Below are 57,671 nucleotides of genomic sequence, written 5' to 3' on the forward strand. Positions count from 1 at the left end.
GATGGGTTTGCCCTGGAACTCGTGGTCCGGGATGCCCTGGTTCTTCATCCAGCTGCGATACATGAAGCCGTTCTTGTCGGCATTGCCAAACCACTGGGCCGAGCGCAACTGGGTTTTTTTCTCAGACATGTTGTTAACTCTTATTTGTCATACTAAACGGAAGTATTGATCCGAATTTAGACTTAATAAGCTTTCATGTGAAGTGTTGTTGAGTAAAAAGTATTACTTTATAGTCCATATCACCAGTGCGGCTGCTATGCTCAAGCCGTACATAACAAAAACAATCGGAGACTTGGCTATGAGCCCAGAAATGCGGCTGATCCGCCTCATCACACTCAAACTTATTCCCTTCCTTATCCTGCTGTACCTTGTAGCCTACGTGGACCGTTCCGCTGTCGGGTTTGCCAAGTTGCATATGGGGGCAGATATCGGCATCAGCGATGCGGCTTATGGGATGGGGGCAGGACTGTTCTTTATCGGATATTTCCTGTTCGAAGTGCCAAGCAATCTGTTCCTGACTCGCTTTGGAGCGCGCCGCTGGTTTGCACGGATCCTCATTACCTGGGGTGCTATTACGATTGGCATGGCCTTCATCCAGGGGCCAACCAGCTTCTATGTAATGCGGTTTCTACTTGGTATTGCGGAGGCGGGATTCTTTCCTGGGGTGCTGTACTACATCACGCAGTGGTATCCCATACGTCACCGCGGCAAGATCCTAGGATTTTTCATCCTGTCGCAACCCATTGCCATGATGGTGACTGGTCCGCTCTCGGGCGCCTTGCTAGGCATGGAAGGCATAATGGGTCTGCATGGCTGGCAGTGGCTGTTCATTCTTATCGGTACGCCTGCAGTATTGCTCGCATGGCCAACCTTGCGTTTTCTGCCAGATGGTCCGGCAAAGGTGAAATGGCTATCGGCTGATGAGAAACGCTGGTTGGCAAACGAACTTGAAAAGGATTTGCAGGAATATGGCCAGACACGTCATGGCAATCCACTGCATGCACTCAAGGACAAGCGCGTCCTGCTACTGGCACTCTTCTATCTGCCGGTGACCTTGAGTATTTACGGCCTGGGCTTGTGGCTGCCGACGCTGATTCATCAGTTTGGCGGAAGTGACATCATGACCGGCTTTGTCTCGTCCGTTCCTTATCTCTTTGGCATTATTGGTCTTTTGGTTATTCCTCGCAGTTCAGATCGCCTGAATGATCGTTATGGTCATCTGGCGGTCCTGTATGCGCTAGGTGCCATAGGCTTCTTCTTCAGTGCTTACCTAAGTGCACCAGCACTGCAATTGGGGGCTTTGTGTCTGGCGGCCTTCAGCCTGTTTTCCTGCACTGCAATCTTCTGGGCGCTACCAGGCCGCTTTTTCTCGGGTGCCAGTGCCGCCGCTGCCATTGCGCTGATCAATTCGGTGGGGAACCTGGGAGGTTATATCGGACCGTTTGGTATTGGCGCACTTAAAACCTATACCGGGACATTATCGTCCGGTTTGTACTTCCTGGCAGGAGTACTTTGCATAGGTCTTTTGATGACATGGGTCGTGTATAACCAGCTGGAGCGGCGCCTTGCGCTCAAGACTGCCCCATCTTCCTGAGCGGCAGGCTGCATAAAAAAGCCACTCTTGATGAGTGGCTTTTTGCTTTATCAGTGCTGGATATGCAAGCCGCACTCACGGTTTTCTTCGCCCTTGGTGGGGTCGAAGTAATCGAAGTTGTTTGGCAGATTGTGCTCCACCAGATATTGATACAGGTCTTTAGAGGTCCAGTTCAGCAGGGGGGCAACCTTGATCAGGCCATCCTGGTTGATGCTGACCGGCTGCATTTGGGCACGTACTGCAGTATCGCTTGCGCGCAATGCGGTAAACCATACGCTGGGTGCCATTTCCCGCAGTGCGCGGGTAAACGGCTCAAGTTTGACTTCTTCGGTAAAGGCCTCATGGCGTGGATCGTCTAATCCAGGCACAGGACCTTCAATAGCTTCGCGATGGGCCCGCGAGCGCTTGGGTAGATAAGTGATCAAGTTGAGATTAAGTGCGCGGGCGACCTCATCGGCGAAGCGATAAGTCGCCTCGGTATTATAGCCATTGTCCATCCATACCACAGGGATGTCGGGCTTTACGCGCGTTACCATGTGAAGAATGACCGCTTCAAACGGACGAAAATTGGTCGTGCAGATAGCCGGCTTGCCAAGACCCAATGCCCAGGCAACAAGCTGCTCAGGCTGATTGGCGAATTCGGCATTGATGCGGTCCAGATCAAGTGACATGGCAAGGCTCCAACGCTAATAAGTCAAGACGAGCATGGTAACAAAGCCCCGTCTGGGCTGCACGACGTAGCGGCATCCGTCAGGCTATGCATCTCAAGGGTATTCAATAACACTCGTACCTTGGCAATGGATTCCTCATACTCGTCTTGCCATTCTGAGTCCCTGACGATTGCACCGCCGCCCCAGCAGCTGGCCATCCCGTCCTTGATCAATACACTGCGAATAGCGATGGAGCTGTCCATCTCGCCCCGCACGTCGATATAGAGCAGGGAGCCACAGTAGATGGAGCGGCGAGTCGGCTCCAGCTCATCGATGATTTCCATTGCCCGAATCTTGGGGGCTCCGGTGATTGAGCCGCCTGGAAAGCTTCCGGCCAGCAGATCGAATACATCGCAACCGGATGCAAGCTCACCCGTCACACTGCTCACCAAGTGATGCACGTTTGGATAGCTCTCCAATGTAAACAGCTCAGGGACTTTGACCGAGCCTATTCGGCAGCTGCGTCCCAGGTCATTACGCAAAAGATCAACGATCATTACATTTTCGGCACGATCTTTTGGACTGGCCAGCAATTCATCTGCCAGGGCGGCGTCTCGTACGGGGTCCAGGCTGCGTGGTCGCGTCCCTTTGATGGGGCGTGTTTCCACCCGACCGTCATGCACCTGAATGAAGCGTTCAGGTGAGTGGCTGAGGATGGCACCGCCCTGGATGGGCATATAACCGGAAAAAGGCGTAGGGCAGGCGGCTCGCAAGGTGCGGTAGGCTTGCCAGTCCGATCCAGAGCAGGGCGCCTGAAAGCGCTGTGTGAAGTTGATCTGATAACAGTCCCCGGCGTTTATATACGCCTGGGTTCGCTCGATTTGTTCGCGATAGCGCTCTTTAGTCAGATTCGCCTGGAATGGGGTTTTCAGGCAAAAAATTTGATCCTGGCTTGGAGTAACCGGACTCGTGAAGAGATCGATCAGGCGCGAGCGTTCAGCGGCATTCAGTATCGGATGAAATACTAGCTGGCTGGTCTGTCTTTCATGATCGCTAATCAATGCCCAGCCATACAGACCCAGTCTGGCCTCAGGCAACCTCAGATCATCCTGGGCCTGAGCTGGTAGACGCTCCAGCTGGCGACCAAAATCATAGCTCAGATAGCCCATCACGCCACCTGCAAAGGGCAGATCTACTTCGGTGGGAAGCTGCGCCGCTCCGAGCCTGCCGAGTGCGTGGCGAAGCCGAGCGAAAAACGAATGCCCTGATTCCTCCGCTAAAGGGGTGAGCTGCTCCAGCGGCCAGGCACTAAGCAGGTCATATCGTCCACGTGTGGCCGTTGGTCTGCCAGAGTCCAGCAGAATAGCACCCTCCGCATTACGGATGCGCTCGAAGAAATCACCGGGATCTGCTTGGTAGTCAAGCGGATAAAGTGTGCAGGTGAGCATGTGTTCAGCGCGTTACGGTAGATGAGGAGACGTGCCCGAATAACCGTTGAGAAAAGGCTACACGCTCTTCCGCTGTTTCAACGATACCCTGGGCCTGCATTTCGGCGAGACGAGCCTCTACTGCCTGAGCTCGCAAGGTAAGTCCGCTGTCATTGGCAATCTGAATATTCAGGCCAGGCCGTGCATTGAGTTCAAGAATCAGAGGTCCTTTATCTTTGTCGAGCACCATGTCAACACCAATGTAACCCAGCCCGGATAATTCATAACAGGAAGCCGCCAGGCGCATGAAGCCGTCCCAGTCCGGCAACTGTACGCCGTCTACAGGATGGGCGGTATCCGGGTGCTTTTCGATCTTGGCGTTAAGCCAGGTGCCACGCAGCGTAAGTCCGGTTGCCAGGTCCACTCCGACACCAATGGCACCCTGGTGCAGGTTGGCCTTGCCGCCGGACTGGCGTGTAGGCAGGCGTAACATGGCCATTACGGGGTAGCCCATCAAGACGATAATTCGAATGTCCGGAACACCTTCATAGCTGATATTGCGAAACAGCTCATCAGGGATGACCCGGTACTCGATGAGTACTCGATCTCTATGGCCACCGAGTGAATAGAGACCCGAGAGGATGCTGGAGATGTGATATTCCATGTCCGAACGGCTAACCATCTTGCCGGAGACTGTTTTCAATCGCCCCTCAAAGCGGTCGGCAATGACCAGAATGCCGTCGCCACCAGCCCCCTGTGCGGGTTTAACGACGAAATCCTGATGGTTCTCAATAATCGTATCGATCTTCCCGATGTCGTGCTCTGTCGAGATGATCCCGTATAAATCCGGCACATGGATGCCTGCCTCGATTGCTCGCTGCTTCGTCAGGATTTTGTCATCCACGACCGGGTACAGGCTGCGCTTGTTGTACTTGAGTACATAATCGGCATTACGCCGGTTGATACCCATGATCCCTCGAGCCGAAAGGGCCTTCCATGTTTTGATCAAACCGAACATGTCAGTCTTCCTTCAGCAGGGCCTTGAAGCGAACCAGTTCCGTCAGGCGATAACCGCGATAACGACCCATTGCCAGCATGAAGCCCACCAGAATCAACAGGACGGCCGGGAACGTAAATACGAAATACACCAGCGGTGGGATTTTCATCAGAAGATAAGCCAGCGAGCCTGCGAACAACGTGCCGATGGCGACCTTGAGAGCATGGTTGGCGCCACGCTCCTCCCAGGTTATCGAGAGTCGCTCAATGGTCATGGTCAGAATAACCATTGGGAAGAGCGCAACCGAAAGGCCGTTTTCAAATCCCAATTTGTGACTGAACAGGCTGATGGCGGCAATCATGAGTACGACGAACGTCAGTACAACCGACAGTCGAGGCAGCATCTGCAAGCGGAGGTGTTCCAGGTAGGAACGCAGGGAAAGGCCCAGTGCAGTGATCACGGTGAACAGACCGATGCCCCACTGCAGGCCGGTTTCCCGGAAAGCCAGTGCAATCAGAACCGGTGTAAAGGTTCCCAATGTCTGCAGGCCTATAAGATTTCGCAGTATGAGAATCACGAGCACGCCAAGCGGGATCATGATCATCGTCTGGTAGGTCTGCTGGGTCTGGAGGGGTAGGCCGTACAGGGAATAATCCATGAAGGCCGTCTCCACACTCGAATTGGTGAGCTGAGCCAGGCGAATGGCATTCATCTGGCTGCTGTCCAGCGTGAACGTCACATTCGCTTTACGACCGCCATCGAGGTTCAGCAGTTGACCGTCACCGCTCCACCAGATCATGCGATCGGACGGTAGACCGCGCTCGCCTGTTTCAGGATTGAAATAGATCCAGTCCTTGCCGTTATAGCTGCGCAGCCAGAGTTCCGGATTTTGCTGAATGTGGGCGACAAGGCGCAGGGTGTGAACCTTTTCCAGGGGTACACGTGCCAGCGACACCAGCAGATCGACGGTCTGTGCACGCTTGGTGATACTGGTGTCACCATTGAGTAACAGCTTTACGTTGTCGTCATTGACGTTATTGACGCGCCTGATGGCTTCGCTGATGAATGTTTCCACATCCGCTGAGTGCTGGCGGATAGGCGCGATCAAGGCTTCAGCGGCCAGGCGCTCAGGACCTTCCGGCAGAACAATAGGGTCTCGAGTAACCGGGCCTTTTTCTTCTCGTGGCTTGTCACTTCCAAAACGCTTGGTCATAACCAGACGGTAATACAGGGTCTGGTCGCCTTTGGCGCGTCGTGCAGACCAGGTCAGCTGTCGGTTACCCTCTATACGGCTGACGTTAACGCCGTAGTTATTGGAGACAAAGCTCTCGTTAAGGCTGACGTAGCCTTGCGTCAAGGGGGGAACGAACAGTTGTACTTTGACGGGCACGTGGGGTGTGGCAGTAAACGTAACCTTGGCATCGATGCTCCATAACTCATCCGTTTCATCCTGAGTGATCGGAATGCCCAGCCCAAAGATCTGGTAGGCGGTAATGGATACGCCAAGTAGAACCAGAACGGTGATAAGAATCTTCAGATGCAAATTAATGGAGCGCATGCAGGTTACTCGACTTTCAAATAGGGCATGCCGGAGTACCGGCCAGATAAGAGCGGGAGACGTCAATCAAGGCGTCATAGCGCCTGAGTGCCTTGCTGCCAATCAGCAAGGGAAAGTCAAAGTGGCTACGGTTCGTAAGATTAACCTCAATCGTATGCCTCTCATTTCCCATGCAGATAACCATTGGAATAACGGGACGACTGGTATGCATCTTGGGTTCGACCCCTGGTGTGTGGTCTGCATGCCGCCGCTTGATATGGCTTACACGAAGCAGAGGGCGCTCCAGCGTAATGTCATGGGCCTGATCAATAGCCGGAGAAAAGCGCACCCAGCGCTCCCCGCTACGGGTAAATAGATGAATGCGGTGTGCACTCAAGGAGGCGGTTTCTGCACCCGTATCAAGCTTTGCTTTAAGGTGTAAATTTAGCTCCGGCAGATACACATTTTCATGCAGGCCATACGTTCGCTTCTCGCTTGAAAAGCACAGGGTGCTCCATAGCAGGGGCACGCTAAACAGTAGATAAATTAAAGATTTCATCAAGCTAGTGCAGGCCAGGCATGTGCCAGCGGAGGATGGCTTCCGGCACAGTGCGTCAGTCAAAAGGGCGCATTCTAGCATGGGCCCCTTTCTAAACCAGTGAAGCCTGCCGCGACGTATCACTTTAGGCGGCGCTCAACACCTTTCTCTACCAGAATCTTGGCGGCGATCTCTTCAACAGAGAAATGGGTTGAATTGATAGACGGAAGATTTTCACGTCGGAACAGGCTTTCTACTTCCCGGACCTCAAACTCGCACTGGGCAAAACTGGCATATCGGCTATTGGGCCGGCGCTCGTGCCGAATCGCCGATAGGCGGTCAGGGTCGATTGTCAGACCAAACAGTTTGTTCTTTTGTGTCTTGAGCGAGGCAGGCAGTTGCAAGCGCTCCATGTCCTCCTCGGTTAAAGGATAGTTCGCTGCTCGAATTCCAAACTGGAGCGCCATATAAAGGCAGGTGGGCGTTTTGCCGCACCGGGAGACACCGACCAAAATCAAATCAGCCTTGTCGTAGTGTTGCGTACGCGCGCCGTCGTCGTTTTCCAGAGCAAAATTCACGGCCTCGATACGTTGCATATAATTGGCGTTATGCATCATGGAGTGTGATTTACCGACCGAATATGACGATTCAGCACACAACTCCTGCTCAAGCGGGGATAAAAAAGTGGAAAAGATGTCAATCATGAACCCATTCGACTGGTCGAGAATCGCGCGTATTTCCCGATTAACGATGGTGTCGAAAATAATGGGGCGCGCACCGTCTGACACGGCGGCGTTGTTGATTTGCTGTACCATGGCCCGGGCTTTTTCCACGGTGTCGGTATAGGGCCGGGTCAGTTTTGTAAAGCTGATGTTCTCGAATTGAGCGAGTAAGCTTTGGCCGAGGGTTTCGGCAGTAATGCCGGTACCGTCGGAAATAAAGAAGGCGGTTCGTTTCATCAGGGTGAAACTCCCGAGACAGTGGTTTTTGATTTTATCGTAAGGTGCTTCGTAAAGGCTGCTGGAAGACTGGCACTTTTTTAAAAGTACTTGGCGCCTGTAGCCAGTCGATAAAACGAATTCTACTGATTCTGGAATAAAGACCCAGTGTGAACGTGCCAGTTGCGTACGAGCTTTCCCACAAATACAAATATGGAGAGATCACCTTGGACGAGTACGTAGTTTCCCTGGATAAACTCGGGGTGCACGATGTTGAGCAAGTGGGCGGCAAAAACGCATCCCTTGGCGAAATGATCAGCAACCTGGCGGGTGCGGGTGTTTCGGTTCCTGGCGGTTTTGCTACTACTGCACAGGCCTATCGGGACTTCCTTGAGCAAAGCGGGCTTAATGACCGTATCCATGCCGCTCTGGACGCGTTAGATGTCGACGATGTTACCGCGTTGGCTAAAACAGGCGCCGAAATCCGGCAGTGGATCATGGACGCCGAATTTCCGGCTCGTCTGGATACTGAGATCAGAACGGCCTTCGCACAGCTGTCGGCAGGAAATGACAGTCTGGCGGTTGCCGTGCGGTCTTCCGCTACGGCAGAAGACCTGCCGGATGCCTCCTTTGCCGGTCAGCAGGAAACGTTCCTGAATATACGCGGTGTAGACAACGTCATCCGAGCGGCCAAAGAGGTCTTTGCATCGCTGTTCAACGACCGGGCCATTGCTTACCGCGTACACCAGGGCTTCGATCACAAGCTCGTCGCGCTATCGGCTGGGGTGCAGCGCATGGTTCGCTCCGAAACAGGGGCGGCAGGCGTGATGTTTACACTGGACACCGAGTCGGGTTTCCGGGATGTGGTCTTTATCACAGGTGCTTATGGCCTGGGTGAGACCGTTGTCCAGGGTGCCGTCAACCCTGATGAATTCTACGTACACAAGTCCACGCTGGAGGCGGGGCGGCCTGCAATCCTTCGCCGTAATCTGGGTAGCAAGGCTATCAAGATGATTTATGGCGAGGAGGCCAAGGCGGGGCGCTCTGTCAAAACCGTCGATGTTGAGGCTGCCGAGCGTGCACGCTTCAGCATTACCGATGATGAGGTCACCGAGCTTGCCAAGCAGGCACTCATCATTGAAAAGCATTATGGTCGCCCGATGGATATCGAGTGGGCCAAGGATGGAGATGATGGCAAGCTCTATATCGTTCAGGCGCGCCCCGAGACCGTCAAGAGCCGTGCCAGTGCAACAGTAATGGAGCGCTACCTGCTCAAGGAAAAGGGGCAGGTCATTGTTGAAGGGCGTGCGATCGGCCAGCGTATCGGTGCAGGCCCGGTCAAGGTCATCCGTGATGTTTCCGAAATGGATCGCGTCATGCCGGGCGATGTCTTGGTTTCCGATATGACCGATCCCGACTGGGAGCCGGTCATGAAGCGCGCCAGCGCTATCGTCACCAACCGCGGCGGCCGGACGTGTCACGCAGCAATCATCGCTCGTGAGCTGGGTATTCCAGCTGTAGTGGGGTGTGGCAATGCAACCGAGCGCCTTAGTGATGGGCAGGTCGTAACCGTCTCATGCGCAGAGGGTGACGCGGGCCTGATCTACGAAGGTGAATTGAGCTTCGATGTCCGTCAAAGCTCGGTAGATGCCATGCCTGATCTGCCATTCAAAATCATGATGAATGTAGGAAATCCAGATCGAGCATTCGACTTCGCCCAATTGCCCAATGCAGGCGTTGGACTGGCGCGCCTTGAGTTCATCATCAATCGCATGATCGGCGTGCATCCCAAGGCGCTACTCAATTACGACAGTCTGCCGCTGGATATCAAGGAAAACGTCGACAAGCGTACGGCTGGCTATAGCGATCCGGTAGGCTTTTACGTCGAAAAGCTGGTCGAGGGTGTTAGCACGCTGGCTGCAGCGTTCTGGCCCAAAAAGGTCATTGTCCGCCTGTCCGACTTCAAATCCAACGAGTACGCCAACCTCATTGGTGGCAAACTGTACGAGCCTGAAGAAGAAAACCCGATGCTCGGGTTCCGTGGTGCTTCTCGCTATATCAGCGAGTCTTTCCGCGACTGCTTCGAGCTTGAATGTCGTGCCATGAAAAAAGTGCGTAACGAAATGGGTCTGACCAATGTCGAGCTTATGGTTCCTTTCGTTCGTACTCTTGAAGAGGCCTCCCAAGTAGTTGATCTGTTGGGGACCTACGGGCTCAAGCGTGGCGAAAATGGCCTGCGCGTGATCATGATGTGCGAGCTGCCTTCCAATGCGCTTCTGGCTGAAGAGTTCCTTGAGTATTTCGATGGTTTCTCCATCGGCTCTAATGACATGACTCAATTGACGCTGGGCCTGGATCGTGATTCTGGCATCATTGCTCATCTTTTCGATGAGCGTAATCCAGCCGTCAAGAAGCTCCTGGCTCAGGCCATCGCGGCTTGTAACAAGGCCGGTAAATACATTGGTATTTGCGGTCAGGGCCCGTCCGATCATCCTGACCTGGCCAAGTGGCTGATGGATCAGGGAATCGAAAGCGTATCGCTCAATCCGGATTCCGTGCTTGATACATGGTTCTTCTTGGCCGAGGGACAGGCTTAAAATAGCGCGTCATTCACAGGCGGGGGTAACCCCGCCTTTTTATGTAACGGTAATTATGCAAAGCAGTAGCCAGCTTTTCCCTGTTGCGCTCGTGCGCGCCGAGTTATACGGGGACTTAACCGAAGATGTGTACCTTCTCAAGCCCAACAATAGCTCAGACCTTAGTGTCGAGCTGTCTCTGACACGCCTTGGGCGGCTGAACCGGCAAGCGCCCTACAGACCTCCCGTTATCCTCGTTCATGGTGCCTTTGGTAATCGTTTTACGTGGTATTCCGCGAGCGGTACAGGGCTGGGTGTCGAGCTTGTCGATGCCGGATTCGACGTCTGGATTGCCGAGATGCGCGGTCATGGCTGCTCACCACGCAACCTGGAGTATGTGAGCAATCAATTATCTGACTATGCACGCTATGACCTTCCAGCAATTGCAGCCTTTGTAGAGGAGCAATCGGGGTTGCCAGGTCACTGGATAGGGCACGGGCAGGGCGGGCTTGCGGTTGTTTTGAGCGTTCTCAACGAATGGCTGGCCGAGCGCTCAGTCAAGTCGCTGGGCTTGTTGGGCGTTGCCACGTCCGACCGTCTGTGGGGGCTGCTGTCGTGGCGGGAAAAAATGCGCTCGACTATCTCCGGCCATGGAGTAGGCGTTGGTCCTGAGGATGAGCCAAAGGTACTGCTAAAGGCACTTCAGGATGAGCGTGCACTGGGCAGTAGTCGCTCCGAGCAGGACCGGCTGCTAACGCGATTGTCTTCGCTCTCAATACCTGTGCTGGGACTGGTAGCTGCCAATGACCCACTGGTGAGCGCTGAGGCGTGCCGAATGCTGTTTGACCGTTTCGGAGGGCAGTATAAGGATTTCATCTCTCTAGGTCAGCTTCTTTCCCGCGAAAACGGTATGAATCATGCCTCGCCTTTCATGGCGCGGGAAGCACATCGGCACTTTAGCGGGCTAATTTCAGAATGGCTGACCAGTATCGAAAAAGCTTCACAAAAGCAGGATGTTGCACCTAGTATCGAACTGACTGAATAGTAGCCTTGGATTCACTCAGGAGCCCAATGCGCAGCGGGCGATATCGTTAGGAGAGCCCATGTTCGTGCCGCTTGAAAGGTTATTGAATCTTGAGGAAGGATATCGTCAGCGCTTCCTGATCAAGGGGTTGCCAGTCGTACTGATGGTCATCGAGGGCAAACATATCCTTTTTGAAGACAGGTGTCCCCATCAGGGCGCTTCACTGTTTCAGGGCGCCTTAACCTCGGACTCGATACGATGTCCCAGGCATGGCTTTGAGTTCGATGTGCACACAGGCAAGGCAGTCAACGCCAACTGTCCTGAGCTGAAATTGCTCAATCCTGCCTATGAGCGGGATCGTATCGGTATCGACCTTTAACGTCTCGAGAGAGGCTTCCTATGCGCTATGTCACACCTGATCTCTGTGATGCCTATCCCGACCTGATACAAGTGGTAGAGCCATTGTTTAGTAATTTTGGTGGCTGCGAATCGTTTGGTGGGCAAATTGTCACCATCAAATGTTTTGAAGATAATTCGTATGTAAAGGAGCGGGTCGAGGAAGACGGATCGGGAAAGGTCATGGTCGTGGATGGCGGTGGGTCCATGCGCTGTGCGCTTCTGGGCGATATGCTGGCTGAAAAAGCAGCAGCCAATGGATGGGCTGGTATCGTGATTTACGGATGCGTCCGGGATGTGGATGTACTGGCTGAGACCAACCTGGGTATCCAGGCACTGGCTTCGCATCCCAGAAAATCCGAAAAGCGTGGAGTAGGGCAGTGCGATATACCCCTTGTGTTTGGCGGAGTCACTTTTGAAGTTGGCCATTATCTGTATGCTGATAACAACGGTATTATCGTCTCCTCGCAGCGGCTTGAGATGCCAGGCGAATGAAAGAGTAACGAGAATCTGGAATGCAGGATTACGAAAGCGGTAACGAACGCGGCCTCGTATATGGCTATGTATTGAATGGACGAGGTGGTGCCCGCCGGATTCAGCGCAACGAGCTCGATATTCTTGACCTGCAGCCCGACGAAACCCTGTGGTTGCATTGGGACCGAAGTGTACCTGAGGCCCAGCAGTGGCTTCGTCAGTCCAGCGGACTCAATGAGTTTGCCTGTGATCTTCTTCTGGAAGAGGCCACCCGTCCTCGTATCGTTCCCTTGATCGGCGAGAGCCTTCTCCTGTTTCTACGCGGCGTGAACCTGAACCCCAACGCTGTTCCCGAGGATATGGTATCGCTGCGTGTTTATGTGGATGCCCAGCGCGTTATTTCTCTTCGCTTGCGTCCCCTCAAGGCGGCAGCTGAAATCCAAGAGGATCTCGAGGAGGGAATAGGGGCTGAAAACACGAGGTCGCTTATCCTTCAACTGGCTACTTACATGACAAGCCGGGTCGATACGCTGGTCGTTGAGCTTGCTGAACAGCTCGATGAAATGGAGGAACGGGTAGAAGAAGATGAAACAAACCTGCCCGAGCACAGCCTGATCCTGGGTCTGCGCAAGCGCGTCGCTAGCCTCAAGCGTTATCTGGCTCCTCAGCGCGACATTTACTTCGATCTGTCGCGCCAGAAACCAGCCTGGCTGGTAGCCGGAGGAGAGGCCGAGTACTGGAGTGAGCTTCATAATAGCCTGACGCGGAATCTGGAGGAGCTTGAGCTTATGCGAGAGCGAGTCAGCTTCTTGCAGGAGGTCGAGCAGCGCAGTGTGGCTGAGCGGACCAATCGGACCATGTATCTGCTTGCCATCATTACCGGATTCTTCCTGCCCATGAGCTTTGTGACGGGTCTGCTTGGTATGAATGTGGGCGGCATTCCCGGGTCGACATTCTCGATGGGCTTTGTTGTGGCATGCGGTGCCATCCTGCTTATTGCTGTCTTTCAGTGGTGGCTCTTCAGGCGGTTGCGGTGGTTGTAAGTGTGACTTGCTGTTTTGGACGACCGTCTAGCATGAAAGTGGCGAGGGGTGCGCTATGCCAGATCCTTTCGAGGAATCATTAAAAGATATGCTCAAGTCGGGAGCCGAGGCTCCGACGGATTACGACAGACTGGATCGCGTCCTGAAGACTGCCAATCGGCAGGTGGGTGCAGGTGATCTGTTCGGGCTGATGGGGCGTTGGGGATCCGCCGTCCTCATGGCTATCAATAATGGCTCGGGGCACGTCAAGCCTGTACGTGGCTCTTCTCGTAGCTCCCGTTCTTCTAACAAACAAGCCGAGTAATCATGGAATTTGATATCTGGACGCAAAGCCTCCTGTCCGCGATGACAACCCTATGGAGCAAGGTGGCAGGCTTCATTCCCAATCTTCTGGGTGCTTTGCTGGTTGTTATTCTCGGATTCTTTTTTGCGAAGCTGCTTGATCATCTTCTTTCCAAGCTCTTGGCCAAGCTAGGCCTGGACAGATTGATGACCGGGACTGGTCTTACCAAGATGTTGGCCCGGGTTGGGATCAAGATTCCTGTCAGTACATTGATCGGTCGCATCGTCTACTGGTTCATTCTGCTGGTTTTTCTGGTATCGGCTGCAGAGTCGCTTGGCCTGCAGCGCGTTTCGTCTACGCTTGATGTCATGGCCTTGTACTTGCCCAAAGTGTTTGGCGCTGCTCTGGTTCTAGTCATAGGCGTGCTGCTGGCGCAGCTGGTCAATGGAATCGTGCATGGCGCGGCTGAAGGTGTTGGGCTGGATTATTCCGCAGGCCTTGGGCGCGTTGCCCAGGCGCTGGTCATTATCATCAGCATTTCTGTAGCCATCGGGCAGCTTGAAATAAAGACTGAGCTACTCAATACCGTTATTGCAATCGTGTTGGCATCACTTGGTCTGGCAGCCGCATTGGCGTTGGGGTTGGGCAGTCGCGACCTGGTCGCTCAGATCCTGGCTGGAATCTATGTGCGAGAAATTTTCGAGGTCGGGCAATTCGTACAAATTGATGAGGTTGAAGGCGTTATCGAAGAGATCGGTACGGTGAAAACGTTGCTGCTTACCGCGGACGATGAATTGATATCGGTTTCAAACAAGCGCCTTCTTGATCAGCGTGTAAAGGCTCGCTAACAAGTGAAAAAGTTGCCGACAGCGAGCTGTGAGACGGATATCATGCCGCCCACTGAACGGCAGTCCGGCACCGTCCGCTTTGAACGAAACCTTGTCTACAGCCTATGACCCCCGCCAGCTCACTGATGAGGAGCTGGTGCAGCGCGCACATACCGAGTTGTTCCATGTGACGCGTGCCTACGAAGAACTGATGCGGCGGTATCAGCGTACGCTGTTCAATGTATGCGCACGCTATCTGGGGAACGACCGAGATGCAGATGATGTCTGTCAGGAGGTCATGCTGAAGGTGCTGTATGGACTTAAGAACTTTGAGGGCAAGTCAAAGTTTAAGACCTGGCTCTATAGCATTACGTACAACGAGTGCATTACCCAATACCGGAAGGAGCGTCGTAAGCGTCGTCTGGTAGATGCTTTGAGTCTGGAGCCGATCGAAGAAGCTTCGGATGAAAAAGCGCCAAAGTTGGAAGAGCGGGGTGGTCTGGATCGCTGGCTAGCCCATGTGAATCAGATTGATCGAGAAATTCTGGTGTTACGCTTTGTGGCGGAGCTTGAGTTCCAGGAAATTGCAGACATCATGCACATGGGGCTCAGTGCGACCAAGATGCGTTATAAGCGGGCACTGGATAAGCTGCGTGACAAGTTCGCAGCAGAAGTTGAGGGCTAGGTAACACCATAGTCCACTGTTTTTTATGAACTTCTGAATAACTTGTTGTCAAAGCATCCGGAGATTGCCGGAACACTAATATCATTAAGATGGGGATACATAGGATGAAATTGAAGAGCACCTTAGGCGTCGTCATTGGCTCCCTGGTCGCCGCTTCTTCTCTGAGCGCCATGGCTCAGGGTCAAGGCGCAGTAGAGGGCGAGCTGTTTGGCAAGCGCTACTTCACCGACAGCCAGCGTGACATGAGCAATGCCAACCTGTATGGCGGTTCGGTGGGTTACTTCCTGACTGACGACGTCGAGCTGGCGCTGTCCTATGGTGAGTACCACGACGTACGTGGCGACCACGATGAAGGTCACAAAAAGATTCACGGTAGCCTGGCTGCCCTTGATGCCTACTACCACTGGGGTACTCCTGGTGTAGGTCTGCGTCCTTACGTTTCTGGCGGTTTCGCTCACCAGTCCCTGACTGATGCGCATGCTGACCATCACGGCCGCAACCACACTACGTTCGCAAACGTAGGTGCGGGCCTGAAGTACTACTTCACCGAGAACCTGTACGCTCGCGGTGGCCTGGAAGGCAACTACAACATCGATGATGACCAGGGTGAATGGTCTGCTGTCGTAGGTGTGGGTGTGAACTTCGGTGGTTCTTCCCGTCGTCAGGAAGCTGCACCAGCACCGGAGCCGGTTGCTGATGTGTGCACCGATTCTGACAACGATGGCGTTTGCGATAACGTCGATCAGTGCCCGAACACTCCGGCTAACGTAACTGTTGATGCCAACGGTTGCCCGGCTGTTGCAGAGGTTGTTCGCGTTGAGCTGGACGTGAAGTTCGACTTTGACAAGGCTGTTGTGAAGCCTGAGAGCTATGGCGATATCAAGAACCTGGCTGACTTCATGCAGCAGTATCCGCAGACTTCTACTACTGTAGAAGGTCACACTGACTCTGTTGGTACTGATGCTTACAACCAGCGTCTGTCTGAGCGTCGCGCAAACGCAGTTCGTAACGTTCTGGTTAACCAGTATGGTGTTTCTGGCAATCGTGTAAATGCTGTAGGTTACGGCGAGAGCCGTCCTGTAGCTGACAACTCCACTGAAGCTGGCCGTGCCGTTAACCGTCGCGTAGAAGCTGAAGTTGAAGCTCAAGCTAAGCAGTAATTAGTTACTGTCTAGTAAAAAGCCCGCATCGTAAGATGCGGGCTTTTTAATTTGGGCTTATTAAGGCAATAAAAAAGCCCCTGTCGGGGCTTTTTATTAACGATTATTAATCGGATTAATATCGCGCTTGGTTGGGCCGGTATAAAGTTGGCGAGGACGACCAATCTTATAGGGGCCGGAAAGCATTTCTTGCCAGTGAGAGATCCAGCCTACTGTTCTGGCCAGGGCGAAGATCACAGTAAACATACTGGTGGGTATGCCGATTGCTTTTAGGATAATGCCTGAATAGAAGTCGACGTTGGGGTAAAGATTTCTTTCAATGAAGTAAGGATCTTTGCGCGCAAGTTCTTCCAATTGCATGGCAAGTTCAAGCTGAGGATCATTGATGCCAAGTTCAGCAAGAACTTCATCGCATGTCTGTTTCATAACTTTGGCGCGAGGGTCAAAGTTCTTGTAAACACGATGGCCAAAGCCCATTAGCTTGAATGGATCGTTTTTATCCTTGGCCTTGGCGACAAACTTATCAATATTGCTGACATCGCCAATCTCATCCAGCATTCGCAATACTGCTTCGTTTGCTCCGCCGTGAGCGGGGCCCCAAAGCGCTGCAATGCCGGCTGCGATGCAGGCGAATGGGTTTGCACCCGAGGAGCCTGCCAGTCGAACTGTCGAGGTGGAGGCGTTTTGCTCGTGGTCGGCATGCAGAATAAAGATTTTGTCCATTGCCTTTGCGAGAACCGGGCTGACCGGCTTAATTTCGCAAGGTGTATTGAACATCATGTGAAGGAAGTTTTCTGCGTATCCCAGGCGATTATCGGGATACATCATTGGCTGACCCATGGAGTACTTGTAAACCATGGCGGCCAGGGTTGGCATCTTGGCAATCAGGCGCATGGCCGAAATTTCACGATGATGCGGGTCCTGGATGTCCAGGGAGTCATGATAAAAGGCGGAAAGTGCGCCCACTACGCCACACATGATGGCCATTGGGTGAGCGTCACGACGAAAGCCATTGAAGAACGTCTTGAGCTGTTCATGAACCATGGTGTGGTTCTTGATGATGCTTACAAAGTTCTGCTTTTGTTCTTCGTTAGGCAATTCACCTTTTAGTAAAAGGTAACAAGTCTCAAGGTAATCGGACTTTTTTGCCAGTTGTTCGATGGGATAGCCGCGGTGCAAGAGGATCCCATTATCACCATCGATGTAGGTGATTTTCGATTCACAGGAGGCCGTCGACATAAAGCCTGGATCGAACGTGAAAACGCCAGCATTCGTAAGATTACGAACATCGACCACATCAGGTCCGAGGGTTCCAGACATTACGGGCAGCTGTACCGGGTCTGCGCCCTCAATGATTAGCTGCGCTTTCTTGTCAGCCATTAAGGCCTCCTTATTTATGCTTGAAATCATTTATACAACCCCCACGCAGGGCCAGGGCCACTATAGAGGCAATCATTTGAAAGTCAATTTACGAACATATTGCGCCAATTATTACTTAGGTTTCAAACGTGCTCATAACTTACACTATTGAGCGCCGTTTAGGGCAGCGACATTAGTCTATTTGTATGGAATTAGTGCGTTGTCATGAGCAGCCTAACTGTCTATACTTCATGGCCGACCGCCTCAGGCTGTGTGCCTCTCCAGCGCGGTTGTCAATCCAGTAATGGATGTCTATTAAAGCAATTCCCAATAACTAGCCCGGCAACTTTGGGCTCTCAGTGTGAAAGAAGCCGTGAATAGTAAACGACCTGTAAATCTAGACCTCAGGACCATAAAACTCCCTATCACAGCTTACACCTCGATCCTTCACCGAATTTCCGGCGTTATCCTCTTCATCGGCCTTGCTGCGCTGCTTTATGGGCTCGACCTGTCGCTGAGTTCTGAGGATGGATTTGCTCGTGTGAAAGCGTTCCTGGCGTATCCGTTGGTCAAGCTCGTGATCTGGGCCGTGTTGTCCGCATTGCTGTACCACCTAGTAGCAGGCGTGCGCCATTTGATTATGGACATGGGTGCCGGTGAAACATTGCAAGGCGGCAAATTGGGCTCTCAGATCGTATTGATTGTATCTGCGGTGCTGATCGTTCTGGTGGGGGTCTGGATATGGTAACTAGCGTCACTAACTTCTCGCGCTCAGGTCTCTATGACTGGATGGCTCAGCGCGTATCCGCAGTAATTCTTGCGATTTATACGCTTTTCTTACTTGGATATGTCGTGCTTCACCCCGATATGTCGTTTGAGCAATGGCATGGGCTGTATAGCAACGGCTGGATGCGAATCTTCAGCTTGCTCGCCTTGGTTTCGGTTGGGGTTCATGCCTGGGTAGGCATGTGGACCATCTCTACCGATTATCTGACCCCTATGGCCTTGGGTAAGGGCGCCACGACAGTGCGTTTCCTGTTCCAGGCTGTATGTGGTGTTGCCATGTTCGCCTTCTTTGTGTGGGGCGTACAGATTCTTTGGGGTGTGTGAGTCATGTCCAGTATTCGTACTCTTTCTTTTGACGCCATCATCGTAGGTGGCGGCGGCGCAGGCATGCGTGCAGCGCTGCAGTTGGCCCAGTCAGGTCACAAGACAGCTGTTGTTACTAAGGTTTTCCCTACTCGTTCCCATACCGTATCCGCTCAGGGCGGTATTACCTGTGCCATCGCATCGGCTGACCCGAATGACGATTGGCGCTGGCATATGTACGACACTGTAAAGGGGTCGGACTACATTGGCGACCAGGATGCCATCGAGTACATGTGCTCTGTGGGTCCCGAAGCGGTTTTCGAACTGGAACACATGGGCCTCCCGTTCTCCCGTACTGAAACAGGCCGTATCTATCAGCGCCCATTCGGTGGGCAGTCCAAGGATTATGGTAAGGGCGGCCAGGCGGCGCGTACGTGTGCTGCGGCTGACCGTACCGGTCATGCGCTGTTGCATACCCTTTATCAAAACAACCTGAAGAACAATACCGTCTTCTTGAATGAGTGGTATGCAGTCGATCTGGTAAAAAACCAGGATGGATCCATCGTTGGGATCATTGCAGTTTGCATCGAAACGGGTGAGACCGTTTACATTCGTTCGAAAGCCACTGTTCTGGCCACCGGCGGTGCTGGACGTATTTACGCTTCTACTACCAACGCGCTGATCAATACCGGCGATGGTATCGGTATGGCATTGCGTGCAGGTGTGCCTGTTCAAGACATTGAAATGTGGCAGTTCCACCCAACCGGTATTGCTGGTGCGGGCGTGCTGGTAACCGAAGGTTGCCGTGGTGAGGGTGGTTACCTCATCAACAAGCATGGCGAGCGCTTCATGGAGCGTTATGCGCCTAATGCCAAAGACCTGGCTGGACGAGACGTTGTTGCTCGGTCCATGATCAAAGAGATCATTGCAGGCAATGGCTGTGGCCCAGACGCCGATCATGTACTGTTGAAGCTGGATCACCTAGGTGAAGAAGTGCTTCACGGCCGTTTGCCAGGCATTTGCGAGTTGTCCAAAACATTCGCGCATGTTGATCCGGTCAAGGCACCTATTCCTGTTATTCCGACCTGCCATTACATGATGGGTGGTATCGCTACCAATATTCATGGACAAGCGATCACTCAGGATACCGATGGCAATGATAAGATCATTGAAGGGCTTTTCGCCGTGGGCGAGGTAGCCTGTGTGTCGGTTCATGGTGCAAACCGTCTGGGTGGCAACTCTCTGCTTGACCTTGTTGTCTTTGGTCGCGCAGCGGGTCTGCATTTGGAAAAAGCATTGAAGGAAGGTGTTGAGCATCGCGACGCCAGCGCCAGTGATATCGAGCACTCCCTGGCTCGCATTTCTGGTGTCAACGAACGCAGCACTGGAGAAGACGTAGCGCCTCTGCGCAAAGAGCTTCAGAGCTGCATGCAGAACTACTTCGGTGTATTCCGTACGGGCGAGTACATGCAGAAGGGTATCGCACAGCTTTCCGAGCTGCGCGAGCGAATCGCCAACGTGAAGATTGCAGACAAGAGCCAGGCATTCAACACGGCCCGTATCGAGGCACTCGAGCTACAGAACCTTTTGGAAGTTGCTGAAGCCACTGCTATTGCAGCGGAAACCCGCAAGGAAAGTCGTGGAGCGCATGCTCGCGAAGATTTTGAAGAGCGGGACGACGAGAACTGGCTCTGCCATACCTTGTACTTCCCAGAAGACAAGCGTGTTACCAAGCGCGCTGTCAATTTCTCTCCGAAGACAGTTCCTACGTTCGAACCTAAAGTTCGTACATACTGAGGTTTGCCGTTATGTTGCAAGTCAGTGTTTACCGCTACAACCCTGAAAAGGATGAACTTCCTTTCATGCAGGAATTTCAGATCGAGACCGGTGGTAAGGATCTGATGGTTCTTGACATCCTGGCCTTGATCAAAGAACAGGATGTTACGTTCTCTTACCGTCGCTCTTGCCGCGAGGGTGTTTGCGGCTCCGATGGTATGAACATCAATGGCCAGAATGGCTTGGCATGTATTACACCGCTTTCAAGCGTTGTAAAAGGTAACAAGCTGGTTGTTCGCCCTTTGCCAGGTCTGCCTGTCATCCGTGACCTCGTGGTCGATATGAGCATCTTCTATAAGCAGTACGAGAAGGTGCAGCCCTATCTGCAAAACGAGACGCCTGCGCCAGCTATCGAGCGGCTGCAAACACCTGAAGAGCGCGAGAAGCTTGATGGCTTGTACGAGTGCATCCTGTGCGCCTGCTGCTCTACGTCTTGCCCGTCGTTCTGGTGGAACCCTGACAAGTTCCTGGGCCCTGCTGCGCTGCTGCAAGCCTATCGTTTCCTGGCTGACAGCCGTGATACGCATACTCAGGAGCGCCTTGCTGCCATGGACGATCCCTTCAGTGTCTTCCGTTGCCGTTCGATCATGAACTGCGTGACGGTATGTCCGAAGGGGTTGAACCCAACGAAAGCAATTGGTCATGTGCGTAGCATGCTGCTTCAGAGCGGTACTTAATTAGCGATTTGCACCGACAAAGGAATAGAATCCTTTGTCGGTGCTCTAAAGCGACCTGCAAGGCGTAGGCTCTGCCGGTTGATTGAATACATATTAGGGGCAACCGGGCTGGTGCCCGGACATCAATGAATGCTGTATAGCTTTCTGGCGCGCAGTATGACTCGATGGTGTTGTCCCTGACCGAGGGGTGACTTAAATGCACGAAAGCGTTATGCAGCGGATGTGGGAAAGCGCTCACCTATCAGGTGGGAATGCCTCCTATGTCGAAGAGCTCTATGAGCTCTATCTGCACGATCCCAATGCCGTTCCTGAGGAATGGCGCTCTTATTTCCAGAAGCTTCCTGCAGATGGAAATTTCTCCCCTGACGTATCGCACTCAGCGATTCGTGATCACTTCGTTCTCCTGGCAAAAAATCAACGCCGTGCCCAGCCTGTCTCAGCAGGTACAGTTAGCAGTGAGCATGAGAAGAAGCAGGTCGAAGTTCTGCGCCTTATTCAGGCTTATCGTATGCGCGGCCATCAGGCTGCGAGTCTGGATCCGCTGGGGTTGTGGCAGCGTCAAGCGCCTGCCGACCTGTCACTCAATCACTATGGGTTGACTGACGCAGATCTCGATACGACCTTCCGCACCGGCGAGTTGTACTTCGGTAAAGAAGAGGCAACTCTGCGGGAAATACGGGATGCTCTGCAAGAGACATATTGCCGCACTGTCGGTGCGGAGTTCATGCATATTGTCGATTCCGAGGAGCGCCGCTGGTTCCTGCAGCGTCTGGAAAGCGTCCGTGGACGTCCTCAGTATTCCGCCGAAGCCAAGACACACCTGCTCGAACGCCTAACGGCCGCAGAAGGTTTGGAAAAGTATCTGGGTACCAAGTATCCAGGCACCAAGCGCTTTGGCCTGGAGGGTGGAGAAAGCCTCATTCCGCTGATCGACGAAATCATCCAGCGCTCCGGCTCCTATGGCGCCCAAGAGATCGTAATCGGTATGGCCCACCGTGGCCGCTTGAACGTACTGGTTAACACGCTAGGCAAGAATCCTCGCGATCTTTTCGATGAGTTCGAAGGCAAGAAAATCGTTGAGCTGGGCTCCGGTGATGTGAAGTACCACCAGGGTTTCTCCTCCAACGTAATGACTGAAGGTGGAGAAGTTCACCTAGCGCTCGCCTTTAACCCGTCACACCTGGAAATCGTTTCTCCAGTGGTGGAAGGATCGGTACGCGCACGTCAGGATCGTCGTAGCGACAAATCCGGCGATAAGGTCGTTCCGATTTCCATTCATGGTGATGCGGCCTTTGCAGGGCAGGGTGTAGTGATGGAAACCCTGCAGATGTCCCAGACTCGGGCTTACAAGACCGGTGGCACGCTGCATATCATCATCAACAACCAGGTCGGCTTTACCACAAACCGCCAGGAAGATGCCCGTTCCACCGAGTATGCAACTGATGTTGCCAAAATGGTGCAGGCGCCTATCTTCCACGTGAATGGTGATGATCCGGAAGCGGTTCTCTTCGTGACACAGCTGGCGGTCGACTACCGCATGCATTTCAAGCGTGACGTAGTCATTGACCTCGTTTGCTATCGTCGTCGTGGCCATAACGAAGCTGACGAACCCAGTGGTACTCAGCCGCTGATGTATCAGCAAATCACCAAGCAGCGCACCACACGTGACCTTTATGCGGATGCGTTGGTACAGGCCGGTGTGATGAGCGCCGAGCAGGTACAGGCTCAGTTCGAAAACTATCGTAGTGCCTTGGATGAAGGTCGCCATGTGGTGGCGAGCCTGGTCAAGGAGCCGAACAAAGGCCTGTTCGTTGACTGGCGCCCCTACCTGGGACATGCCTGGACCGCACGTCACGACACTCGATTTGACCTGAAGACTTTGCAGGAACTATCCAACAAGTTGCTGCAGCTGCCGGAAGGCCTGGTTGTACAGCGTCAGGTTGGCAAAATCCTCGAAGATCGCCAGAAGATGAGTGCTGGTGGACTCCCGATCAACTGGGGCTACGCGGAAACCATGGCCTATGCCACGTTGCTGCATGAGGGCCATCCGGTTCGTATTACTGGTCAGGATGTTGGCCGTGGTACGTTCTCGCATCGCCATGCTGTGCTTCATAACCAGAAGGATGGTGTGCCTTATGTTCCGCTGCAACATCTGAGCGAAGATCAGCCAAGTTTCGAGATCTACGATTCCTTGCTGTCCGAGGAAGCTGTACTGGCGTTTGAGTACGGCTATGCCACGACGACACCAAATGCTCTGGTGATCTGGGAAGCGCAGTTTGGTGATTTCGCCAACGGCGCGCAGGTTGTCATCGATCAGTTTATTACCAGTGGCGAAATCAAGTGGGGCCGCTTGTGTGGCCTGACTATGCTGCTGCCTCATGGTTATGAAGGACAGGGCCCCGAGCATTCCTCTGCTCGTCTGGAGCGCTACCTGCAACTGTGTGCCGAGCAGAACATCCAGGTATGCGTACCGACCACGCCCGCTCAGATCTACCATCTGTTGCGTCGCCAGGTTATTCGTCCGCTGCGTAAGCCACTTGTGGTTCTAACACCCAAGTCGCTTCTGCGTCACAAGCTTGCCATTTCCACACTGGAAGATTTGGCTGAAGGCTCGTTCCAGACTGTTATACCGGAAATCGATGCGATCGATCCGCAAAAGGTAACCCGTCTGGTCATGTGTAGCGGCAAGGTCTATTACGACCTGCTTGAGAAGCGCCGTACCGAAGGTCGTGAAGATACAGCGATCGTACGCATCGAACAGCTTTATCCGTTCCCTGAGGATGACCTGACAGAAGTCATGTCTGCCTACAGCAATCTGACGGATATTGTTTGGTGTCAGGAAGAGCCTATGAACCAGGGTGCCTGGTATTGCAGTCAGCATCATATGCGTCGCGTCATTTCAGCGCTCAAGCCTGAGATTGGCCTTAAGTATGCAGGACGTGATGCCTCCGCTGCGCCGGCAGTTGGTTACGCTTCGATGCATGCCGAGCAGCAGGAAAAACTGCTGAACGATGCTTTTAATGGTTAACGCGCGCGCATAAAACGAATTAAGGAATCCAATAGAATGGCTATCGAGATCAAAGCCCCAACATTTCCAGAGTCGGTTGCAGATGGCACCGTCGCTACTTGGCACAAGAAGCCTGGTGAAGCCGTAAAGCGGGACGAACTGCTGGTCGATATCGAAACCGACAAGGTTGTCCTGGAAGTTGTGGCTCCCGCTGACGGTGTGTTGGCCGAAGTCTTGAAAAACGAAGGCGACACCGTGCTGAGCGAAGAAGTCATTGCACGCGTGGAGGAGGGTGCTGCAGCTGCTGCGCCAGCCGCTAGTGCTCCGGCCGTAGCGCCGTCTGCTGCGCCTGCTACTGCAGCTCAGGATGAAGAGGATCCGATTCTGGCGCCAGCCGCTCGTAAGCTGGCAGAAGAAAATGGTCTGGATCCAGCCAGCATCAAGGGCACCGGAAAAGGCGGTCGCGTAACCAAGGAAGACGTTGTAGCCGCTATCGAAGCCAAGAAAGCTGCGCCTTCCGCTCCGGCAGCCAAGCCGGCTGCAGCGGCTGCGCCGGCGCAGACCTTTGCTGCAGGCGATCGCGTCGAGAAGCGTGTACCGATGACACGTCTGCGTGCCAAGGTCGCCGAGCGTCTGGTCGAAGCTCAGTCAAGCATGGCCATGCTGACTACATTCAATGAAGTCAACATGAAGCCGATCATGGAGCTACGCGCCAAGTATAAGGACATGTTTGAGAAGAAGCACAATGGCGTACGCCTTGGCTTCATGTCTTTCTTTGTTAAGGCGGCGACCGAGGCTCTCAAGCGTCAGCCAGGCGTCAATGCCTCTATCGATGGTAGCGACATCGTTTACCACGGTTATCAGGATATTGGTGTCGCGGTTTCCAGTGATCGTGGCCTGGTTGTTCCGGTGCTGCGCAATGCCGAGCTCATGAGCCTGGCTGAAGTCGAGGGTACCATTGCTGATTTCGGCAAGAAGGCGAAAGCCGGCAAGTTGACCATGGAAGACATGCAGGGCGGTACCTTTACCATCTCCAACGGTGGTGTTTTTGGCTCGTTGCTATCCACTCCAATCGTTAACCCGCCGCAGACTGCCATTCTTGGCATGCACAAGATCCAAGAGCGGCCTATGGCAGTGAATGGTCAGGTTGTCATTCTGCCGATGATGTACCTTGCACTGTCCTATGACCACCGTCTGATCGACGGTAAGGAAGCCGTAACCTTCCTGGTCACCATGAAGGATCTGCTGGAAGACCCGGCCCGTCTGCTGCTGGATATCTAATCTGGTCCATATATAGAGACGGCTTCGTAAGAAGCCGTCCGGTTTATCGAAATAGGATGAAACTTATGAGCGAAAAATTCGACGTAGTCGTGATCGGTGCCGGCCCTGGCGGCTATGTGGCTGCCATCCGTGCTGCGCAGCTCGGCCTGAAAACTGCCTGTATCGAGCGATACAAGGGTAAGGAAGGCAAGGTCTCCCTGGGTGGTACCTGCTTGAACGTAGGTTGCATTCCTTCCAAGGCGCTGCTGGATAGCTCTTACAAGTTTCATGAAGCGCATGAAGGCTTCAAGGTTCACGGCATCGATGCACCCAACGTGACTATCGATGTACCTGCCATGATCGGTCGTAAGGATCAGATCGTTAAGAACCTGACAGGTGGTATCGGCACGCTATTCAAGGCCAACGGTGTAACGCTGTTGGAAGGACATGGCAAGCTGCTAGCCAACAAGCAGGTTGAAGTGACAGGTCTGGACGGTCAGACTCAAGTTGTCGAAGCGACAAATGTCATCCTGGCTTCGGGCTCGCGTCCGATCGAAATTCCGCCGGCTCCGCTTGTTGAAGGCATTGTTGTTGACTCCACGGGTGCTCTTGACTTCACTGAAGTTCCGAAGCGTCTGGGCGTTATTGGTGCAGGCGTTATTGGTCTGGAACTGGGCTCGGTATGGGCTCGTCTGGGGGCCGAAGTAACTGTTCTGGAAGCGCTGGACAAATTCCTGCCGGCTGCCGATGAGCAGATTGCGAAGGAAGGCCTGAAGATTCTAACCAAGCAAGGTCTGAACGTTCGTCTGGGTACACGTGTAACCGGTTCGGAAGTCAACGGAAACGAAGTGACCGTGACCTTTACCGACTCTACCGGTGAGCAGAAGCAGACGTTCGACAAGCTGATCGTAGCCGTAGGCCGTCGTCCCGTGACGACCGATCTGCTGGCTTCTGATTGCGGCGTGGAGAGCGATGAGCGCGGATACATCTATGTTGATGACTATTGCGCTACCAGCGTACCCGGCGTTTACGCAATCGGTGACTGTGTACGCGGCCTGATGCTGGCTCACAAAGCTTCCGAAGAAGGTGTCATGGTGGCCGAGCGTATCGCAGGTCACAAGGCTCAGATGAACTATGATCTGATTCCTTCGGTTATCTATACCCATCCGGAAATGGCATGGGTCGGCAAAACCGAGCAGGCTTTGAAGGCTGAAGGCGTTGAAGTGAATGTCGGCACCTTCCCGTTTGCTGCAAGTGGCCGAGCCATGGCGGCCAACGATACGGCTGGCCTGGTCAAGGTAATTGCCGACGCCAAGACCGATCGCGTTCTAGGTGTTCATATTATTGGCCCAAGTGCAGCGGATCTGGTTCAGCAAGGCGCCATCGCCATGGAATTCGGCACCAGTGCCGAAGACCTGGGCATGATGGTGTTCTCGCACCCAACACTGTCTGAAGCGCTGCATGAAGCGGCCCTGGCAGTGAATGGCCATGCCATTCATATTGCCAACCGCAAGAAGCGTTAAGACGGTAGACCAACGGTGAGCAGCCCGCCGCTACTCCAGGGGAGGGCCGCAGGAACGCTCACCGGACTGCCAGAGGGCAGTTACAGGTGGCGCGGCGCCAGTGAGCGCAGCGCCGAAAATGCGCAATACCTAACGAAGACGGTAGATAAGCATGAATCTCCACGAGTATCAGGGTAAGCAGCTGTTCGCTGAGTACGGCCTGCCTGTATCCAAGGGCTTCGCTGTAGACACCCCGGAAGAAGCGGCGGAAGCCTGCGACAAAATCGGCGGCAGCGAGTGGGTCGTTAAAGCACAAGTTCATGCGGGTGGCCGTGGTAAAGCCGGCGGTGTGAAGCTGGTCAAGAGCAGTGAAGACGCCAAGGCGTTTGCTCAAAACTGGCTAGGCAAAAATCTGGTGACCTACCAGACTGATGCTAATGGTCAGCCGGTTAGCAAGATCCTGGTTGAGTCCTGCACGGACATCGACAAGGAACTGTACCTCGGTGCGGTCGTTGACCGCTCCAGCCGCCGTATCGTTTTCATGGCCTCCACCGAAGGTGGCGTGGACATCGAAAAAGTTGCGCACGACACGCCTGAGAAAATTCTGAAGGCAACCGTTGATCCTCTGGTAGGTGCTCAGCCTTATCAAGGCCGTGAGCTGGCCTTTCAGCTAGGCCTGACTGGTAACCAGATCAAGCAGTTCACCCAAATTTTTGTTGGTCTGGCTAAGTTGTTCCAGGATTATGACCTGGCGCTGCTGGAAGTGAACCCGCTGGTCATCAAGAAAGATGGCGACCTTCACTGCCTGGATGCCAAGATCAATATCGACAGCAACGCCATGTATCGTCAGCCCAAGCTGCGTGCAATGCATGATCCATCCCAGGATGATGCTCGTGAAGCCCATGCGCAGAAGTGGGAACTGAACTACGTTGCACTTGAAGGTAACATTGGCTGCATGGTTAATGGTGCAGGTCTGGCCATGGGTACCATGGACATCGTTAACCTGCATGGCGGCAAGCCGGCCAACTTCCTGGACGTAGGCGGTGGCGCGACCAAAGAGCGCGTAACCGAAGCGTTCAAGATCATTCTGTCCGACAGCAATGTTAAAGCCGTACTGGTTAATATCTTCGGCGGTATTGTTCGTTGCGACATGATTGCTGAAGGCATCATCGGCGCAGTGAAAGAAGTCGGCGTGAAGGTTCCCGTCGTTGTGCGCCTGGAAGGCAACAACGCTGAGTTGGGTGCCAAGGTCCTGGCCGAAAGCGGTCTGAACATCATCGCGGCAACTAGCCTGACCGACGCTGCCCAGCAGGTCGTCAAGGCCGCGGAGGGTAAGTAATGAGCGTCCTGATTAATAAAGACACCAAAGTTATCTGCCAGGGCTTTACCGGTAGCCAAGGTACTTTCCACTCCGAGCAAGCTATCGCCTACGGCACCAAGATGGTTGGCGGTGTAACGCCAGGCAAGGGTGGTACTACTCACCTGGGTCTGCCCGTATTCAATACGGTTAAGGAAGCAGTAGAAGCGACCGGCGCCGAGGCTTCGGTCATCTATGTTCCGGCTCCTTTCTGTAAGGACTCCATTCTTGAAGCCGCGTTTGGTGGTATCAAGCTGATCGTTTGCATCACCGAAGGCATTCCTACGCTGGATATGCTGGATGCCAAGGTCAAGTGCGATGAATTGGGCGTACGCCTGATTGGTCCAAACTGCCCAGGCGTAATCACACCCGGCGAATGCAAGATCGGCATCATGCCTGGTCACATTCATTTGCCAGGTAAGGTCGGCATTGTTTCCCGTTCCGGTACGCTGACGTACGAAGCGGTCAAGCAAACCACTGACGCAGGTTTCGGCCAATCCACATGTGTGGGTATTGGCGGTGACCCGATTCCGGGTTCCAACTTCATCGATATTCTGAAGCTGTTCCAGGAAGATCCCCAGACCGAAGCGATCGTCATGATCGGTGAGATCGGTGGTTCTGCCGAAGAAGAGGCTGCAGCCTTCATCAAGGCCAATGTGACCAAGCCTGTTGTGTCCTACATTGCCGGTGTTACTGCACCTCCTGGCAAGCGTATGGGTCATGCGGGCGCAATCATCTCTGGCGGCAAAGGTACTGCTGACGAGAAGTTCGCTGCGCTGCAAGACGCAGGCGTCAAGACCGTACGTTCCCTGGCTGATATCGGCAAGGCCCTGGCCGAGCTGACTGGTTGGGAAGTCAAGAAGGCGTAAGCCTTACCTTGATGCAAAGGCCACCTTTAAGGTGGCCTTTGTTTTTATAGGGCTGATAAATTTTTAGTTCTGTAAATCGCTGATCGATCGACAATACTGCTACAGAGGGCCTGATTTCGGCCCGTTTAATCGGGGTGTAAGACGTTTTTGCTGCCTTTGTCTGCAGATTTCGTTAGGATGTGCACCCTTCACAGCCACCGTCTCCAAAAGAGTAGGGTAGCCATTAGTGGTCCGCTTTAGCCAAGCGGGCGTCGTTCCTAATAAGCAACGGGAACCCTTCGCGATCAATCTGTCTGAATCCGGTATTCCCTTAAATGAAATCTCTGAAAGGCCAGGATATCCTGGCGCTTGGCTTTATGACCTTCGCTCTCTTTGTAGGCGCGGGTAACATCATTTTCCCTCCGATTGTAGGCTTGCAAGCCGGTCCACACGTTTGGGCTGCGGCTATTGGCTTCCTTATTACAGCGGTAGGCTTGCCTGTACTAACAGTGGTTGCCTTAGCTCGTGTAGGCGGCGCCATGAATGCGCTGAGCTCACCAATCGGACGGGTAGCCGGTGGCCTGTTGGCAGCGGTCTGCTATTTATCAGTCGGTCCGCTGTTTGCCACCCCACGTACTGCAACTGTCTCATTCGAGGTTGGGCTTGCGCCCCTTACAGGTGGTGGGGCGCTACCGCTGTTTCTCTACAGCCTTGTCTATTTCTGTGTTGTATTGCTGGTATCGCTTTATCCAGGTCGGTTGTTGGATACGGTGGGCCGTTTCCTGGCGCCGTTGAAAATCCTGGCGCTTGCCATTCTGGGGGCGGCGGCATTCCTATGGCCTGCCGGCGGGACGGGCGAGTCCGTCAAAGCTTATCAGGCACAGGCGTTTTCCCAAGGTTTCATTAATGGTTATCTGACCATGGATACGTTGGGCGCTCTGGTGTTTGGCATCGTCATTGTAAATGCGATCAAGGCGCGTGGCATAGAATCAGCAACACTGATTACGCGCTACGCTGTTATTGCAGGACTGATTGCAGGTGTTGGGTTGGCTCTGGTTTACATCAGCCTGTTCCAGCTGGGCTCTACTAGCCATTCATTGGTGCCAGCGGCCACTAATGGGGCAGAGGTGCTTCATGCCTATGTACAGCATACGTTTGGTGAACCTGGCAGTATTTTCCTTGCCTGTCTGATTTCGCTTGCCTGTCTGGTCACTGCGGTTGGATTGACCTGCGCCTGTGCAGAATACTTTAGTGAAGCCCTGCATCTGCCTTACAAAGTTCTGGTTGTTGCACTGGCACTTTTTTCTCTACTCGTTTCGAATCTGGGTTTGACTCATCTGATTCAAATATCCGTACCCGTGCTGACGGCTATTTATCCACCGTGCATTGTCTTGGTTGTGCTTAGCTTCTGCTCCAGACTGTGGCATTCATCCTCGCGCGTTGTAGCCCCTGTCATGCTGGTTGCGTTTCTGTTCGGCATTGTAGATGGCATAAAGGCGGCAGGTTTTGATGTCAGCTGGATTACATGGCTGGAAGCCAAGCTTCCGCTGGTAGATCAAGGGCTGGCGTGGCTCATTCCATCGGTTGTAGTGGGTGTATTGGCTACGCTCTGGGATAGACAGCAAGGCCAGCCACAGGCCGTGCGAGCTTCATAAGAGCTTTTTCCCGGTAATAAAAAAGCCCGCTATTGCGGGCTTTTTTATTACAAGCTTACTGCTGCTTGGTGTTCGGATCACCGCCTTGCAGAGGCTGATCCGGATTTCCCTGAGGAGAAGTATTGGTGCCGGTATCCTGAGCTTCTTTAGCTTGCTCTTGGGCGGCCTCAGTACGCTCTTGAGCAGCCTGATTGCTTTCCTTGGCTGCTTCATTCATGTGTTCTTGAGCTTTCTGCTCGGATTGCTGTGCGTCTTGTGCCTTTTCTTCGGAAGGCTTGTCACAGGCAGCTAAGCCAAGGGCTGCAGCAAGCAGCAGGGCGTAAGCGAAAGGTTTTTGCATGGTCTTCTCCTTGTTTAATTCACGGCAGCACTTCGAGCATACGTATACAGCGAAGTTCCGCGTAGACCTTCTTTGCGTCTATGGCGGTATGCGAGCCTAACAGGTACGGCTGCCAGACCTATTGGCAGCAATCATGGCCAGGTAGTTCCTGACATTTGATTAAATGGCCCGGATATGAGACCTGCAATCCGTTTTGGGTTGAAAAATAAGGACTTGCCCCCATTTTGCGTCCATCACCGCTATCGCGGCTCAACCGTCATCTGTGGAGTTCGTAACCATGAGTGTGGAGACTCAGAAAGAAACATTAGGTTTTCAGACTGAAGTGAAGCAGCTGCTTCATCTCATGATTCATTCTCTGTATTCCAACAAGGAAATTTTTCTTCGGGAGTTGGTTTCCAACGCATCCGATGCGGCGGACAAGCTCCGCTTTGAGGCCCTGGCCAAGCCGGAGCTGCTTGAGGGCGGCGACGCGCTCAAGATCCGTATCAGCTACGACAAGGATGCACGCACTGTCACGATAGAGGACAACGGCATCGGCATGAGCCGTGAGGATGTCGTTACACATCTGGGAACTATTGCCAAATCAGGCACCGCTGATTTCCTTAAGAACCTGTCGGGCGACCAGCGCAAGGACTCCCACTTGATCGGCCAGTTTGGGGTCGGTTTTTATAGTGCCTTTATCATAGCGGACAAAGTGGATGTCTTTACACGCCGTGCTGGACAGCCTGCTGCGGAAGGGGTTCACTGGAGTTCGAAAGGCGAAGGCGAGTTCGATGTTGAAACCATCGAAAAACCTGAGCGTGGTACTCGCATCGTTCTGCATCTGAAAACAGGCGAAGAAGAGTTCGCTGACGGCTGGCGTCTGCGTAATATCATCAAGAAGTATTCTGATCACATTGCACTGCCGATCGAGTTGCCAAAAGAGCATCACGGAGAGGACGCACCCTCAGAGCAGGAGTGGGAAACGGTCAATCGGGCCAGCGCGTTGTGGACACGGCCGCGTACTGAAGTCAAGGATGAGGAATACCAGGAGTTTTACAAGCACGTCTCCCATGATTTCGAGAACCCTCTGACCTGGAGTCACAATAAGGTAGAGGGCAAACTTGAATACACCTCGCTGCTTTATGTACCTGCACGCGCGCCCTTTGATCTGTACCAGCGTGAAGCGCCGCGTGGATTGAAGCTTTATGTGCAGCGTGTATTCATTATGGATCAGGCTGACGAGTTCCTGCCCCTTTACCTGCGCTTCATCAAGGGTGTGGTGGATTCCAACGATCTCTCGCTTAACGTCTCTCGTGAGATTCTTCAGAAGGATCCGGTCATCGACTCCATGAAGTCGGCGTTGACCAAGCGGGTCCTGGATATGTTGGAAAAGCTGGCCAAAAACGAGCCGGAGCAATACAAGCAGTTCTGGAATGCTTTTGGACAGGTTCTGAAAGAAGGGCCGGCGGAGGACTTTGCCAATCGTGAAAAGATTGCCGGCTTGCTGCGTTTTGCATCGACTCATGGAGATGCGGGTGAACAGGACGTTGCGCTCGCTGACTACATTGGTCGCATGAAGGAAGGGCAAGACAAGATCTACTACCTGACAGGCGAAAGCTACAATCAGGTGAAGAGCAGTCCACACCTGGAAGTTTTCCGTAAGAAGGGTATCGAAGTCCTTCTGCTAACGGATCGCATCGATGAGTGGCTGATGAGCTACCTGACGGAGTTCGATGGTAAGTCGTTCGTTGATGTTGCTCGTGGCGATCTGGACTTGGGCAAGCTTGATTCCGAAGAAGACAAGAAGGCTCAGGAAGAAATAGCCAAGGCCAAAGAAGATCTTGTTGGTCGCATCAAGAAGGCACTGGATAACGAGGTCAGCGAAGTGCGGGTTTCTCATCGCCTGACAGACTCACCGGCTATTCTGGCAATCGGCGAACAGGACCTGGGTCTGCAGATGCGTCGCATCCTTGAGGCGAGCGGCCAGAAGGCCCCTGAATCCAAGCCGATTTTTGAAATCAATCCACAGCATCCTTTGATTGAAAAGCTGGACATGGAGCAGGATGAAGACCGCTTCGTAGATTTAGCTCATGTCTTGTTCGATCAGGCAGCTCTCGCTGCAGGTGATAGTCTCAAGGATCCGGCTGCGTACGTGCGCCGTCTCAATAAGCTTCTGGTAGAACTTTCTGCCTGATGCGCTGATAAAGCCCGCTTCTGGCGGGCTTTCTTTTAACACCCAACGACGAAGAGGTAACCCATGGCCGAAATGACGGTTAAGGCAATCCAGTATGAGATCGATGGACAGCCGTTCGAAGGGCAGCTGGTCTACGATGCTGATCAGCCCCAGACGCGGCCAGCAGTTCTGCTTTCGCCTAACTGGATGGGCGTATCGCAAGATGCTATTGATTTAGCCAAGCGCCTTGCCAGCGAAGATGGGCTGGTTTATTTCATCGTGGATTTTTATGGTCAGAAAGTGCGTCCTGCTAATGCAGATGAGGCGCTGGCAGCCATGATGCCGATTCGTAATGATAGGGCTTTACTACGCAAGCGCCTGCAGTCTGCTTATCAGGCGCTTGTTGCTCAAGCGGGCACTGTTGCAATAGACACGAAACACATTGCTGCCATTGGCTTTTGCTTTGGTGGCTGTGCTGCGCTTGAGTTGGCGCGTGAAGGTGCAGAATTGGCTGCTGTTGTCACTTTCCATGCCAATCTGGATACGCCAAATCCTGAAGATGCCCGTAATATCAAAGCACCCGTTCTAGTGCTGCACGGGGCTGCTGATCCGTTAGTGCCTAGCGAACAGATTTCTGCTTTCGAGGCAGAAATGACCGCAGCCAATGTCGATTGGCAAGTTATCAGTTACGGTAATGCTGTCCATTCCTTTACTGATCCGGAAGCCAATAATCCAGGCAAGCAGCAATACAATCCGGTTGTTGCCAAACGCGCCTTCCTGGCTATGCATAATCTGTTTGACGAGGTCATGTCGCGCTAGTATGCGAAGACCCGCAGCAGTGCCTGGTCTAAGAAAAGCCCGCCAATAGGCGGGCTTTTTATGACCTGTAAGATTTAATCGTCGTCATGCATATTGGATTGCAGGTAGTTCTCAATCCCTACCTTGTCGATCAGCCCCAACTGAGTTTCGAGCCAATCGATATGCTCCTCTTCGGACTCCAGGATGTCCTTGAGCATGTCGCGACTTACATAGTCTCGAACACTTTCGCAGTACACAATTGCATCTCGTAGGTCGGCAACCGCTGCGATTTCCAGGCGAAGGTCACACTCAAGCATTTCCTTGGTATTTTCACCAATCATCAACTTGCCAAGATCCTGAAGGTTTGGAAGGCCTTCAAGAAACAGGATTCGCTCAATCAGACGATCCGCATGCTTCATCTCGTCGATTGACTCATGGTATTCATGGTGGCCAAGTTTTTTCAGGCCCCAGTCGTTATACATGCGCGAATGGAGGAAGTACTGATTGATGGCAACAAGCTCGTTTCCAAGTATCTTGTTGAGATGCTGAATGACTTTAATGTCGCCTTTCATGACGGCTCCGCCCAAGGATTATGTAATACAAGTCTGGGCGCGAAGCGAGGGCTTGTCAAACGTAAGTTATTGAATTGATTATGAAAAACATCTGTGAATAACACGCTTTCGCAACTGATTCATAACCTACTGATTTTTAGACATAAAAAAACCGGGCCAACTGCCCGGCTCTTAAAAATCTGTTTATCAGGCTTGGGATAATCCGACCGGGTAGGCCAGACTTTGAGCCGCCTGAAGCTCGCCAAGGGTTTCTCTGACAACCGTTTTAGCCAGGCAGGCACATTTACCGCATTGAGTACCTACTCCTGTGCATTCCCTTACTTCCCGATAGCTGCAGCATCCTTCGTAGATAGCTTCACGGATTTGCTTATCGGTGACACCTCGGCACAAACATACGTACATGGCGATTCGTCTATGGCTGAAAAGAGATATCGGCAGACTAATCGTAGTGAGAATGATTGTCAAAGCGTTATAGGAGGGAATGTTATTAACCTGCCGAGCGGCACGATGGCCGCTCGGCAAAAGGTTTATTCAGGGTCCATCCAGCCGCCCAGCTCACGCCAGCGATTGACGATACCGCAGAACAGATCGGCCGTTTTTTCCGTGTCATAACGGGCAGAGTGCGCTTCCCGATTATCAAACTCGATTCCAGCGCTTTGGCAGGCTTTGGCTAGTACCGTTTGCCCATAAGCCAGTCCGGCTAATGTAGCCGTGTCAAAGCTTGAGAAGGGGTGAAAGGGGTTTCGTTTGATACCACAGCGCAAGACCGCAGCGTTGAGAAACGCAAGATCAAAGCTACTGTTATGACCTACCAAAATGGCTCGCTTGCAACCGTTGGCTTTCAAAGATTTCCGCACCCCACGGAAGATTTCCGTAAGGGCATGTTCTTCCTTGACGGCCATTCTCAGCGGGTGATCAAGCTTGATGCCAGTAAACTCGAGCGCGGCAGGTTCTACATTGGCCCCTTCGAACGGCTCGACCCGAAAGAAATGGGTGTGCTCAGGGAAGAGAAAACCTTTCTCATCCATCCCAATGATAGTAGCGGCTATTTCCAATAGCGCATCGGTGGACGCATTGAAGCCACCGGTTTCCACGTCCACGATTACAGGTAAATAGCCACGAAAGCGTCGGGCCATTGGAATACGCGAGTCGGACATTGGCGCGGTGTTTTCCATTTCTTCCGCGAACAGTTCTTCATCATCACTCATGCAGAGGTCTCCAGACGCCAACGCAACGTTTCTCCGGCACGCAGCGGCACAACTTCAAAATCGCCAAAAGGCAGGGAGCTAGGTGCTTTCCACTCTTCACGCACCAGCGTTACGGTATCGGTATTATGCGGAAGGCCATAAAAGTCGGCGCCAAACAGGCTGGCGAAGCCCTCTAATTTATCCAGCGCGTCGCGGCCTTCGAAGGCTTCGGCATACAGTTCAAGTGCTGCATAGGCGGTATAGCAGCCAGCGCAGCCGCATGCAGACTCCTTGGCGTGTTTGGGGTGTGGTGCTGAGTCCGTACCCAGAAAGAACTTTGGACTTCCGCTGACAGCGGCATCCAGTAGCGCTTCCTGATGCGTGTTGCGTTTGAGGATAGGTAGACAAAAAAAGTGCGGGCGGATGCCGCCAACCAGCATGTGATTACGATTATAGAGCAGATGATGAGCGGTGATGGTGGCGGCTACGTTTGCCGACGCATCACGTACAAATTTTGCTGCATCGCCTGTCGTGATGTGTTCAAGCACGACCCGAAGCGCGGGGAAGCGTCTAACTATGACGCTAAGCTGCTCGTCGATAAAGCGCTTTTCACGGTCGAAAATGTCGACTTCTGAGCGTGTAACTTCGCCATGTACCAGCAGCGGCAGTCCTACCTCGGCCATCGTTTCCAATACCGGAAAGATATTGTCCAGCGAGGTGACCCCTGAGTCGGAATTTGTTGTGGCGCCAGCAGGGTAGAGCTTGACGGCATGTACGAAGCCGCTCGCCTTGGCAGCACGGATTTCGTCTGGTGTGGTGCGCTCAGTCAGGTACAGTACCATCAGCGGTTCGAAGCGGTTGGCGGCGGGGCGGGCAGCCAGAATACGCTCGCGATAAGCCGCGGCTTGTTCCGCATTGCGTACAGGTGGTACCAGGTTGGGCATGATGATGGCACGGGCAAAGGTGCGAGCAACATCGGCTACGGTTTGGCTCAAGGCCGCACCATCACGGAGGTGTATATGCCAGTCATCGGGACGGCGAAGCGTTATCCGGTCGGACATGCTGATTTCCAGGCGAACAAATGTGGAGAGAATGCTACCGGAAAAGGCGGACTCGGGCACGCCGCCCAGCCTAGAAGTATTTCAGAATAGCTGATCCATTGGGTGAAACAGGCAGAGTTGTTCTAAAGCAATGCCGCCTGCGTAGCGTTGGCGTACTATCCAAGTGCTGATTGTATTCAAGTTTTCTGGGTAATGAACCGATATCACAAGGGTAAGATTCTTCTATTGGATTCGGAGCCTCCCCGTGCGCCTTCGTTACTTGACCCTTCTACCGCTCCTGGCCAGCCTGCCGGCAATGGGCATCACATTCCAGGACCGCATTGAAAAAGCGGGATGGAAAGTGGAGGGCGATCAGTTTGAATGCCGGCTTTCTCAGGATGTTCCCCGCTTTGGTACGGGTGAGTTTGTTCGTCGTGCCGGAGAGCAACCTACCTTCAGGCTCAAAACATCTGAAAACTGGCTTTCCCAAGGCTCTGCGACGCTGCTGGCTGCCGCTACGCCATGGCAGCCGGGACGAGGTGATGAGTCGCTGGGTTCAATCAGAATTCAAAGTGGCAATACTCCGCTCAATACGAGCGAGAGTCAGGGGCGGCGCCTGCTGACCGGATTGATGGAAGGTCGCAGTCCATTGATCAAATCGCGTAGCCGTAATGGCGACCCGCTTGAGGTTCGTATTTTACCCGCGAGGTTTGAGTCGGCGTATCAGGATTTCCAGCTGTGTGCTGCCAAGCTTCTGCCAGTCAACTTTGATCAAATTCGTCACTCCCTGGTTGGCTTTCCCAAGGGGGGAAGTGATCTGGATGAAGTGGCACGTAACAAGCTGGACATCATTCTTCAGTATCTCAAAGCCGATCCCACTGTAAATCATGTAGTGATTTCTGGCTTTACCGATAATTCCGGTAATCGACTCGATAACCGCCAGGAATCGCGGCTGCGTGCAATGGCTGTCATGCAGTACCTGAAAGCCAGCGGCGTTCCTGAGGAGCAAATGGAAATTCGCTTTTTTGGAGAGCAGTATCCTTTGGTCGCCAATAACAGCAAGGCAAATCGAGCCAAGAACAGAAGGGTGTCGATGGTGTTTACCCGTGAGCCTGTAGCCTCTGACTCCAAGCCAGAGTCTTCTACGGCAGCGCCAGCCGACGCGCCGGCGGCCGTTCCAGCTACAGCTTCGCAAGGTGGTAAGCCAAGCAGTTAATAGCGTACCGGGTGTCGCCTAGGCAACTTCTTGTGTCGCGCCTCTATAAATAGCTCCGCTTGGCAAGTAGAATCATCTTCTTTCTAAGCAATGCGTGGGAGCGAGTGGCATGACGGACGTCAAGAAGGTAGTCCTGGCGTATTCGGGCGGCCTGGATACTTCGGTGATCCTCAAGTGGCTGCAGGATACCTATAACTGTGAAGTCGTAACATTTACAGCGGACCTTGGCCAAGGGGAAGAAGTGGAGCCCGCTCGCGCTAAAGCCAAGGCTTTAGGCGTCAAGGAAATCTTCATCGAAGACCTGCGTGAAGAATTCGTTCGTGATTTCGTTTATCCGATGTTCCGGGCGAATACGGTATACGAAGGCGAATACCTGCTAGGTACTTCCATTGCTCGTCCGCTTATCGCCAAGCGATTGATCGAAATTGCCAACGAAACGGGCGCTGATGCCATCTCCCACGGTGCAACCGGCAAGGGCAATGATCAGGTACGCTTCGAACTGGGAGCCTATGCGCTCAAGCCTGGCGTAAAGGTTATTGCACCCTGGCGTGAGTGGGATTTGTTGTCCCGCGAAAAGCTCATGGATTATGCAGAAAAGCACAATATCCCGATCGAGCGTCACGGCAAGAAAAAATCGCCTTATTCCATGGATGCTAACCTCCTACACATCTCTTATGAAGGTGGTGTGCTGGAAGACACATGGACTGAGCATGAGGAGGACATGTGGCGCTGGACCAAGTCGCCAGAGGCTGCTCCGGATCAGCCGACGTATATCGAATTGACTTACCGTGCTGGTGATATCGTGGCTATCGATGGCAAGGACGTGACGCCTGCCCATGTGCTGGCTGAGCTCAATCGCATCGGTGGCGAAAACGGTATTGGCCGTCTGGATATCGTTGAGAACCGTTACGTGGGAATGAAGTCGCGTGGCTGCTATGAAACGCCTGGCGGCACCATTATGCTCAAGGCCCACCGAGCTATCGAGTCCATTACCCTGGATCGTGAAGTCGCCCACCTCAAGGATGAGCTCATGCCTCGCTATGCGAGCCTGATCTATACCGGCTATTGGTGGAGTCCCGAACGCCTGATGCTGCAGCAGATGATCGATGCTTCTCAGTCCAACGTAAACGGGGTCGTACGTCTGAAGTTGTATAAAGGCAACGTAATTGTCGTTGGTCGTAAATCTGACGATTCCCTGTTCGATGCGAATATCGCTACGTTTGAAGAAGACGGTGGTGCTTACAACCAGGCTGATGCAGCAGGTTTCATCAAGCTCAATGCACTGCGTATGCGTATCGCCGCTAATAGCGGACGCAAATTGTTTTGAGTGATCTTGCCCCGGATCAATACCTGGGCAGCCCTTCCGTCTGGAGGGGCTCTCGCTCTTAAGCGCTAATAAAAAAAGCCCAACCGGGCTTTTTTTATTTACAGATCGAAATCGTATTCCGAGATCTGACGCTTCAAGCGACGCTCTTCAAGCATATTGTCTATCAAGCGGCGCTTGGTAAGGTTGGTTTTGCTGACAGGCACATCAGCAGCCTCAACGTCACCCTCGGTTTCTACGAAGTCATCATCAAGTTCGATATCACTTTTCTCGCTCGCCATGAGAAAACTCCTAGCATGAGGTGGTCAAGGAGCGGGTGCAGTTTGAGAGGACTACACAGCCCTTTTGGCGCACCTTATAGCGACAAAGTGATGAGTCGTAAAAAAGATTTTTTTAATCGATCAGCTTGAAAGTTACGGTACTTATCAATTATCCGATGTCTTGGCTTTGTATTCGCACAGGTCCTCAATGCGACAGCTCCCACAGCGGGGTTTTCGCGCCTGACACACGTAGCGCCCATGCAGAATCAACCAGTGGTGTGCATCCAGCAGATATTCCTTCGGAACCACCTTGAGAAGCTTTTGCTCCACCTCAACCACATTTTTTCCTGGAGCAAGATTGGTCCGGTTGCTGACACGGAAAATATGCGTATCAACGGCCATCGCAAACTGCCGAAACGCTGTGTTTAAAATGACATTTGCAGTTTTACGACCTACGCCAGGAAGGGCTTCCAGTGCCTCACGTGTCTGTGGAACTTCATCGTTGTACTGCTCGATCAAAATACGGCAGGTCTCGATAACGTTCTTGGCTTTTGTGTTATAGAAATTGATCGTATTGATGTATGCAGAAAGCCCATCCACACCAAGGGCATACAGGGTTTCCGGAGTGTTGGCCACTGGGAACAACTTTGCGGTTGCCTTGTTGACCCCTTTATCGGTGGCTTGTGCCGATAGCATTACGGCAATCAGTAATTCGAAAGGCGTCGTGTAGGACAGCTCGGTCTTGGGATCAGGGTTGTCCTCGTGGAGACGACGAAAGATTTCCAGGCGCTTGGCGGCATTCATGGGAATAGTGGCTCGGCTTTCACGGTATAAGGGCTAACGTATCATTACGATGCCAAATGCTCTGACAGTTTATTTTCAAGCTCGGTCAATCGGCCACGCACTTCCAACAAGACATTCTCGGAAGTGTCCCTGTCGCGTTCAAGGCGTTTTACTTCTGCCTTGGCATAAGCAATCTGCGTCTTAAGGGTCCGCGTTAGAGAGTCGACAAGGCTTTTCTGTATCCGAGTATGCTCCGGCAGAGGTCTGTCTGAAGCCTTTTCAGCCATGTCCAAAGCGTTCTCAGCCTGATGAAGCATTTGGCGTAGTTGCGAAAGCTCCTCTTGAGGCGCACCGTTACGCTCTGCTGAGAGAAACGCGGCACGGGCACTTACTAGACCCAACTTTGCCTGTTTCAATGCGTCCGGTGTCTTGGACGGTGTCTGATCTTCAAGATTTGCTAGGGCTTGTGCAGCAGCGGCAGCTGAACCGTGAAGCATGCTCAGCTGCTCTTGCTGTTCCGGGGTTGGCTGTTGCCCGAATGCTTTCTCAGCTTTACTGAGTTGCGCTCGTGCCATGGCAGCATTGATTTTGGCTCGCTTTATTTCAGCAGAAACAACAATCGGTTGGGCTTGGCTTGAAGGGCGGCTACCACTCAGCGCTTCATCCAGCGCTTGCTGAGCGGCTTCAGCGGCCTGCTTGAGCCATTTAACCTGATCTTCCAATTGTTGTGTGGCACGCTGAGCCAGCTGCTTTTCAGCTTTCTTGAGCGCCATTTGGGCTGTAGAGGCGTTGATCTTGAGTTTTTTAAGTATTACGTCCGCATCAGTGGATGGATCTTTCTGAGCTTTGATGCGCGATATTGCTGCCTGGACAGGATCGACTGACGTGGCAGTTTGAACCGCCTCTGTCGACAATTGAGAGCGTGCCAGACGTGCATCTCGCTCGGCCTGTTTACGCTGCTCTTCACGCGCCAGACGTGCGTTGTGTGCGTCATAGCGTAAGCGGTAATGAGCCGCTTGCTGCCGTTGCTGTTCGTGAGAAGGTTGTACAGGTAGCGGGTTCAGATCGATACAGTCGACAGGGCAAGGCGCAATGCACAGTTCACATCCGGTACATTCAGCCGCTATGACCGTGTGCATCAGCTTTGCTGCGCCTACGATGGCATCCACCGGGCAAGCCTTTAAGCATTTGGTACAGCCAATGCATTCTGCCTCACGAATGAACGCTACCTGAGCAGGTGTGGGCGGGTAGGGTGAGTCCAGAGGCGTGGCCTCGACGCCCAGCAGCACGGCCAGATCATGAATGGTTTCATCCCCACCGGGAGGACATTTGTTAATGGCTTCGCCCGCCGCAATGGAAGTGGCATAAGGGAGACAGCCAGGATGGCCACATTTACCGCACTGGGTTTGCGGTAAAAGCGCGTCGACTGCATGTATCAGGCTCATGCACATACATCCAGTGACGTGCGCATGGCGCCAAAAACAAATTCAAGCATGGTCAGCAGATAAAGCGGATAGCCAGACAGGGGCGTATTATCCGGGATATGGCCGCGAATGAACACCTGCCGCTGGCCAGCGGCAGGCTGCTAGATCAACGAGGCGCTATGGAGGCCATCGATCAGGACTTGCGGTCGCCCTTTGGAGCAAGACTCAATCCGTGCGCGAACTCCATAAACTTCTGCCAGACTATCCGCATCGATCACGCTCTGCGGAGTGCCATGAGCCGCCAGGCGTCCATTCTTGAGCATGACAATATGGTCGGTTTGTCTCAAGGCGATGTTGATATCGTGCAACACGATAAGGGTAACCATATCGCGCTGACGTGTTTCCTGGGCTATCACGTCCATCACATGAAACTGGAAGTTCAGATCGAGTGCGCTCAGGGGCTCATCAAGTAAAAGCAGTGTCGGTCTGCGGATCAGGGCCTGTGCCAGACCTACCAGCTGTTTTTGTCCACCAGAGAGCTGGTCAAGGTAGTGCATGCCCAGGTGTTCGATCTCAAGGCGCCTAAGCAGGGTAAGCGCGTCCTCAGTGTCTTTGGCATGCGGCTGCCCAGAGGCACGGCGTGCAACCAGAAGCGACTCGAAAACACGCAGATGGACGCTGGCAGGCAATGTCTGGGGAAGATAGACCACTTTCTCCGCGCGTTTGGCAAAGCTCAGACTGGTAAGCGCCTCTTCGTCCAGTGTGATGGTGCCTTTGGCCGGCGTCAGGCCAGCGATGGCCTTGAGTAAAGTTGACTTACCGCTTCCGTTGGGACCGAGCAAGGCGGTTACCTTGCCATGCGTAATGCCTTCAAGGGTAAGGTCCTGAATGATCGTTTTTTTGCCATAGCCAACATTCAGCCCCTGCATAGATAACGCGTGCATTACAGGCCTCCCTTGTTACGCAGGACAACCGTGAGGAAAAAGGGTATACCCACAAGAGCCGTTACGATTCCAACCGGTATCAGCACGCCGGGGAGCAGGTTCTTGGATGCAACAGATGCAAGTGAAAGAATCAACGCACCGGCCAAGGCGCTGGCAGGTAGATAGAACCGGTGATCTTCGCCAAAGATCAGGCGAGAAATGTGCGGGCCTACCAAGCCAATGAAGCCGATGGTGCCTACAAACGCCACAGCCAGGGCGGTGAGAATACTAACTCTCAGCAGGGTGCCTAGCCTTAAGCGCTTGACATTGATTCCAAAGCTGGCTGCACGATCCTCACCGAGTCGTAACGCTGTCAGCTGCCATGCCCGACGAAGCGACAAGGGAAGTGCGATGGCAAGTGCCAGCGCCAGAATGCCGAGCTTGAGCCAGGTGGCTCGGGCAAGGCTTCCCATGGTCCAGAAGACCAGTCCTGAAAGCGTATCCTCACTGGCAACAAATTGAACCAGCGATACTAGTGCCTGAAAGGTAAAGCCCAAGGCAATACCGAACAGCACAATGGCGCTGGTTGTGGCTTGACGAAGCCGTGCGACAACGTCGAGTAGAAGGGTTGCTGCCAGAACAAACACAAAGGCGTTGATCGAGATAAGCCACTCGCTGGGTACACCCGGAATGCCCAGATTCAACACAATGGCCAGGGCCGCTCCGAACGCGGCGGCGTGTGAAAGCCCTAGCGTGAAAGGGCTGGCCAGAGGGTTATTCAGTATTGTCTGCATTTCGGCGCCGGCAAGGCCTAACGCTGCGCCGACACAAACGGCCATGAGCGCTTGCGGGAGACGAATATTCCAGACAATAACCGCCTGACTAGGACTGACCGATTCGCGATGCACCAGGGTTTGCCAGAGATCACTAACGCTCAGGCCGGCCGGCCCGAGCGTGAAGTCCAGTAATAACGAACAACCAATCGCGATTACGAAGATCGCCAGAATAAGGAGTCGCTTACTCAGGAGCGAGCGGTAATCGTTAGAGAGAGAGGCATCCAGGGCAGGATGCTCAATCGATTGCTTGGCGTTCATGGATTACTCTTGGCTTGCGTCCAGTAGGCGCCACGGATATCGACAGGAAGGAACTGGTTATTCAGCTCATCCAGCGTTTGCTTGGGGTCGACGTCCTTGAACGCGTCCGGGTAGAACCATTTGGCAAATGCCTCGATGGCCAAAATGTTGTAGGGCGAGTTATAGAAATTATGCCAGATGCCGTACGTACGACCTTCATGAACAGCTCTGAGCGGCGCGATTTCCTGACGCTTGAGCAGGCCTTGCAGGCTGGCGGCCGCGGCATCATCTGTAACGCCTGTGCCTGACTTCAGGCCATTGTCAGTGGAGCTCATGTCCCGAGTGCCACTTGCAATGTAGATATCAGGGTTAACACTCAGAAGGGTCTCGGCATTGATGTCGCCGATTACGCCAGGCAGCAGGGGAGCGGCCAAGTTGTTGCCTCCAGCCGCTTCGATAAATTCGCCAAAATTGCCTTTACCGGCCGTATGGCAGCACGCTGCGCCAGGCCAGATACCTGCCAGCATTTCGATGAAGACATTGGGACGTTTGTCGCTAGGGGTAGTTGAGACGGTTTTCTGAATTCGATCCAGATGACGTTGATAGAACGCAATGTAATCTTCAGCCTGCTTTTCTCGATGCACAGCCTTGCCAAGTACACGCATACTGGGAATGGTGTTTTGCATGGGGTGCTGACGGAAATCAATGAAAACAACCGGCACACCTGCAGCCTTTAGCTGCTCTACCAGCTCATTCTTGACGCCCGGGCCGTGACCAGCAATGCCGAAAATTGCAATATCAGGCTTCAGGGAGATCGCTTTTTCATCGTTGACACTGGCTTCAGACGTTTTGCCAATAGTCGGGATCTTGTCGATTTGAGGATACTTGGCCTGATAGGCCGCGTAGCCCTGCTTGTCTACGGTACTGAGTTCACCTTGCCAGCCAACAATACGGTCGAGTGGCTTGTCGCCTTCCAGTAGAGCCAGTGCATAAAGCATCCGTCCTTCGCCCAGAAGGATACGGTCAACCTTGGCAGGAATTTCTACCTGGCGGCCAGCGATATCAGTAATAGTCTCAGCATGAAGACCACTCGACATGATGGCAGCCAGAGAAAAGCCTGATAGAAGGCCAAGCCAGCGCTTGCCAGACAATATGGAATTAAACATTACTCTTCCCTGCAAATGAGATGCTTTATTATTAGGCGACTAACAGCTTATGTTTTCAAGTCTCTTTGCAATATTTAGCCGTTATTGTTCAACCACTTGTAAGAAAACGGCCGCTTATAGCGGCCGTTTTGATTACTTCACTCGCTGCCCTGGCAAGGCACCCGCGTCTGGACTTAACAAGAAAATATCTTTCCCACCAGGACCGGCTGCCAGCACCATGCCTTCGGAAACACCAAAGCGCATCTTACGGGGAGCCAGATTGGCAACGTACAGAGTAAGGCGACCTTCCAGCGTAGCGGGGTCATAGGCGCTCTTGATTCCAGAGAACACATTGCGCAATTCGTCGCCAATATCGAGCGTGAGTTGCAGAAGCTTGTCAGCCCCTGCCACCGCTTCAGCCTTGACGATACGTGCCACTCGCAGATCTACAGCGGAAAAGGCATCGAAGTCGATGGTTCCTGCAATAGGCTCCTTGGCCAGCTCACCATTATTGGAGGCCTGAGGCGCTGTAGTGCTGGCAGTCAGGTCTTCTTTTGATGCTTCGATCATCTCGGTCACTTTTGCAGATTCGATTCGTGTCATGAGGGGTGCAAATGGGTTTAGCTGATGATTCGCCAATGCCGTTGAAAGATCTTCCCAGTGCAGCGGAGCTATATTCAGGAACGTTTCGGCGGCCTCTGCGAGCTTGGGGAGTACGGGCTTGAGGAAGATGACCAGTTGACGGAAGAGATTGATGCCCAATGCGCAGATTGCCTGGACTTCATCCTGTTTACCTTCCTGCTTGGCCAGTGCCCAAGGCGCTTTTTCAGCAATCCAGGCGTTAGCCTGGTCGGCCAGCGCCATGATTTCACGCATGGCGCGCCCAAATTCGCGACCTTCATAGGCTTCGGCGATGCTGGGCGCCGCGGCCTGAAATGCCTGCCAGAGTTCAGGTGCCGGGTTGGCCTCGATCAAGAGCCCGTTATTACCCTTGTGAATGAAGCCAGCACAGCGGCTGGCGATATTGACAACCTTGCCCACCAGATCGGAATTGACTTTCTGGACAAAATCTTCAAGGTTCAGATCCAGGTCATCTACACCGCGACCCAGCTTGGCGGCATAGTAGTAACGCAGGTATTCAGGCGAGAGATGCTCAAGGTAAGTACGTGCCTTGACGAATGTACCGCGTGACTTCGACATTTTCTGCCCATTTACCGTAACGTAACCATGAACGTTGACGGCGGTAGGCTTGCGGTAGCCTGCACCCTCCAGCATAGCTGGCCAGAATAAGGCATGGAAGTTGACAATATCTTTGCCGATAAAGTGATAGAGCTCTGCGGTGGAGTCCTTGCCCCAGAATGCATCGAACTCAAGACCTAGTTCCGGACGATGAGTGATCAGGTTCTGGAAGCTGGCCATGTAGCCAATTGGAGCGTCCAGCCAGACATAAAAATACTTGCCAGGCGCATCAGGGATTTCGAAGCCGAAGTAAGGCGCGTCACGGCTGATGTCCCACTCCTGCAGACCGGCATCGAGCCATTCGGCAATCTTGTTGGCTACTGACTCCTGTAAGGCGCCGCCGCGCGTCCAGCTTTTGAGCATGGCGTCGAAGTCAGGTAGCTTGAAGAAAAAGTGTTGCGATTCCTTGAGAACAGGTGTCGCGCCGGAGATGGCTGACTTTGGATTGATCAGATCCGTTGGTTCATAGGTAGCGCCACACTTTTCGCAGTTATCACCATATTGATCCTCGGTGCCGCATTTAGGGCAAGTGCCCTTGATGAAGCGGTCAGCCAGGAACATGTTCTTATCCGGGTCGAAGTACTGGGTCACTGCACGTGTAGCAATGTGGCCTGCATCCCGTAGCTTCAGATAGATCTGGCTTGCCAGCGCACGGTTCTCTTCCGAGTGCGTCGAATAGTAATTGTCGAAATCAATAAGAAAATCGGCGAAATCCGCCATGTGCTCGGTGCGAACACCATCAATAAGCTGTTGCGGCGTAACGCCTTCACGTTCGGCGCGCAGCATGATGGCGGAGCCATGGGCATCATCGGCACAGACATAGATGCACTGGTTGCCGCGCAGTTTTTGATAGCGCACCCAGATGTCAGTCTGGATGTACTCCAGCATATGGCCAAGGTGAATCGAACCGTTGGCATAGGGGAGGGCGCTAGTGACAAGAATCTTCCGGGGTTCGGACATAGGGCTCGACTGTCAATTAAGGCTAAAAATAATTGAACACTATAAAGGCCGAACCGTTTTTTTTCACGCCTGGTCCAATAGCTGAGTATTCGGGTAGGTTTTATCCTGCCTGACCGGTAGCATAGTGACTACGATTACACCGTACCCTTGTTTGGAGCTGTTATGAGCGCACTTACCCGCGAAGTGGTAGAAGCCACTCTGCGCCAGTACACCGATCCCTACCTCAACCAGGACCTGGTCACCGCAGGTTGCCTGCGCGATGTCACCCTTAACGGCGGACACATCGTCGTTAGCATCGAACTGGGTTATGCGGCGGGACTGTTCAAGAATGGCATGGCACAGGTGCTCAAGAATTCGTTGGAAAACCTGCCAGGTGTGACCCAGGCGGATGTCCAGATCCAGTGTGTCATCAAGCCCCATGCGGCTCAGCCTCAGGTTGAGGCGATGTCAAACGTAAAGAATATTATTGCGGTCGCGTCTGGTAAGGGTGGGGTCGGCAAGTCCACGACTTCTGCCAACCTCGCGCTGGCCCTGGCACGTGAAGGGGCTCGAGTAGGTATCCTGGATGCCGACATCTACGGCCCCAGCCAGGGCATCATGTTTGGTTTGCCTGAAGGTACACGTCCCAAGATCCAGGATGAGAAGTGGTTCATTCCGCTGGTGGCACATGGGGTCGAAGTCATGTCCATGGCTTTCCTGACCGATGAGCGCACACCTGTGGTGTGGCGTGGTCCGATGGTGTCGGGCGCGCTGCTGCAGCTGATTACTCAGACCGCCTGGAATAATCTGGATTACCTCGTCATCGATATGCCGCCAGGCACGGGTGACATCCAGCTTACGCTGGCCCAGAAGGTTCCTGTAGCTGGTTCTGTCATCGTAACGACTCCGCAGGATCTGGCCCTTCTTGATGCCAAGAAGGGCGTTGAGATGTTCCGTAAGGTCAATATTCCAGTGTTGGGCGTAGTCGAGAATATGGCTGTGCACATCTGCTCGAATTGTGGTCATGCCGAGCATTTGTTTGGCGAGGGCGGCGGCAACAAGCTTGCCAGTCAGTATGGGGTTGATCTTCTAGCCTCTCTGCCGCTATCCATGGCTATTCGCGAGCAGGCGGACCAAGGACGTCCTACGGCCATCGCTGATCCAGACAGCCAGATCGCCATGATTTATCAGGATATGGCGCGTCATGTTGGCGCACGCATTTCTCAGAGTGGAAAAAAGGCTGCCATCATGCCCACCATCACGGTTTCGGACGACTGATACCATTGACGAGCGAGGGACTGAATAGCGTTGGTCCTTCGCTTTCTCATGGTTTAGGTCTTTGATGAGTGCCGCCGTACCGGTAAGATGTGCGGTTATGTTTTTACCCCTGACAGGACAGTGCCATGAGCATCAAAGCAGATAAGTGGATTCGCCGCATGGCCCAGGAACACGGCATGATCGAGCCGTTCGTTGAGCGGCAGATGCGTGGGGAGGGAGCCGACCGGCTGATCTCTTTTGGCGTGTCCAGCTACGGTTACGATGTGCGCTGCGCTGATGAGTTCAAAGTATTCACCAACATCCATTCAGCTACCGTCGACCCGAAGAATTTCGATGAAAAAAGCTTCGTCGATATCAAGGGAGATGTTTGCGTTATTCCGCCAAACTCCTTTGCGCTGGCGCGTACCGTCGAGTACTTCCGTATTCCTCGTAACGTATTGACCATCTGCCTTGGCAAAAGCACTTATGCCCGCTGTGGCATTATTGTGAATGTCACGCCGCTTGAGCCGGAGTGGGAAGGGCACGTAACATTGGAGTTCTCCAATACTACCAACCTGCCAGCTAAGATCTATGCTAACGAAGGCGTGGCTCAAATGCTGTTCCTGGAATCTGACGAGCCTTGCGAGGTGTCTTACAAGGATCGTGGTGGAAAGTATCAGGGGCAACGCGGTGTAACACTGCCGAAAGCCTGATTGACAATAGTGGCTGAAGCCGGGCGTGTCCCGGCTTTTTCATGCCTGCTGATCTAACCAGTCTGCTCAACCGTATTAAGAGGCCGGTTAGACGGAGGCGTAAAAACGCTTTAAGTAGACCCTACCGCATGCCGATACAGTAAGAGCCATACAGCCATCTGTCGTGGCTGAGCGGACGGGCTTTTGCAGAGTTTCGCTTCAAGGTCCTTGCAAGATGGCCGATACCTAGGAAACGCTATTCTTAGGAGATTTGGCATGGCTAGCATTCTTGATTCTGTCGACCAGCGCACGCAGCTGGTAGGCGAGAACCGTCTGGAAATTCTGATGTTTCGTCTGTCCAGTCGGCAGATGTTTGCCATCAACGTGTTTAAGGTGCAGGAAGTATTGCACCTGCCCAAACTGACTTTAATGCCCAAGCGTAATCCGATGGTCTGCGGTGTCATTCATCTGCGCGGACAAACACTGCCGGTTATTGACTTGGCATGTGCCATTGGGATGAGGCCGATTGTGCCTGATCAAAACAGCACGATTATCGTCACTGAGTACAACCGCACCGTCCAGGCGTTCCTGGTAGGAAGCGTGGATCGCATCATCAACCTTAACTGGGACAGCATCCAACCCCCTCCGGGTGGAGCCGGTCGTCAACATTATCTGACGGCTATTACCAAGTTTGAGGACAAGCTGATCGAAGTCATCGATGTAGAAAAAGTACTGGCTGAAATCGTGCCTTATAACGTCAAGGTTTCCCGCGAGCGCTTGGACGACTCGTTGCTAACCAAAGCGAAGTCACGTGAAATTATGTTGGTGGATGACTCCAGCACCGCGCTCAATCAGATGCGCGATACACTGACGCAGCTCGGTTTGACCTTCCACATCGCTACAGATGGTCTCAAGGCGTTGCAGAAACTCAAACAATGGGCCAAGGACGGGGTCAATGTCTCTGAGAAGCTGCTAATGCTTATTACAGACGCTGAAATGCCGGAGATGGATGGCTATCGCCTAACGACGGAGATCCGTCAGGATCCTCAGCTCAGTAGCCTCTACGTCGTACTCCATACCTCGCTATCCGGTAGTTTCAACGAGGCGATGGTCAAGAAAGTAGGCTGCAACGCATTCCTGTCCAAGTTCCAGCCTGATTTATTGGTTGAGGCGGTACGAACCCGATTGAGCCTGCTAGACCAATAAGTGTAGGTCCTGACGATAATTTTGTCCGTCAAGCCTGCACACAGGCGCTGATCTTTTCTAGACTCACGGCTTCTTTGGTCGACAGGAAGCCGTGCCATGTTTCATCTCAGCGGACTTTATCGTTATCCCGTCAAATCTACTGCGCCTGAGCCTCTTGAGCGTGCCGATATTGATTGCCTAGGCGTGGCGGGTGATCGGCGATGGATGGTGGTAGAGGCTTCGACAGGACGTTTCCTGACCCAGCGATTGTTACCCAGCATGGGGCAGATTGTAGCCCGTTGGATCAGTAACGGTTGTCTCTCGCTTAATGCCCCCGGAATGTCAACGCTTGAAATTTCTGTTCCTCTGCCAGATGGGGCCCTGCAGGGCGTCACACTCTGGCGAGACACGTTCCAGGTTCCAGAGGCAGGAGAAGAAGCCAATGCCTGGTTAAGCACCTTCTTGGACAGACCTTGTCGCTTAGTGTACATGCCCGAAAGTCGGGCGCGTCAGGTTGATACTGCTTATGCCAGTCCTGGTGATCACGTTAATTTCGCAGATGGTTTTCCATTGCTACTGATTGGCCAGGCCTCTCTGGATGATCTGGCTCAGCGTGTGGGCCGGCCTTTGGATATGAGGCGGTTCAGACCTAATCTGGTCGTTGAAGGTAGCAAGGCTTACGCGGAGGATAAATGGACGCATATACGAATAGGGGAGGTTGAATTTCGTATTGTGAAGCCTTGCTCTCGGTGTGTACTGATTACTGTTGATCCGGTTACCAGCGTGCGCAGTCATGACCGGGAGCCTTTAGCAACACTGAAGACTTATAGAGAACATGAGGGCGCCGTTTACTTTGGGCAGAATCTGATCCAGCTTAATCCAGGCGCAGTGAATATCGGTATGCCTGTTGAGGTGCTGGCATAGCGCAGTGGAAATGAAAAGGCCCTTCTGAGAAGGGCCTTTGTCATCAACCAGCTACTAGAACCCGTATAGATTCAAGGCGTAGCGATGCTTTGTCCAAGTGGGCAATACCTTCTTCACGCTGCTGACGCAGGGTGTCGATTTCAGTATCACGAACACTTGGGTTGACGGCTTGCAATGCCGTCAAGCGAGCCAGCTCCTCGTCCATGTTGGCAACGAAACGCTGACGTGCCAGTTCGACGCGCTCGTTATGACGAGGCAATACCTTGCCTTCGCCAGCCGCCACGAGTTTGCTCAAGGCGTCACGCTGGGCTTGAACAAACTTGTTGGCGCTTCCGCGTGGTACGCTTTCCAGCTGATCATTAAGCGTCTCGAACGAAACGCGTGCAGCCAGATCATTGCCGTTTGCATCCAGCAGGCAACGAAGGGCAATAGGGGGCAGGAAGCGAGTCAACTGAAGTGAACGTGGGGCTACCGCCTCGCTGACGTAAAGCAATTCAAGCAGTACTGTGCCAGGCTTGAGTGCCTTGTTCTTGATCAGCGCTACCGCCGTGTTGCCCATCGAGCCTGATAGCACAAGGTCCATGCCGCCCTGGACCATGGGGTGCTCCCAGGTAAGAAACTGCATGTCTTCGCGTGCCAGGGCCAGATCCCGATCATAGGTAATCGTCACACCTTCATCGTTACCCAGCGGGAAGCCTGCATCGAGCATTTTTTCGCTGGGCTTGAGAATGAGCGCATTATCGGAGTGGTCTTCGCTGTCAACACCAAAGGCATCCAATAGCTTCTCCATATAGATCGGCAGTGCAAACTCGTCATCCTGTTCCAGGATCGCCTCCTGAAGCTCTTCACCTTCGCCGGAGCCACTGGAGTTAAGCTCAAGCAACCGATCGCGGCCTGTATGCAGCTCGGCTTCAAGTGTCTCACGTGTGCGGCGACCGTCTTCCAGCAGAGCTTGCCAGCTGTCTTCATCTCCACCAGGGAGCAGCGTGTTGAGCTGTTCACCGAAGCGCTGCTCTAGCGTATTGCCGGTAGGACAGGTTGACAGAAACGCATTCAGTGCATGGTGGTACCACTGGAACTTGCGCTCCTGTGCGCTACCTTCGAGGTAAGGTACATGCAGCTGAATAGTGTGGCGCTGGCCGATCCGGTCCAGGCGGCCGATTCGCTGCTCCAGCAAGTCAGGGTGTGCGGGTAGATCGAACAACACGAGATGATGGGCAAACTGGAAGTTGCGTCCTTCACTACCAATTTCAGAGCAGATCAGTACCTGCGCCCCAAATTCTTCGTCAGCGAAGTAGGCGGCAGCCCGGTCACGCTCAAGAATGCTCATCCGCTCATGGAAAACCGTGGCCGGAATGCCCGAGCGCAGTCGCAAGGCGTCTTCCAAATCCAGTGCAGTCTCTGCATGTGCGCAGATGACTAGAACCTTGAATTTTTTCAAGCCTTTGAGGGTTTCAATCAGCCACTCTACACGTGGGTCATGGCGCCACCAGCGATCGTTTTCATCCTCTGGAACATACAGTGTTTCAGGATACAGCGAGGCGCTGGCATCCATGTACTGATCCGGGAAGGGCAAGGCTGATGCATCCAGGTTTCGCTCTGGAAAGCCCAGCACTGCGGCGCGAGTATTACGGAAAAGAACCCGACCTGTCCCGTGACGGTCCAGCAGCTCACGAATAAGGCGTGAACGAGCCTCTTCGTCACCAGCCGCAGCGGATGTAAGCAGCGTATCGCCTTCCTCGCCCAGGAAGCCATGAATGGCAACACGTGAAGCATCGCTCATCGTACCGTGGTCCAGCAGCTCTTGAACAGCTTCGGCAACCGGGCGGTAATTGGCACTTTCATTACGGAATGCTTCAAAATCGTGGAAGCGATTAGGATCCAGCAGGCGCAGGCGGGCAAAGTGGCTGTCTTGACCAAGCTGTTCGGGCGTAGCGGTCAGAAGCAGGACGCCAGGGATGACTTCAGCCAGCTGCTCGACCAGAGCATATTCGGGACTTACCTGTTCCGGGTGCCATACAAGGTGATGGGCTTCATCCACAACCATAAGGTCCCAGCCGGCTGCAAACGCGGCGTCCTGGGCGCGCTCATCACGCTTTAGCCAGTCCAAAGAGACCAAAGCAATCTGATTATCTTCAAAAGGATTGGTCGCGTCACTGGCGCGGAAGCGCTCTGAATCGAACAGGGCGACTTCCAGATTGAAGCGCCGGCGCATCTCTACCAGCCACTGATGCTGGAGGTTTTCAGGCACAAGAATCAGAATGCGACGCGCACGACCGCTGAGTAGCTGGCGATGAATAACAAGACCTGCTTCGATCGTCTTGCCAAGGCCCACTTCGTCGGCCAAAAGGACACGCGGAGCAATACGGTCGGCTACACTACGGGCAATATGCAGCTGGTGTGGGATAGGTTGGGCTCGAGCGCCTGCCAGCCCCCAGAGTGGCGATTGTAAGAGACGACTGCTGTGTTCAAGTGTGTGGTAACGCAGGCTGAACCAGGAAAGCGGGTCGATTTGACCTGCGAAAAGACGATCACTTGCCAGACGGAACTGAATAAAGTTGGACAGTTCTGCCTCGGTCATCGTGCGAGGTTCGTTTTTAGCGTTCAAACCGTGATAGGTGAGCAGGCCTTCGTTTTCTTCCACCTCACGAACAGTGAGTTTCCAGCCTTCAAAGTGGGTGATTTCATCACCTGGTGCGAAGCGTACGCGGGTCAGGGGTGCGTTGCGTTGAGCATACTGGCGTGTTTCTCCGGTAGCCGGATACAGTACGGTCAGAAGGCGTCCATCCTGTGCCAGGATGGTACCGAGCCCCAGCTCGGCTTCACTGTCACTGATCCAACGTTGCCCAGGTTGATACTGCGCCATGTAGTAGCTTCTCCCGCCCATTCAAAAAGCCGGTTATGTTAACGAATGCGCCCGCCGAGGCCAAAGCCTGATGGCATAAAATCTTTAAATAGGTATATCGCGAGAGGACAAGTTGATGTTACCGCCCATACCGCAAGCCTTGATTCCGATCACTACGCAGCACGATTCTGTAAAGCCTCGACCGGACATCGCTCCAGTAACAGCTGTCGCCCATGCAAAGGAAGCAGGCTTTCAATCCGTTCTGGATGAACAAAAGTTGGAGCAGGAAAGCGAAAAGCGTCGCAAGCGTAAGCGGGGACTGCAGGTTTTACTGCCGGATGAGCGTGCAGAAGCATTGATGGAACCTTCCGAAAAAGGGCAGTGTGTTGATATCAAAGTTTAGGCGGCGGCTGGGTTCTATCAAGCCGTATATAGCGCTCTGTATGAGCCAATGCCAAGAGAGGGTCGACCGCAAGCCCTCTCGGGAAGGAGAAGGGGGCCATGACTCAGACAGGTTTGGCGAATGCCGATGTGACACTCTATGAGTCTTGGGTTGTTTCTCAGGAAGCTGATGACTGGATGGCGGAGCTGATTAAACAAACGCCATGGGAGCAGCCGCAGGTGCAGGTTTACGGCAAGAGCTATCCAACTCCCAGGCTCGTTGCCTGGTATGGTGATCCTGGAATCAGTTATGGATATTCCAGTCTTGCGCATCCTTCTTTGCCTTGGACGGAGCTTCTTGGCGATATTCGTGGTCGAGTGAGTCGGTTTTGTGACCACCCATTCAATGGGGTCTTGATCAACTATTATCGTAACGGCCAAGATGCCATGGGTTGGCATAGTGATAACGAGGCCGTGCTGGGCCGAAACCCTACAATTGCTTCGTTAAGCCTGGGAGAGGCGCGACGTTTCGATCTGCGTCGTCGCGGTGTGCAACGTATCGAGCATTCCATCGAGCTAACGCACGGCTCGCTTCTGGTTATGCGAGGTGCTACCCAGCATTATTGGCAGCATCAAGTTGCCCGTACAAAACGGTCCATGTCTTCTCGACTCAATCTTACTTTTCGTTGGATACGAACGTGAGCGATAACAATCTAATTGATTTTACTTCCGAGCGAAGCAAGCGCATCCATGATTTGAATGAAAAACGGCTGAACGAAATGCGTCAGGCGTTCGAACAGGCTCTGCCATTGGCGAAGCCCAAAAAGAAAGGCAAGTCAAAGCCCAAGAAACGTTGAGTGTCAGTTACCTACCTACCCAACCATTGACCGAGGTCAATAATCCGAAGCTGTCTCTCGTTTAACGTATACCCATTGCTTGGCCGCAGAGATCATCACCATGTTTATCGATGATGTCATCACAATGGGTATCGGCGCGTTGGCTTCGATTTCGCTGTTTGTTGCGGTTGTAGGTTTCATCGTCTGGAAGGATATGCATAAACGCTGACCTTCTGGACAAAGGGCACGCAAGGCACTTGGGCGACTTCGGTCGCCTTTTTTTTGCTTTATTTTCAGGGATTAGAAAAAGGCTGGCTAAAAAGCCAGCCTTTTGTGTTTAGTGAGCAACTACAGGTTTGGTGCGATAGCCTTTCAAACCGTAGAAGAGAATGTAGACATAGCCCAGCATCGGAACAAAGAACGACATCAGCAGGCCGATGGAGTCAGCAAACATAGCCTGGATAAACGGAACCAGTGCGCCGCCAACGATGCCCATGCACAGCAGGCCAGAGCCCTTACTGGTGAACTTGCCTAGGCCGTCTAGAGCCAGGGAGAAGATGGTGGGGAACATAATGGAGTTGAACAGACCAATGCAAAGCAGAGCCCACATTGCTGCCTTACCACTGACTGCCATGGCAATCGCAAGCAATACGACGTTTGCAACGCTGTTGAAGGCCAGCACATAGTTAGGTCTGACGCGTGCCATGATCACACCACCGACAAAGCGGCCTACCATCGCGCCGCCCCAGTACAGAGCCAGGTAGCGTCCAGCTACATCACTCGAGAGGCCTGCCACGTCAGGGCTTTCCATCAGGCTGATCAGGTAGGTGCCGATCGATACCTCGGAGCCTACATACATGAAAATACCGATAACACCAAGAAGAAGATGCTTGTACTGCCAGATGCTTTTGGCTTCGTGCTGAGGAGCGCTGTTCTGCTGGGTCTGAACTTCGTCATTACCGCCTTTGATTTGCGGCAATTTGATAAAGCCAATGATCACGGCAATTGCCAGAAGCATACCGGCCAGAATCAGGTAGGGCATCTGTACCGAAGAGGCATCTGTGCTGTGCTCGACCAGTGCCAGAATGGTTACGGCGCCAATCAGCGGGCCTACGGTTGTGCCCAGGGAGTTGAAGGCCTGAGTCAGGGTCAGACGGCTTGCAGCGGTTTCCGGCTTACCAAGAACAGTAACGTAGGGGTTGGCTGCCACCTGAAGGACAGTGATACCACCCGCTAGTACGAATAGGGCCAGTAGGAAGAAGGCGTAGGAGTGCGCTCCGGCAGCTGGATAAAACAGCAAACAGCCAACAGCAGCTGTACATAAACCGAAGATAATTCCCTTCTTGTAGCCAAGCCCCTCAACCAGGCGACCTGCCGGGAACGAGACGATGAAGTACGCGGTAAAGAAACAGAACTGAATCAGCGAGGCTTGAACGTAGCTCAGCGTGAAGACAGCCTTGAGGTGAGGAACCAGAATATCATTCAGCGAGGTAATCAATCCCCACATGAAGAACAGTACGGTCAGTACCGACAGGGGGCCTCTGTAATTTGGAACTTCGTTGGAATTATTCATCTTCTCTCCAAAGGGGTAGGCGACTCAAATAAACGCCCGTTTAAAGCTCGCATATGATTGATCCAATCCGTTTCGGTTCAATCCGCGCGGAATAATAGTTATGAACCGTGCAGAAATCGATTCAGCGAGAGGTTAAATTTTTAAAAAGTTCGTCTAAAGTCATGTTTTGGTTGTAAAAAAACCCGCACGGTGTGCGGGTTTTAGGGTGTTGCACGCGGCGCTGGATCAGCTATTCCAGCGCTTGAGAATCAGCGTGGCGTTGGTTCCACCAAAGCCAAAGCTGTTGCTCATGACGACGTCGAGCTTGGCATTCTCCTGAGTCTCACGAAGAATGGGCAAGTCTGCTACCTGAGAGTCGAGCTCATCGATATTGGCTGAGCCAGCGATGAAGTTGCCTTCCATCATCAATATGCAGTAGATCGCTTCATGAACACCAGCGGCGCCCAAAGAGTGACCTGACAGGCTCTTTGTAGAGCTGATGGCCGGGGCCTTGTCACCAAAGACTTCTCGTACCGCCTTGATCTCCGCAACATCACCCACCGGGGTGGAGGTGCCGTGGGTGTTCAGGTAGTCAATCGGGGCGTCCACTGTAGACATCGCCTGGCGCATGCAGCGTGCAGCGCCTTCACCGCTCGGCGCAACCATGTCATAGCCATCGGATGTTGCACCGTAGCCTACGATTTCTGCATAAATCTTGGCACCACGAGCAAGGGCATGCTCGAGTTCCTCGACTACAACCATACCGCCGCCGCCAGCGATGACAAAGCCATCACGATTGGCATCGTACGCGCGGGAAGCTTTTTCAGGGGTTTCGTTGTACT

54 protein-coding genes (1 of these 54 running past the window's edge) are annotated in these 57,671 nt (G+C 53.2%); 32 read left to right on the plus strand and 22 right to left on the minus strand.

What is annotated here, in order from left to right:
• Positions 1-298: 298 nt before the first annotated feature.
• Complete coding sequence (locus B3729_RS14025; RefSeq protein ID WP_150347701.1) at positions 299-1,594, plus strand: MFS transporter; 1,296 nt, start codon at positions 299-301, stop codon at positions 1,592-1,594.
• Positions 1,595-1,644: 50 nt separating this feature from the next.
• Here B3729_RS14025 and B3729_RS14030 read toward each other — a convergent pair whose 3' ends face one another.
• The 6 genes from B3729_RS14030 to ppsR all read right to left on the minus strand — a co-directional run bounded on the left by B3729_RS14030 (position 1,645) and on the right by ppsR (position 7,702).
• A complete protein-coding gene (locus B3729_RS14030; protein WP_010797785.1) occupies positions 1,645-2,265 on the minus strand; it encodes a phosphoadenosine phosphosulfate reductase family protein in 621 nt (206 codons plus the stop codon).
• Between the two features lie 23 nt (positions 2,266-2,288).
• Positions 2,289-3,692, minus strand: a complete 1,404-nt coding sequence (gene pabB, locus B3729_RS14035) for an aminodeoxychorismate synthase component I (RefSeq protein ID WP_286788194.1) — start codon at positions 3,690-3,692, stop codon at positions 2,289-2,291.
• A gap of 4 nt (positions 3,693-3,696) precedes the next feature.
• Positions 3,697-4,689 (minus strand): alpha-L-glutamate ligase-like protein, encoded by a 993-nt coding sequence (locus B3729_RS14040; RefSeq protein ID WP_239380403.1) that lies wholly within the window; start codon positions 4,687-4,689, stop codon positions 3,697-3,699.
• Between the two features lies 1 nt (position 4,690).
• On the minus strand, positions 4,691-6,226 hold the full coding sequence (locus B3729_RS14045) for an inactive transglutaminase family protein (RefSeq protein WP_074827389.1): 1,536 nt from the start codon (positions 6,224-6,226) through the stop codon (positions 4,691-4,693).
• Positions 6,227-6,242: 16 nt separating this feature from the next.
• A complete protein-coding gene (locus B3729_RS14050; RefSeq protein ID WP_286788195.1) occupies positions 6,243-6,764 on the minus strand; it encodes an ATP-dependent zinc protease in 522 nt (173 codons plus the stop codon).
• Positions 6,765-6,883: 119 nt separating this feature from the next.
• Positions 6,884-7,702 (minus strand): posphoenolpyruvate synthetase regulatory kinase/phosphorylase PpsR, encoded by an 819-nt coding sequence (gene ppsR / locus B3729_RS14055; protein WP_286788196.1) that lies wholly within the window; start codon positions 7,700-7,702, stop codon positions 6,884-6,886.
• Positions 7,703-7,908: 206 nt separating this feature from the next.
• Between ppsR and ppsA the strand changes: the two genes are divergently transcribed.
• The 9 genes from ppsA (at position 7,909) to B3729_RS14100 (ending at position 16,149) form a co-directional block, all read left to right on the plus strand.
• Complete coding sequence (gene ppsA, locus B3729_RS14060; RefSeq protein ID WP_286788197.1) at positions 7,909-10,278, plus strand: phosphoenolpyruvate synthase; 2,370 nt, start codon at positions 7,909-7,911, stop codon at positions 10,276-10,278.
• Positions 10,279-10,333: 55 nt separating this feature from the next.
• Complete coding sequence (locus tag B3729_RS14065) at positions 10,334-11,302, plus strand: alpha/beta fold hydrolase (RefSeq protein ID WP_286788198.1); 969 nt, start codon at positions 10,334-10,336, stop codon at positions 11,300-11,302.
• Positions 11,303-11,360: 58 nt separating this feature from the next.
• Positions 11,361-11,660, plus strand: coding sequence for a Rieske (2Fe-2S) protein (locus B3729_RS14070; protein ID WP_150347696.1), 300 nt, complete (start codon positions 11,361-11,363; stop codon positions 11,658-11,660).
• Positions 11,661-11,680: 20 nt separating this feature from the next.
• Positions 11,681-12,172: a ribonuclease E activity regulator RraA gene (rraA, locus tag B3729_RS14075; protein WP_286788199.1), complete on the plus strand. Its 492-nt coding sequence runs from the start codon at positions 11,681-11,683 to the stop codon at positions 12,170-12,172.
• A gap of 20 nt (positions 12,173-12,192) precedes the next feature.
• On the plus strand, positions 12,193-13,194 hold the full coding sequence (locus tag B3729_RS14080) for a zinc transporter ZntB (RefSeq protein ID WP_125887833.1): 1,002 nt from the start codon (positions 12,193-12,195) through the stop codon (positions 13,192-13,194).
• A 55-nt stretch (positions 13,195-13,249) separates the two neighbouring features.
• Positions 13,250-13,498 carry a hypothetical protein gene (locus tag B3729_RS14085; RefSeq protein ID WP_010797796.1) on the plus strand — a complete coding sequence of 83 codons (249 nt, stop codon included), beginning with the start codon at positions 13,250-13,252 and terminating at the stop codon, positions 13,496-13,498.
• 2 nt (positions 13,499-13,500) lie between these two features.
• Positions 13,501-14,325, plus strand: a complete 825-nt coding sequence (locus B3729_RS14090) for a mechanosensitive ion channel family protein (RefSeq protein ID WP_286788200.1) — start codon at positions 13,501-13,503, stop codon at positions 14,323-14,325.
• 79 nt (positions 14,326-14,404) lie between these two features.
• Positions 14,405-14,989, plus strand: coding sequence for an RNA polymerase sigma factor SigX (gene sigX / locus B3729_RS14095; RefSeq protein ID WP_019365377.1), 585 nt, complete (start codon positions 14,405-14,407; stop codon positions 14,987-14,989).
• Positions 14,990-15,093: 104 nt separating this feature from the next.
• On the plus strand, positions 15,094-16,149 hold the full coding sequence (locus tag B3729_RS14100) for an OmpA family protein (protein WP_074827376.1): 1,056 nt from the start codon (positions 15,094-15,096) through the stop codon (positions 16,147-16,149).
• 96 nt (positions 16,150-16,245) lie between these two features.
• Here the strand turns inward: B3729_RS14100 and gltA are convergent, their stop codons facing one another.
• Positions 16,246-17,529: a citrate synthase gene (gene gltA / locus B3729_RS14105; RefSeq protein WP_286788201.1), complete on the minus strand. Its 1,284-nt coding sequence runs from the start codon at positions 17,527-17,529 to the stop codon at positions 16,246-16,248.
• A gap of 340 nt (positions 17,530-17,869) precedes the next feature.
• Between gltA and sdhC the strand changes: the two genes are divergently transcribed.
• The 10 genes from sdhC (at position 17,870) to brnQ (ending at position 30,739) form a co-directional block, all read left to right on the plus strand.
• Entirely contained in the window at positions 17,870-18,256 is a 387-nt protein-coding gene (gene sdhC / locus B3729_RS14110; RefSeq protein ID WP_010797801.1) for a succinate dehydrogenase, cytochrome b556 subunit, read from the plus strand.
• Positions 18,250-18,618 carry a succinate dehydrogenase, hydrophobic membrane anchor protein gene (gene sdhD / locus B3729_RS14115; RefSeq protein WP_010797802.1) on the plus strand — a complete coding sequence of 123 codons (369 nt, stop codon included), beginning with the start codon at positions 18,250-18,252 and terminating at the stop codon, positions 18,616-18,618. Before sdhC ends, sdhD begins: the two co-directional genes overlap by 7 nt.
• Before the next feature lie 3 nt (positions 18,619-18,621).
• On the plus strand, positions 18,622-20,394 hold the full coding sequence (gene sdhA, locus B3729_RS14120) for a succinate dehydrogenase flavoprotein subunit (protein ID WP_074827374.1): 1,773 nt from the start codon (positions 18,622-18,624) through the stop codon (positions 20,392-20,394).
• An 11-nt stretch (positions 20,395-20,405) separates the two neighbouring features.
• A complete protein-coding gene (locus B3729_RS14125) occupies positions 20,406-21,110 on the plus strand; it encodes a succinate dehydrogenase iron-sulfur subunit (protein WP_010797804.1) in 705 nt (234 codons plus the stop codon).
• A gap of 196 nt (positions 21,111-21,306) precedes the next feature.
• Entirely contained in the window at positions 21,307-24,138 is a 2,832-nt protein-coding gene (locus B3729_RS14130) for a 2-oxoglutarate dehydrogenase E1 component (RefSeq protein WP_026003888.1), read from the plus strand.
• 36 nt (positions 24,139-24,174) lie between these two features.
• Complete coding sequence (gene odhB, locus B3729_RS14135; RefSeq protein ID WP_010797806.1) at positions 24,175-25,398, plus strand: 2-oxoglutarate dehydrogenase complex dihydrolipoyllysine-residue succinyltransferase; 1,224 nt, start codon at positions 24,175-24,177, stop codon at positions 25,396-25,398.
• A 65-nt stretch (positions 25,399-25,463) separates the two neighbouring features.
• Entirely contained in the window at positions 25,464-26,900 is a 1,437-nt protein-coding gene (gene lpdA / locus B3729_RS14140) for a dihydrolipoyl dehydrogenase (protein ID WP_010797807.1), read from the plus strand.
• A gap of 151 nt (positions 26,901-27,051) precedes the next feature.
• Complete coding sequence (gene sucC / locus B3729_RS14145) at positions 27,052-28,218, plus strand: ADP-forming succinate--CoA ligase subunit beta (protein WP_286788202.1); 1,167 nt, start codon at positions 27,052-27,054, stop codon at positions 28,216-28,218.
• Positions 28,218-29,105, plus strand: a complete 888-nt coding sequence (sucD, locus tag B3729_RS14150; RefSeq protein WP_003087428.1) for a succinate--CoA ligase subunit alpha — start codon at positions 28,218-28,220, stop codon at positions 29,103-29,105. Before sucC ends, sucD begins: the two co-directional genes overlap by 1 nt.
• Positions 29,106-29,419: 314 nt before the next feature.
• The gene (gene brnQ / locus B3729_RS14155; protein ID WP_074827371.1) at positions 29,420-30,739 is read left to right on the plus strand and encodes a branched-chain amino acid transport system II carrier protein; all 1,320 of its coding nucleotides are present in this window, start codon (positions 29,420-29,422) and stop codon (positions 30,737-30,739) included.
• A gap of 55 nt (positions 30,740-30,794) precedes the next feature.
• On the opposite strand, the gene B3729_RS14160 is transcribed toward brnQ, so the two are convergent.
• Positions 30,795-31,079: a hypothetical protein gene (locus B3729_RS14160; protein ID WP_010797811.1), complete on the minus strand. Its 285-nt coding sequence runs from the start codon at positions 31,077-31,079 to the stop codon at positions 30,795-30,797.
• Positions 31,080-31,356: 277 nt separating this feature from the next.
• Between B3729_RS14160 and htpG the strand changes: the two genes are divergently transcribed.
• Positions 31,357-33,255, plus strand: coding sequence for a molecular chaperone HtpG (gene htpG / locus B3729_RS14165; RefSeq protein WP_286788203.1), 1,899 nt, complete (start codon positions 31,357-31,359; stop codon positions 33,253-33,255).
• 63 nt (positions 33,256-33,318) lie between these two features.
• A complete protein-coding gene (locus B3729_RS14170) occupies positions 33,319-34,053 on the plus strand; it encodes a dienelactone hydrolase family protein (protein WP_286788204.1) in 735 nt (244 codons plus the stop codon).
• Positions 34,054-34,127: 74 nt separating this feature from the next.
• On the opposite strand, the gene bfr is transcribed toward B3729_RS14170, so the two are convergent.
• The 4 genes from bfr to pyrC form a co-directional block, all read right to left on the minus strand.
• Positions 34,128-34,604: a bacterioferritin gene (gene bfr / locus B3729_RS14175; protein WP_019365389.1), complete on the minus strand. Its 477-nt coding sequence runs from the start codon at positions 34,602-34,604 to the stop codon at positions 34,128-34,130.
• 186 nt (positions 34,605-34,790) lie between these two features.
• Positions 34,791-35,006: a bacterioferritin-associated ferredoxin gene (locus B3729_RS14180; protein ID WP_073450677.1), complete on the minus strand. Its 216-nt coding sequence runs from the start codon at positions 35,004-35,006 to the stop codon at positions 34,791-34,793.
• 125 nt (positions 35,007-35,131) lie between these two features.
• Complete coding sequence (gene rnt / locus B3729_RS14185) at positions 35,132-35,779, minus strand: ribonuclease T (RefSeq protein WP_409438648.1); 648 nt, start codon at positions 35,777-35,779, stop codon at positions 35,132-35,134.
• Between the two features lie 29 nt (positions 35,780-35,808).
• Positions 35,809-36,852, minus strand: a complete 1,044-nt coding sequence (pyrC, locus tag B3729_RS14190) for a dihydroorotase (protein ID WP_286788235.1) — start codon at positions 36,850-36,852, stop codon at positions 35,809-35,811.
• Positions 36,853-37,096: 244 nt separating this feature from the next.
• Here pyrC and B3729_RS14195 point away from each other — a divergent pair, with 244 nt between their 5' ends.
• Both B3729_RS14195 and B3729_RS14200 read left to right on the plus strand, forming a co-directional pair.
• Entirely contained in the window at positions 37,097-38,047 is a 951-nt protein-coding gene (locus B3729_RS14195) for a flagellar protein MotY (RefSeq protein WP_073450678.1), read from the plus strand.
• 109 nt (positions 38,048-38,156) lie between these two features.
• A complete protein-coding gene (locus tag B3729_RS14200) occupies positions 38,157-39,374 on the plus strand; it encodes an argininosuccinate synthase (protein ID WP_286788206.1) in 1,218 nt (405 codons plus the stop codon).
• A gap of 98 nt (positions 39,375-39,472) precedes the next feature.
• Here the strand turns inward: B3729_RS14200 and B3729_RS14205 are convergent, their stop codons facing one another.
• The 7 genes from B3729_RS14205 to metG form a co-directional block, all read right to left on the minus strand.
• Complete coding sequence (locus tag B3729_RS14205) at positions 39,473-39,652, minus strand: PA3496 family putative envelope integrity protein (RefSeq protein WP_010797819.1); 180 nt, start codon at positions 39,650-39,652, stop codon at positions 39,473-39,475.
• 144 nt (positions 39,653-39,796) lie between these two features.
• Positions 39,797-40,435: an endonuclease III gene (gene nth, locus B3729_RS14210; protein WP_286788207.1), complete on the minus strand. Its 639-nt coding sequence runs from the start codon at positions 40,433-40,435 to the stop codon at positions 39,797-39,799.
• Positions 40,436-40,479: 44 nt separating this feature from the next.
• Positions 40,480-41,859, minus strand: a complete 1,380-nt coding sequence (locus B3729_RS14215; RefSeq protein ID WP_286788208.1) for an RnfABCDGE type electron transport complex subunit B — start codon at positions 41,857-41,859, stop codon at positions 40,480-40,482.
• Positions 41,860-41,999: 140 nt separating this feature from the next.
• Entirely contained in the window at positions 42,000-42,782 is a 783-nt protein-coding gene (locus tag B3729_RS14220) for an ABC transporter ATP-binding protein (RefSeq protein ID WP_010797822.1), read from the minus strand.
• Positions 42,782-43,855 carry a FecCD family ABC transporter permease gene (locus tag B3729_RS14225; protein ID WP_010797823.1) on the minus strand — a complete coding sequence of 358 codons (1,074 nt, stop codon included), beginning with the start codon at positions 43,853-43,855 and terminating at the stop codon, positions 42,782-42,784. Before B3729_RS14225 ends, B3729_RS14220 begins: the two co-directional genes overlap by 1 nt.
• The gene (locus tag B3729_RS14230; RefSeq protein WP_286788209.1) at positions 43,852-45,000 is read right to left on the minus strand and encodes an ABC transporter substrate-binding protein; all 1,149 of its coding nucleotides are present in this window, start codon (positions 44,998-45,000) and stop codon (positions 43,852-43,854) included. Before B3729_RS14230 ends, B3729_RS14225 begins: the two co-directional genes overlap by 4 nt.
• A 132-nt stretch (positions 45,001-45,132) precedes the next feature.
• Positions 45,133-47,178, minus strand: a complete 2,046-nt coding sequence (gene metG, locus B3729_RS14235) for a methionine--tRNA ligase (protein WP_286788210.1) — start codon at positions 47,176-47,178, stop codon at positions 45,133-45,135.
• 162 nt (positions 47,179-47,340) lie between these two features.
• Here metG and apbC point away from each other — a divergent pair, with 162 nt between their 5' ends.
• From apbC to B3729_RS14255, 4 genes are all read left to right on the plus strand, one after another.
• Complete coding sequence (gene apbC / locus B3729_RS14240) at positions 47,341-48,435, plus strand: iron-sulfur cluster carrier protein ApbC (protein ID WP_074827349.1); 1,095 nt, start codon at positions 47,341-47,343, stop codon at positions 48,433-48,435.
• A gap of 125 nt (positions 48,436-48,560) precedes the next feature.
• Positions 48,561-49,127, plus strand: a complete 567-nt coding sequence (gene dcd / locus B3729_RS14245) for a dCTP deaminase (RefSeq protein ID WP_010797827.1) — start codon at positions 48,561-48,563, stop codon at positions 49,125-49,127.
• A 255-nt stretch (positions 49,128-49,382) separates the two neighbouring features.
• On the plus strand, positions 49,383-50,312 hold the full coding sequence (locus B3729_RS14250; RefSeq protein WP_010797828.1) for a chemotaxis protein CheV: 930 nt from the start codon (positions 49,383-49,385) through the stop codon (positions 50,310-50,312).
• 96 nt (positions 50,313-50,408) lie between these two features.
• Positions 50,409-51,215, plus strand: coding sequence for an MOSC domain-containing protein (locus B3729_RS14255; protein WP_286788211.1), 807 nt, complete (start codon positions 50,409-50,411; stop codon positions 51,213-51,215).
• 43 nt (positions 51,216-51,258) lie between these two features.
• On the opposite strand, the gene rapA is transcribed toward B3729_RS14255, so the two are convergent.
• On the minus strand, positions 51,259-54,081 hold the full coding sequence (gene rapA, locus B3729_RS14260; protein WP_286788212.1) for an RNA polymerase-associated protein RapA: 2,823 nt from the start codon (positions 54,079-54,081) through the stop codon (positions 51,259-51,261).
• 115 nt (positions 54,082-54,196) lie between these two features.
• Here rapA and B3729_RS14265 point away from each other — a divergent pair, with 115 nt between their 5' ends.
• The 4 genes from B3729_RS14265 to ccoM all read left to right on the plus strand — a co-directional run bounded on the left by B3729_RS14265 (position 54,197) and on the right by ccoM (position 55,506).
• On the plus strand, positions 54,197-54,463 hold the full coding sequence (locus B3729_RS14265) for a hypothetical protein (protein WP_074827344.1): 267 nt from the start codon (positions 54,197-54,199) through the stop codon (positions 54,461-54,463).
• 98 nt (positions 54,464-54,561) lie between these two features.
• Positions 54,562-55,143, plus strand: a complete 582-nt coding sequence (locus B3729_RS14270) for an alpha-ketoglutarate-dependent dioxygenase AlkB family protein (RefSeq protein WP_286788213.1) — start codon at positions 54,562-54,564, stop codon at positions 55,141-55,143.
• A complete protein-coding gene (locus tag B3729_RS14275) occupies positions 55,140-55,298 on the plus strand; it encodes a hypothetical protein (protein WP_010797833.1) in 159 nt (52 codons plus the stop codon). The genes B3729_RS14270 and B3729_RS14275 overlap by 4 nt, the downstream gene beginning before the upstream one ends.
• Positions 55,299-55,398: 100 nt before the next feature.
• On the plus strand, positions 55,399-55,506 hold the full coding sequence (ccoM, locus tag B3729_RS14280) for a cytochrome c oxidase subunit CcoM (RefSeq protein ID WP_019365407.1): 108 nt from the start codon (positions 55,399-55,401) through the stop codon (positions 55,504-55,506).
• 108 nt (positions 55,507-55,614) lie between these two features.
• On the opposite strand, the gene B3729_RS14285 is transcribed toward ccoM, so the two are convergent.
• Together B3729_RS14285 and fabB are read right to left on the minus strand one after the other, a co-directional pair.
• The gene (locus tag B3729_RS14285; RefSeq protein WP_010797835.1) at positions 55,615-56,850 is read right to left on the minus strand and encodes a sugar MFS transporter; all 1,236 of its coding nucleotides are present in this window, start codon (positions 56,848-56,850) and stop codon (positions 55,615-55,617) included.
• A gap of 225 nt (positions 56,851-57,075) precedes the next feature.
• On the minus strand, positions 57,076-57,671 hold the 3' end of the coding sequence (fabB, locus tag B3729_RS14290) for a beta-ketoacyl-ACP synthase I (protein ID WP_286788214.1). Its footprint extends 622 nt past the window's final position; the window shows 596 of its 1,218 coding nt (coding positions 623-1,218); its start codon lies off the right edge, out of view — the gene reads right to left on this strand; the stop codon is at positions 57,076-57,078.

Origin of the sequence: Pseudomonas sp. UBA3149, assembly GCF_002364655.1 — a bacterium.
Taxonomy (GTDB): Bacteria; Pseudomonadota; Gammaproteobacteria; order Pseudomonadales; family Pseudomonadaceae; genus Chryseomonas; species Chryseomonas luteola.

Bases quoted from the DNA above. Each gene is read 5' to 3' on its own strand.
- B3729_RS14025 (WP_150347701.1), top strand. From the start codon at position 299: ATGAGCCCAGAAATGCGGCTGATCCGCCTCATCACACTCAAACTTATT.
- B3729_RS14030 (WP_010797785.1), bottom strand. From the start codon at position 2,265: ATGTCACTTGATCTGGACCGCATCAATGCCGAATTCGCCAATCAGCCT.
- pabB (WP_286788194.1), bottom strand. From the start codon at position 3,692: ATGCTCACCTGCACACTTTATCCGCTTGACTACCAAGCAGATCCCGGT.
- B3729_RS14040 (WP_239380403.1), bottom strand. From the start codon at position 4,689: ATGTTCGGTTTGATCAAAACATGGAAGGCCCTTTCGGCTCGAGGGATC.
- B3729_RS14045 (WP_074827389.1), bottom strand. From the start codon at position 6,226: ATGCGCTCCATTAATTTGCATCTGAAGATTCTTATCACCGTTCTGGTT.
- B3729_RS14050 (WP_286788195.1), bottom strand. From the start codon at position 6,764: ATGAAATCTTTAATTTATCTACTGTTTAGCGTGCCCCTGCTATGGAGC.
- ppsR (WP_286788196.1), bottom strand. From the start codon at position 7,702: ATGAAACGAACCGCCTTCTTTATTTCCGACGGTACCGGCATTACTGCC.
- B3729_RS14065 (WP_286788198.1), top strand. From the start codon at position 10,334: ATGCAAAGCAGTAGCCAGCTTTTCCCTGTTGCGCTCGTGCGCGCCGAG.
- B3729_RS14070 (WP_150347696.1), top strand. From the start codon at position 11,361: ATGTTCGTGCCGCTTGAAAGGTTATTGAATCTTGAGGAAGGATATCGT.
- rraA (WP_286788199.1), top strand. From the start codon at position 11,681: ATGCGCTATGTCACACCTGATCTCTGTGATGCCTATCCCGACCTGATA.
- B3729_RS14080 (WP_125887833.1), top strand. From the start codon at position 12,193: ATGCAGGATTACGAAAGCGGTAACGAACGCGGCCTCGTATATGGCTAT.
- B3729_RS14085 (WP_010797796.1), top strand. From the start codon at position 13,250: ATGCCAGATCCTTTCGAGGAATCATTAAAAGATATGCTCAAGTCGGGA.
- B3729_RS14090 (WP_286788200.1), top strand. From the start codon at position 13,501: ATGGAATTTGATATCTGGACGCAAAGCCTCCTGTCCGCGATGACAACC.
- B3729_RS14100 (WP_074827376.1), top strand. From the start codon at position 15,094: ATGAAATTGAAGAGCACCTTAGGCGTCGTCATTGGCTCCCTGGTCGCC.
- gltA (WP_286788201.1), bottom strand. From the start codon at position 17,529: ATGGCTGACAAGAAAGCGCAGCTAATCATTGAGGGCGCAGACCCGGTA.
- sdhD (WP_010797802.1), top strand. From the start codon at position 18,250: ATGGTAACTAGCGTCACTAACTTCTCGCGCTCAGGTCTCTATGACTGG.
- sdhA (WP_074827374.1), top strand. From the start codon at position 18,622: ATGTCCAGTATTCGTACTCTTTCTTTTGACGCCATCATCGTAGGTGGC.
- B3729_RS14125 (WP_010797804.1), top strand. From the start codon at position 20,406: ATGTTGCAAGTCAGTGTTTACCGCTACAACCCTGAAAAGGATGAACTT.
- B3729_RS14130 (WP_026003888.1), top strand. From the start codon at position 21,307: ATGCACGAAAGCGTTATGCAGCGGATGTGGGAAAGCGCTCACCTATCA.
- odhB (WP_010797806.1), top strand. From the start codon at position 24,175: ATGGCTATCGAGATCAAAGCCCCAACATTTCCAGAGTCGGTTGCAGAT.
- lpdA (WP_010797807.1), top strand. From the start codon at position 25,464: ATGAGCGAAAAATTCGACGTAGTCGTGATCGGTGCCGGCCCTGGCGGC.
- sucC (WP_286788202.1), top strand. From the start codon at position 27,052: ATGAATCTCCACGAGTATCAGGGTAAGCAGCTGTTCGCTGAGTACGGC.
- sucD (WP_003087428.1), top strand. From the start codon at position 28,218: ATGAGCGTCCTGATTAATAAAGACACCAAAGTTATCTGCCAGGGCTTT.
- brnQ (WP_074827371.1), top strand. From the start codon at position 29,420: ATGAAATCTCTGAAAGGCCAGGATATCCTGGCGCTTGGCTTTATGACC.
- B3729_RS14160 (WP_010797811.1), bottom strand. From the start codon at position 31,079: ATGCAAAAACCTTTCGCTTACGCCCTGCTGCTTGCTGCAGCCCTTGGC.
- htpG (WP_286788203.1), top strand. From the start codon at position 31,357: ATGAGTGTGGAGACTCAGAAAGAAACATTAGGTTTTCAGACTGAAGTG.
- B3729_RS14170 (WP_286788204.1), top strand. From the start codon at position 33,319: ATGGCCGAAATGACGGTTAAGGCAATCCAGTATGAGATCGATGGACAG.
- bfr (WP_019365389.1), bottom strand. From the start codon at position 34,604: ATGAAAGGCGACATTAAAGTCATTCAGCATCTCAACAAGATACTTGGA.
- B3729_RS14180 (WP_073450677.1), bottom strand. From the start codon at position 35,006: ATGTACGTATGTTTGTGCCGAGGTGTCACCGATAAGCAAATCCGTGAA.
- rnt (WP_409438648.1), bottom strand. From the start codon at position 35,779: ATGGAAAACACCGCGCCAATGTCCGACTCGCGTATTCCAATGGCCCGA.
- pyrC (WP_286788235.1), bottom strand. From the start codon at position 36,852: ATGTCCGACCGGATAACGCTTCGCCGTCCCGATGACTGGCATATACAC.
- B3729_RS14200 (WP_286788206.1), top strand. From the start codon at position 38,157: ATGACGGACGTCAAGAAGGTAGTCCTGGCGTATTCGGGCGGCCTGGAT.
- B3729_RS14205 (WP_010797819.1), bottom strand. From the start codon at position 39,652: ATGGCGAGCGAGAAAAGTGATATCGAACTTGATGATGACTTCGTAGAA.
- nth (WP_286788207.1), bottom strand. From the start codon at position 40,435: ATGAATGCCGCCAAGCGCCTGGAAATCTTTCGTCGTCTCCACGAGGAC.
- B3729_RS14215 (WP_286788208.1), bottom strand. From the start codon at position 41,859: ATGAGCCTGATACATGCAGTCGACGCGCTTTTACCGCAAACCCAGTGC.
- B3729_RS14220 (WP_010797822.1), bottom strand. From the start codon at position 42,782: ATGCACGCGTTATCTATGCAGGGGCTGAATGTTGGCTATGGCAAAAAA.
- B3729_RS14225 (WP_010797823.1), bottom strand. From the start codon at position 43,855: ATGAACGCCAAGCAATCGATTGAGCATCCTGCCCTGGATGCCTCTCTC.
- B3729_RS14230 (WP_286788209.1), bottom strand. From the start codon at position 45,000: ATGTTTAATTCCATATTGTCTGGCAAGCGCTGGCTTGGCCTTCTATCA.
- metG (WP_286788210.1), bottom strand. From the start codon at position 47,178: ATGTCCGAACCCCGGAAGATTCTTGTCACTAGCGCCCTCCCCTATGCC.
- apbC (WP_074827349.1), top strand. From the start codon at position 47,341: ATGAGCGCACTTACCCGCGAAGTGGTAGAAGCCACTCTGCGCCAGTAC.
- dcd (WP_010797827.1), top strand. From the start codon at position 48,561: ATGAGCATCAAAGCAGATAAGTGGATTCGCCGCATGGCCCAGGAACAC.
- B3729_RS14250 (WP_010797828.1), top strand. From the start codon at position 49,383: ATGGCTAGCATTCTTGATTCTGTCGACCAGCGCACGCAGCTGGTAGGC.
- B3729_RS14255 (WP_286788211.1), top strand. From the start codon at position 50,409: ATGTTTCATCTCAGCGGACTTTATCGTTATCCCGTCAAATCTACTGCG.
- rapA (WP_286788212.1), bottom strand. From the start codon at position 54,081: ATGGCGCAGTATCAACCTGGGCAACGTTGGATCAGTGACAGTGAAGCC.
- B3729_RS14265 (WP_074827344.1), top strand. From the start codon at position 54,197: ATGTTACCGCCCATACCGCAAGCCTTGATTCCGATCACTACGCAGCAC.
- B3729_RS14270 (WP_286788213.1), top strand. From the start codon at position 54,562: ATGACTCAGACAGGTTTGGCGAATGCCGATGTGACACTCTATGAGTCT.
- ccoM (WP_019365407.1), top strand. From the start codon at position 55,399: ATGTTTATCGATGATGTCATCACAATGGGTATCGGCGCGTTGGCTTCG.
- B3729_RS14285 (WP_010797835.1), bottom strand. From the start codon at position 56,850: ATGAATAATTCCAACGAAGTTCCAAATTACAGAGGCCCCCTGTCGGTA.